Below are 56,469 nucleotides of genomic sequence, written 5' to 3' on the forward strand. Positions count from 1 at the left end.
ACGCCCTCGAACGCGGCGCAACGCCTCTCGCCGAGATCGTGGGCTATGGCACGACTGCGGACGCCCATCACATCACCTCTGGGCCCGAAAATGGAAATGGCGCCAGGCTGGTAATGGAGACAGCGTTGCGTCAGGCATAGCTGCAGTCCGGTGACGTGCAGCATCTCAACGCCCATTCGACATCCACGCCGGTCGGCGACATTACAGAGCTGGAAGCGATCAAGGCAGTCTTTGGCTGCGACGGACGAATTGCAGTTAGCGCGACCAAGTCAGCAACTGGGCATTTGCTTGGAGCGACTGGCAGCCTTGAGGCGATCCAGATTGCACCGCCGACAATCAACCTGGACAACCGCGACCCGCGGCGCAAGGCGTCGACCTCGTGGGGGAGGCGCGTCGCTTCAGATGGCCAAAGTGGCTTTGGATTTGGGGCGTTAATGCCAGCATTATCTTTCGACGCTGGACGTAAGATCGCTCCACCAGCTGCTAGGTATCATCTTTGATGGGGATCCGAATGCCGCAGTGAAGCTATTCTCTCAAAGGGGCTTAACGTATCCCTTGATGTGATTTTCAATCGTTTCCTGGGTTCTCGACCAAGCGGGCATAGCTTTCTGAAGCTTACTTCTACCGTGCTTGTTTAATTTCAGGACTTTTTCCCGTGCGTCGCCCCTACACGAAGTTGCATCAATCCATCCCGCCTCGATGAGCAACTTCACGTTCCGCGACACCGTCGTTTGATCCAAGGCGAGCTCGTCGGCTAATTCCCTCACCGTAGCTCTGCCGAGGCGAGCTAACTCCCTCAGCGTCGAAAACTGAGTGATACGAAGCTTCTGCGGGCGAAGCGCCTCGTCGTATATTTTCGTGAAAAGGTTGGAAACTCTCCGCACCTGCGTACAATAACAATCCGTATACACTTTTCTCATTAGAAGTCCCCGCGCAGGGATACGCTATCTAAACAGACAGCGGCATCACGTATCCGGCTGGCCCGCAAGATGGCCGCATGCATATCAACCGGGAAGTCAGCTTATGCGACGGCGAAGGTCCGCTAGGAATCTCGGCAGCTGGCAGGCGCACCGCGCAACATGCGTACCGAGGCAATCCTGTCCGCCAGCACATACCGTACAAGTTCGCTGAACGATGTAAAGGAAATGACTGTCCCGAACGCATTCTCCTCAGCATCCTGCGCTGATTTTGAAGGTGTCCAGGAGACAATTGCAAGATCTGGAGCGCTCATTGGCGTCTTGTGTACACTCAAACACAGTAAACAGGCGGCTTGGCATGCCCTCGCCGCTTGGTGATGTCACGAACTCCAGAAGCTCGCTATCACCAATCTGCGTCGTGTAGCAATGAGCGCATGCTAGCGTTCGTACATCGCGCGGACCGCGCTCCTGACGAGACGTCGCACAGTGATCGCTCCAGCATCAAGCTGTCAGGCCTGCTATTGCCGCGTCGAAGATGTTCTGATCGGGATCTTCGAAGGCTCGAGTTGCCTTTCAAGGTCCGCAACCCGCCGCTCAAGGTCGCTGTGTGGATCAAAGTTCAGCGCTTCGTCAAACCGCCGAACGCCTTGCCAGAGCCGCCTAAGGAAGCTCGTGTCCTGCGATCCTTGAGTCTTACTCGAGTCTGTCATCTTATTAAGCCTTCCTTTTGGGTGGATTGCCCCAGGGGCTCACCTTTTGGGGACGGCGCCCGACTTGGGCTAGGCCCAGGGTATCTCGCGATGAAGCTCCTTGTATCTGTTATGCTTGGACTACTGCGGACTTCACTTCACTCCCAAGGCCACGACGCATAAGGTCGAACGCCATGATGTGACTCGCACCCGAAATGCCGACGCCATAGAACGGGATCAGCGCCATCGGCAGCGTCTCGATGCCGGACATCCGGGGGTCGTCGAGAAGAAAGAAGGTCAGCCCCGTACCAACTGCCACGACAAAGTCAGCGAACCCAAAGATGTGAAAGGCCAAGTACCGGTTGCGGGTCTTAGGCAGTAACATAACCCCGAGGGCCATCAGCCCCGCGATGAGGTCACCCCACCCAGCGTTTCGAACAAAGGCTTCGGGGAGGAGATTCTGTGCCCCGTACCAGAAAAACACCAGCGCGGCCGCTATGCGCCAGACATGAAAACCTGTGAGCGACCGCAAACCGATGGCTTCGATGTAGCCACGGAAAGCACTCGATGTTGCATAGACAATCACAGGCACCACAACGCCCAGCGCAATAACGCCGGCAAGGATCACCGGGTAAACGCCCTGATAGACTCCTGTCTCGGCGGCGACGATGACGGCCAATCCCCAGATGACCAAAACACTAAGCAGGACGACCTTCGCCCGACGTTGGATCTCCCGACCCATGCTATTTCTCCATTTTATGTGTAGTTACACCATGTCAGATTGAAAGAGCACGCCACGGGAGAGTGAGATCATGCAGTTTCATCTTATGGACATTCGATGTGATTGCGGCGGGACCGATACCAGTTCCGTTACCATCGCAACACATCACTCTTATTATAAGAGTTATATTTTCGAAATGCAAGCGGCATGTTGGCTCAAGGGCTGACAAAGCGTGAACCTCGATCTCCCGTCGGAAATAAAACCAGAACGTCAGCTATTCTGGCGAGGAATATCCCGTCAGCTCTATTCTGACAGTTCGGGCACGATCCAATTAACCCCACTAACTCCCCTGACTAAAGAGGCGCTCGCGGAAGCGACTTGGCGTCTCTCGGGGCAAAGCGTGATAGGCATCGACACCGTACTTGAATTAGGTGTCCTGCCGGTGGCGCTGGTCGCCAAGCATTTAACCAGCGGTCAGGTTGCGCGACGCGGCTCAGGGCACGCTGACCTCAGCGCCTGAAGGACGCCGGGCCATTGTTACCACGTCCGTGAACATCACCGTCGCAACTCAGCTGCGTGGATCGCTTCGCGACGATCATATCTGAGATATTGGTCTTTTTATCAGCTCCGCTCATGGCACGCCCGCCGCAACGAGCGAAGCGAACGCAGTGCGCAGCTCAGCCTTTCTTCACGTGACAACCGGGGCAGCCGGCCGCGCGCGCCTCAGCAACTGGCGAAGCGAAAGGGCATGCAAGACGAAGGAACTGGGGACGGTGAAGGCTGGAATGATGGCTGAGGGATAGGTGAAATTTGTAAGGTTTGGATGATCGAGGGCAAGACGCTGAAGCGGCCCAGGCGATGTAAGGGCACCTAAGGTGACTGCCAGTATCAGGTCTCCGATACCGAATAGATTCCAAAGCAACGCCGCCCGCGCGCTGCCCGGCTGGCCGCTCGCCAACGACGCCGCGACCGGAAGAGCCGCTAGACCCGTGATGACGTCACCCGTGCCGGCAGGCAACGCGAAGGCGCCGGGCACGGCTCCCGACGCCCAGCCCACTAAGAAAGTAGCACCGACCACTCGATAGAACTGTATGCCGATCAGCCAAGTGAGCGGCATCGCATCGAGCAGTGCCCCAACCCGGCGTGAACGCCATAATAGCACGATGGCGATTGGAGCCGGAACGACAATCATGAGCAGTAGCAATGGAATTGGAACTGCGCCAGGCCGAAGCAGGCCGTTAGCCACGATCACCCACGCACTCGCATGCCAAAGCGTCAGCGGGACTGCGATCGCCAACCAGGTCTGCATCCGCTCCGCCCCGGTCAGGGACGTGCGGGCAAGTCCTGCCCAAGCTCCGCCAAGCAGCAAGAGATGTACCACGATACGAGCGACGATGAGCGACAGACCCGAGCGCTGAATTTCTGGCGCAGCGATGATGGCTACGAGCCAGAGACTCGCGGCGACGGCGCTGCCGGCAAATGCAAGCATTGGGTTGTTGCTGGAAAGACCGGTGTTGTTGAGCGTCACTGTCAGACCTTCTCGTTGGTCAAAATCGATCATTTGTTGCCACGGCAAGCCCCGCACCGATCAGGTCCGGTTGGTCGCGCTAGTTAGAAGCGGAAAATCGCCGCGCGGCGCATTTATTACTCTTATAACAAGAGTCAATGGCAAGCTGCTTATTAATTTGTTCGCCAGGAAACGGATCTGGCGTGCGCCCTCATTGAACCGGCGATGCTTCGGCCCGGCAGCGCGCGCCCCGTCGCGACAGCAGCGCGTCTGTTCTCAACTTCGCCGCGGTCTAGAACGGGATTTGTAGCTCCAGCGCCGGCTCGGGTTCAAAAGACGAGGAGAATGCGGGGATTAGAATCAAACAACGACGGGCAGCTCGATTGGTCGCTCTAAGAAACGTCGGCACAGCCCTGGGTCCAAGTGACAATTGTTGTTTTCAAGAACCATATTGAATTCACTATTGTATGAACATAGCATAGCTCTTATAATAAGAGTATTAACTTTCTCGCGAAGGAAAGGGTCATGCGGTCGAAGAGTTTCGAGGGAATGGTATGCCCGATCGCCGGCGTCATGGCGGCGATCGGCGACCGCTGGGGTTTGCTGATTCTTCGCGATCTCGTCTTCGGTCTCAGCCGATACGAGGATTTCCGACAATCGTCCGGCGTGACCAACGCAACACTCTGTGACCGGCTGAAACACCTAGAAACCAATGGCCTCATCGAACGGCGGCGCTATCAGGTAAATCCCGAACGGTTTGAATACTCTTTGACTCAGATGGGCTGGCAGATCGCGCCTGTAATGCCCATCCTCGCTCAGATCGGGGACCGTCTTGACGTCTCGGGCGCTTCAGCGCCGCCATTGAAATTTGTGAATCGACGGACCGGGGCCGACACAGGCTGGAGTTTCATTGATCTGGACACTGGCGAACAGCTGAACGCCATGGATGTAGCTATCAAGGAAGGTCCCGGCGCAGACGATCTGGTCCGTTGGCGGTTATCCCACGCCAAGCGTCGAGAAAAGGACGGCGATGCAGTCATGCCGTGAAGCCGTACCCCACTCTGCCCTCGCAGAACATGGCCTAGCGGTGGAGCTGCTCCCTGACGCGCTCGAGGATCTCGTTCGACAACGGACTGCCTGACGTGACGCGCGCCAGCGTCATCGCACCGATCATGGTGGATAGCGCGTCGATTGCGTCTCCCCGCGCCGTGGAATTTACTTCGCCTGACGCGAGGACAGTCAAGAGCTCCTCGAGAGCCGCTGTCGCTGCCGCTCTGATGTCATCGCCTGACCGGGCCAATTCGCTCCCTAGCGCGGCGAAGGGGCAAATTGGAGTCGCCGCGTCACGATGGGCGGTAGATAGATAGACATCAACTGCGGCATTGATGCCCCCCTTCGCCATATTCCGCGTGATAGCGGCGATAATCTTGTCGCCGGCGTTGGAGAGCGCCTCGGCGACGAGTTGCTCCTTATTGCGAAAATGTCGGTAGAAGCCGCCATGCGTGAGCCCAGCAGCCTCCATTACATCAGCCAGACTTGTTTCCGCGATTCCTGTTCTCCGGATGTAGTCCGCGGCGGTTGCCACGATCGCTTCCCTGGTCTCTGCCGCTTCCTTTTTCGACTTTCTCAACGATTCAACCCCTGCCCGTCACGGCCGGCAAAGGCCTTGACAATTTAGATGACAATGGACATCTATATATTAGATGTCGCACAACATCTAAATTAGCGCAAAGCGATTTGTCGTCAATAGGAGGCACCTTTGCGATCGCTGCTCCGGATGGAGTGCCAGGGAGGACTAGGCATGAAACAACGTATCCTTGTTACCGGGGCCACCGGCGAGACCGGCCGCTACACGAGCGAAGCCTTGATCAAATCGGGCTTCCCGGTTCGTGCGCTTGTACATAAAGTCGACGAACGTTCGGAAAAGCTCAGAGCAACTGGCGCCGAGGTCATCGTCGGAGACCTGCTGGATTTCAATGCAGTTCGCGAAGCATTGAAGGGCGTAAAGCGAGCCTATTTCGTCTTTCCGATTAGGCCGGGGCTGATCGACGCCACGGCGTATTTCGCTCAAGCGTCCAAAGAGGCCGAGCTCGATGGCATCGTCAACATGTCTCAAATATCGGCCCGCGAAAACTCGAAGAGCCAAGCAGCGCGCGACCACTGGATCGCAGAACGGGTTTTCGATTGGTCCGGCATACCGGTCAGCCATATCCGGCCGACCTTCTTCGCGCAGTGGCTTACCTATCCCCACAACCGCAAGCACATTCTGGAACGCGGCGTCATCAGTCAGCCGCTCGGCAATGGACGGCACGCGCCCATCGCCGCCGAGGACCAAGCGCGTTTCATCTCCGCGATCCTCGCCGATCCAAAGCCGCACATGGGCAAGACTTATCCGCTGTTTGGACCGGTCGAAATGGATCAGGCCGGCATCGCGGCGGCCGTCAGTGAAGTGATTGGACGACCGGTCACCTACGATCCGATTTCAATTGATACCTATCGCCAACGGCTCGAGGCCATGGGAATGATGCCAGCCTTTCTGATTCAGCATCTCTGCGCGGTAGCGCAGGATTATCAGGACGGCATCTTTGCTGGGAGCGACGAAGCTATTGGACAGGTGACCGGCAAACCGCCTATGACGGTTCAGCAGTTCGTGACTTCTCATATAAGCCTCTTCAACCACAAGCCAGGGTAACAGGCGGCCGATGACGCCGTCAGTGCAGTATCTGTTTCGACAGCGAAGTCGCTTGTGAAGGGCATCACCGGCCAGGGTAATCTTTCATTTCGGAGATCGCCCTGGCCTGCGATAGCAATTGGCCGACGGCTTCGACATCGCTTCAACGGCTTGCACTCACCTCTCCGTCCCTTCAAGCTCATTCGTCCAAGATCGCGACGGCCCTGGTCCAGCCCGCGGACGCTCTGTGGATCTTCACCGGAAAGCAGACAACCTGGAATCCGTCGGCGGGTAGAACTTCGAGATTGTGCAGCTTCTCGAGATGCGAATACCCGATCTCCCGGCTGGCGCGATGTCCTTCCCAGATGAGTTCGGGTCCTGCGCCCGCCTCAAGCTTTCGCTTGGTGTGGGAGAACGGCGCATCCCAACTCCATCCGTCCGTGCCGACGAGACGTATGCCCTGCTCCAGCAACCATATCGTCGCATCTTTTCCCATTCCGCAACCGGCATCGACGTAATCGGCTTCTCCATACCGCGATCCGGCACGGGTGTTGACAACAACGATCTCGAGCGGGCGAAGCCGGTGACCGACGCGCTTCAGCTCTGCCTGGACGTCGGCTGGTGTGACGACGTAGCCGTCCTCGAAGTGGCGGAAGTCAAGCTTGACGGCTGGTTGAAAGCACCATTCGAGCGGAAGCTCGTCGATGCGCATGCTCGCCTCGCCACCGGGCTTCAGGGCATGGTTCATTGAGGAGAAGAAATGGTAGGGCGCGTCCAGATGGGTGCCGTTGTGGGTCGTGATCTCGCACCTCTCGATTGCCGCGTACTCCCCTTGCGGCAGTTGGTCTACCCCGATGCCGAAATATTCGGCGATGCCCGAGGCGGTGGCGTGATGATCGAGATAGTCGATCTTTGGCGACGCGCGCGGAGGATCGCTCGCGATGCCGGTTTGGAGCGCGACGGAGATATCGATCAGCTTACGTGCCATTTCTGCTTTGGTCCTACTGAGATAACGCTGGAATGATCTGTCCGCTGCATTCGCCGAATCCGATCGACACGTAACCGGACCGCTCGGCTCTGGCACGGAAGACGACAGTGTCTCCATCTTCCAGCCAGGTGCGCCGTTCACCGTTCGAAAGGACGACCGCGTCCCCGGAGGCGACAATCTCAGCAAGGCATGCCCGGCTTTCGTCAATCGGCCCCGAGACCGTTCCACTGCCGATCAAATCACCAACCTGAAGATTGCATCCGTTGCTCGTGTGATGAGCAACCATCTGTGCTACCGTCCAGTACATGTCCCGAAAGTTGGCATTTGCCACACGATCCGGATCGAGGCCCTTGGAACGCATGTCCTCGGTCTGAATGAAGGCCTCCATTTTCAAATCGATCCCACCGTGGCGCTGGTCCGTTTTGGAGTGCAGATACTTCAAGGGTGCAGGATCTCCGATCGGCCGCTTGGCGGCCCCGACGCGGAAAGGTCGTAACGCGTCGGAGGTGACGACGAACGGCGAGATCGTCGTCGACAGAGACTTGGCCAGAAATGGCCCAAGCGGAAAGCTTTCCCAGCGCTGGATGTCGCGTGCGGACCAGTCGTTGAGAAGACAGAAGCCGAACACATGGTCCCCTGCCGCGTCGATGCCTAACGGCTCGCCCAGTGCATTTTCCTTTCCGATGAAAGCACCCAGTTCAAGCTCGAAGTCGAGGCTCTCACATGGACCGAAATGCACCTCGCCATCCGAACGCCGCCTCTGACCGAGCGGACGTCTGATGGGCTCGCCGCTGATCCTGACCGAACTCGCTCGACTATTGTAGGCAATTGGCATATAGCGGAAGTTGAGCGGCACCGGGTTGTCCGGGCGAGAGAGCCTCCCTCCGCGCTCGGTATGAAACAGCGACGTAAAAAAGTCGGTGAAACCCCCAATCGCCGCAGGCAGATGAAACTGCGCGTCCCGCCGGGAAACCAGAAGCTCGGGGGCGTGGCTTGCTGCACCATCGTTGTCCATGAAGAGCATTTCGGACAGGCGATGACGCAAGGACGTAGCCGATGACCCGGCCATAGCGATGATCGGGTTCAGGCTGGCTCCCGTGCAAGCACGGATGGCTTCTCCGGCGCGGCCGTCGAGAAGCCGCAGATCGACCGCGGCATTCAGATCGAGGATCTCTGTGCCAATCGCCACTCCAGCACGTTTTGATTCGCCGGGACGACCAAACATGCAGAATGGAAGGTTCTGGATAGGAAAATCGGTCGCTCCGTCGTTGGCGCTTGGGACCCAGCTCATTCGGTCGGAATCGTGAGTGAAGTCGAAATGGGTCGTCGTCACCGGAGGTACCTTTCCAAGTTTCGCGACGCTCGGCCCGGCAGAGCAGCCGCGTCCATCGACGCCGCGGACGGCGACAACTCGTTACCGAGCGCCGGACTGACGAGCACGGCGATCATGCTGATAGCGCCAATCCCGACAAGGTAGAGCGCGATCGGCCAAGACGATTGGGTCCAAAGGAACAGGCTGGACGCCAGCAGCGGTGTCAAACCGCCGATCAATCCGGAGGCGATGCCATAGGACAGCGATATCCCGGTAAAGCGCACCTGCGTATCAAAAAGGCGGGACGTGTAGGCCGGCAACACAGCGAACAGCGCGCTGATGCCCACCATCGCCAATGTAATTCCGAGTCCGATGCTAAATGCGGTCCCGCCGTCGATAAACTTGAAGAACGGGAAGCTGAACACAGCGGTCCACAGCGCTCCAAAGAACGCAACCGGCTTCAACCCAATTCGGTCGGCGAGAATGGCGAAGACGGGCAGCATGATCAGCTCGAAGAAGGAACCGATCAGGACTGCATTCAAGACGACCTGGCGGGGCGCTCCGACCGTCTGGGTCGCGTAGGAGACGACGAAGATCGCCTGCACGTAGAAGGCGACCGTCGTGCAGAGCACGACGCCGCCGCCGATCAAAACGCTCTTCATGTCCTTCTTCAGCACGGTCTTGATCGGCGCCGCGACGATCTGGCCACGTGCTGCGGCTTCCACGAAGGACGGGCTTTCCAGAAGCTTGAGGCGGAAGATCAACCCGATCACGATCAGAACGGCACTTCCAATGAACGGGATGCGCCACCCCCAAGACATGAAATCGTCCTTCGGCATCAAGGCCAGCAGCGAGAAGGTTCCGGTAGACAGGAACAACGCAATCGGCGAACCCATCTGCGGGAAACTGCCGAAGATGCCCTCGCGCTTCTCGGGTGCATGTTCCACCGCGATCAATGCGGCTCCCGCCCACTCGCCTCCGAACGCGAGTCCCTGAACGCACCGCAACGCCATGAGCAGGGTTGGAGCGAAAATGCCGATCTGGGCGTAGCTCGGGACGAGACCAATGAGCACCGTCGCTCCGCCCATCAGAATGAGGGTCCAGACGAGCATCGACTTGCGACCGATCTTGTCTCCGAAATGACCGCAGATGATCCCCCCGAGCGGTCGCATAATCGCACCGGCGCTGAAGGTACCGAACGCGAGCAGCGTGCCCACCAGCGGATCGAAGCTCGGGAAAAAGATGGTGTTGAAGACCAGCGCCGTCGCGGTACCGTAGATGTAGAAATCGTACCACTCGATGCAGCTTCCAAGCAGGCTCGAGAACGCCGCCGTCACGGGCGTGCGTTGCGCTTTGACCGTTCCCATTCCCTTTTTACCCCCCGTTTTCGGCTTTTCCCGTGCATTTGTTTCGCAGCGCCTCCGCCGCCTGCCCGATGGCTCTAACGATGTCTTCGTAGCCGGTGCAGCGGCACAGGTTGCCGCTGACGGCGCGTCGTATATCGGCTTCGGTCGGCGAAGGGTTCGCCTGCAGAAGGTCGATCGCAACCATGATCATGCCCGACGTGCAGTAGCCGCATTGGAAGCCGCTGCAGGCCACGAAGGCGTCCCGCAATTCATCGGCGATCGCGTGGCGACTGCCTTCGATCGTCACGATGTCGCTGCCTTCGGCGGACACCGCCAGTACCAAGCAGGATTTGACGAGGCGTCCGTCCAACACGATGCTGCATGCTCCGCAGTCGCCGGTAAGGCAGCCAATGCGGGCGCCCCTGGCTCCGCAATCTCGAACCGCTTCAATCAGCAAGGCGCGCGAATCGATCTCCGCCTCGACCGGCTTGCCGTTCAGGACCGCGCGGAACCTTTCGATCATCGCGCCCCTCTGCACTGCTCGAGCGCGCGCAGAACGATCGAATGCGCGACGCGCCGCCGATAGCCGGGTCCGGCCAGTTCGTCAGCCAACTCCTCGTGCGGAGACACGATGGCACAAAACCTCGCGAAGTCCCCCAGTTCGTCAGCGCTGGCATTCGTCGGCAATGTGGCTTCTGACAGAATCGGGATCGCGGTGGCCGCGCCGAGCGCGACGCGAGCTCGGTCACCTTCGACGATCGCCGCGGCCGTCATGATTGGCCAAGATCCCGTGCTGAACTTGAGCTTGTAGTAACCCCATCGGGCCGAATGGATCGCCTTCGGCAAGATTATCGCCGTGAGCATCTCGTCCGGACGGCGGGTCGTGGCGAAGCTTCCCCGGAAAAAGTCGGTGGCCTCGACGTCGCGATCGCCTTTGGTGGACCGAAGGCGAAGGCGGGCACGAAGGGCAATCAGACAGGCCGGCACGTCGGACGACGGATTGCCGTAGCAGGCGGAACCTCCGATAGTGCCCTGCCCGGTGATCGAGATGCCGCCGGTGATCCCCGAGGCCATCGATGCCAGTAGCGGCAGATGGGTCGAGACGAGCTGGGACCGCAATATATCGGCGTAGGTCGCACGCGCGCCGACCAGAACTTCGTCTTCAAGTTCCGAGATCGAAGCGAGGCCGAGGTGCTTCGGATCGAGAACGACCTTCGGCCGGTGGGCCGCGAAGGTCATGTTGGGGATCAACCAGGTGCCACCGCCGAGGACGGCGCAGTCGCTTCCGGCGTCCTTGAGAATCCCAACCGCTTCGTTGATCGTGCGCGGCGCGCGGTATTCGAACCGATGCTGGATCACGGCCACTCCCGCGCCAAGAGCTCGACGATGACATCGGGTTTGCAAGGCATGCGATTCAGGTGGCGGCCGCGGTTTCCAAGCGCGTCCGCCACAGCGTTAGCGATTACCGCCATTGCGCCGCCGAATCCCGACTCGCCTGCGCCCTTGACCCCGAGCGGATTGAAGGGACTCGGCGTACAACGATGTCCGACGCGGAAGTTGGGAAGGTCGGTGGCGCGGGGAAGCACGTAGGACTTGAAACGGTTGGTCCTGGTCCGCCCGTCGGCGTCGTGGAGAAGCTCCTCCCAGAGGGCCGCGCCGATGCCCATCGCGACGGCACCCTTGAATTGTCCTTCGACCAGCCCCGGATTGATGACAACTCCGCAGTCATGGATCGCACTGTAGTCCAGCACGGCGACGCAACCGGTCGCCTCATCCACTTCGACCACCGCGGCGTGAACACCGTAGGGAAACGACGGATAGGAGCTGATCCTTCCCCATTCATCAGGAGTATGTCGGATGTTATCCGAACGATAAGTGCGGGTCACTTGCAGCGGCAGCTCAACGTCGATGGCGGTCGAGTACGCTTGGGTGTAGATCGTCGTTACAGCTTTTGCGAATGGTAGCGAGCGCTCAATATCGCCGTGCACCGCGATTCGGCCGTCGGCGAATTCGATTTGGCTCCGCTCGGCCTGCAGTAGCACAGCGGCGCAAAGCGCGACACGGTCGCGTAGGTCTCGAGCGGCGAGAACCGATGCGGCTCCGCCGAACATCAGGCTGCGGCTACTGGTGTTACCACCACCGAACGGCGTGGTGTCGGTATCGCCCTGCGTGACCGACACGTGATCCGGATGGATGCCGAACACATCGGCTACCAGTTGCGCGATTCCCGTTTCGTTGCCGCTGCCGGGTGATGTGACGCTGGTCGCGACCCTGACGGTACCGGTCGGGTCAATCGTCACCATCGAGGTCTCGAAACCCGACGGCATAGATCCGGGGAACGAGGCACCTTCTGGCGTCAGTTCGAACGCGTAGCCGATGCCGATCCTCCGTCCGGAGCCTTCGGCTGCTACTTTCTTCGAAAGCCAGCGTTCTCGATCGAATAGCACGCTCAACTGGTCCAATGCGCCTTCGTAGTCGCCGCTGTCCAAGTTGAGACCCGATGGCAGCCGGTGCGGAAAGGCATCTTTGGGTATGAGGTTGCGCCTGCGAACTTCCAGCGGATCAATCCCAAGTTCCACCGAGATAAGCTCTATGGCGCGCTCCATCACGACATTCGCGGTCTCCTTCCCATAGCCCCGGACCCCCTGCCATGGCGGCTTGTTGGTGGTCACGACTTGAGAGTCGATGGCAACATTGGGTAAGTTGTAGACAGTCGGAAAGACGGTGGGCGTCACGAACGCCATCAGCCAGCCGCCGCCGGCCCCGATTGCGCCGACGTCGGCACGAACGAAATTGCGGAACGCGACGATCTTGCCATCTGCTCGCGCGCCGATCTCGAATTCGTGGATCTGCTCGCGCGCGTTGGCGAGGAAACATTCCTCCCGGCTTTCGAGAAACGCCACGGGCCGTTCGAGCAGGCGGCTCAGGACTGAGACGATCACCTCCTCCGGATGGCCGACCATCTTCAGGCCGAACGTGCCGCCCATCGCAGGCGCGACCACGCGGATCTTGGTCTCCGGCAGATCGAGCGCTTGCGAAAGGAGCCAGCGGGTCGGATGCGGCTGCTGCATCGTACCTTGCAAGGTCAGCCGATCGGACCTCGTGTCCCAGTCCGCCACGTAGCAGCGGCACTCCATCGGAGCGGTCGTCGCCGATCCGAAGCTCATAGAGCCTCTGACGACGCGATCAGCATCCCTCATCGCGGCATCAACGTCACCCTGTCGGATCTTGTCCTGGAAGACGACGTTGGTCGACCACGCGCTGCGCGCCTTCGAAGCGGAGGGATCCGCACCCCTCCTGGCGTCGAGAACGGCGTCCAAGGGTTCGTAGTCGACCTTGATCAACCCTCTGGCGGCTTCCCCGTCGCCCTGCCGTTCGGCCACCACGGCGACCACCGGCTGACCAACGTAGATTGTTTCATCGATCGCGAGGCACCAGACGTCGATGGGCCCGGGAAACCGTTCGCGCGGGACCCGCGTCGGCATCGGCTTCGAGAGGGTCCGCACCTCCGCCCCCGTCAGGATGGCGACGATACCCGGCGTCCGTTTGGCTTGCTCCGCGTCGATGCTGCGTATCGCGGCGTGCGCATGCGGACTTCTGAGCAGGGAGACGTACAGGGTTCCAGGACGGATTAGATCAGCCGCGTAGTCGACCGTACCGCCGACGAATCGCTGGGCGTCCTTCTTCGCGAGGCTTGCGCCAACCCAGCGCCCCTGACTAAGAAGATGCCCCTCCGCGCCGTCACCGGTTGTCGTGCGCGTACCTTTGGTCGATGGATGCCCCAACCTTCGATTTCCTCACCTAGAAACCGGATCATTAATTAAACATGAATTTAAAACATCAATTTAGATTTGGTCAATAGCAAATCAACCCGATCCTTCGCTCGGGCAGGACGGAAGATCAGCTCTGACGACGCTTCGACGACCGGTCGGCGCGCGCCTCCGGATGGAAGTCGGCGGCGTCGGGGTCGTTGGCCATACCGGCAACACAGAAATCCAGCATCGCGCCGGCGAGATCGGCCGCGCTCCGGGCTCGAACCTTGCCGCCCGAAAGGTGCGCAGTGCGGTCGAGTATACCCGTATCGGCGACAGTGTAGACCACGGAGCCGATCATGAATACGTAGCGCCAGAAGAAGAACTTGGCGTCCACGTGCGGACACGCCTCGGTGATTGCCCGGATGAAGCGCCTAGCCATCGGGTCGAAATGAGCGGAAATGATCGTCTGAGTGACTTGGGAGGGTGCCAACCGGTGCTGAAGGATCATTCGGGCGAAAAGCCTACCGCTCTTGCCGTCGAGATAGGGCCTGATAAATATTTCCAGAATAGCTCGGAGATCCGGAGACTTGCCGGCCTGCTTCGCTGATTCCAGACATTCGTCGAGGTCGCGGATGCGCCGCTCGTTGAGGCGCGTGGAGAGCTGGTCGAACACGGAATGGACGAGGTCCGACTTCGATCCGAAATAGTAGCTGACCGCGGCGACATTGACCTTCGCGCGCGAGGTGATGTCCCGTAGGGTAGCCTTTTCCATCCCCATTTCCGCGAACACGTGCTCGGCCGCAGCAACGATCCGGTCCTTTATCTCCTGATCCCGTTGAGGACTGACTACCCGCATTTTTGCTTCGCCCGCCTTTTTACAGACCCGTTTTTAAACGAGATTTGAAGAAAGCGAAATCTTCCGCCGATCGCTTAGTCCAAAACGTCGTTCTCAACGGCGAACGTCCTCGCCAAACCAACGTGAAGGCACGCGGGGCTGCGCGCGCAGTGCGCTTCCCCGTTTCCGCAAAATACCTGGCGCGGTCTCTTGGCGCCTGACGCAATCCACCAACCTATCGCCCATATCGCGTCGGCCTTTTTCCTTGGCGAGACCGCTCCTCGGACGTACCCTTGTGAGACACGATCCGGCCGCCAACGGCCAGTGGCGTCAACATCCGGTGCGGGACGTCAAGAGCGCGCGTTACGGGATCCTCGCGGAGATCAAGTTCGGCGCCTGGACCATTGCTGATTATGACGTCGCTTGGGACCACGGTAATTTTGCAGCGGGGACAGGCCCCCTCGGAAGACAGTTCCGTCCCGCAGGCCGCGTGTAAAAAGAGCCGCCGACGTCCGCCGGTCGAAGTCAAATGCGTGTCACCCCAGGCGGCCATCGAAAACAGGATTGGCCATAGCGTTACGCCGCGCTCCGTCAGGAGATAGTCATACTGGCGCGGCCCGCACTTTTTCTTACGAAGAATGCCTGCCGCGACAAGCTTCTCCAAACGCACGGTCAACACCCCTTTCGGAAGGCCGAGGTGATCGATGAAATCGCCAAAACGGCTTATGCCTGTGAAACAATCCCGCACGATGAGAAACGTCCATCGTTCGCCGAGCAGTTCAAGCACCCGCGCAACTGGACAATCTTGAGTCTCGTAGTCGGTACCTAGCGCCACGGGAAAATCCAGTTCTTCACGAATCGGATTCAGATTCACCGTTCTTTCAATAGACTAGATCGGCCCTCGAAGACAGCTCTCCTTTCATTCAGGCTTGCGCAAACGTGAGATATTGGTCTATTCATTGAACCAACTTATTTACCGGTTCACACACACGTCTCGTCTAACGCGAGGAAAACCATGCCAAAGCACCCCCTGGAGTTTCTCGCGGATGCCTTCGGGGTAGAGGCCGTCACAGGCATTCTTGAGGTCGCGCTCCGAACTCAGGAGACAACCGATTCCTCGCAGAGCCACACAAAGCGTCAGACGCTCTTCTATGCAGCACCGCGAATAGACCGACACGGCGACATCACAGGCCATGACAATGCGGCAGGCCGCACCTCAACCTTCCTGGGCACAACAGCGTTTTGCCAATGCTGTTTCCGTCCCCGCTTGGCCTTTGCAGCGCATTCGCGTTCAGCTGTCTAAGCTCGTCCTTCATACGGCCCCCTTAGAAAGGAGCTTATCATGGCCACCTCCATCGAAGCGTACGACAAGGCAATCATCAGCCGGCAACCCGGCTTCGACGAGCGCAAGGTCCGATCGGACTTCAGAAAGGTAATCCCTAACCTCAAGACGATTGTCGTGCACTGTTTTGACCCGCGCGTCACCGGTGGAATTCCGGTGGCGGTCGCAAAGGCTCTCCCTAGCCAGGTTTATCCCGGCGAGGTCTTCGAGTTTGTCGACGACGAGGGAAGGAAGCAAATCGGTTCGAATACCACGATCTTTCCCGTCATTGTTGCAGGAGGCCGCGCTAGCGGAAGTGCACAGCGTTCCATCACTGTCGCCTGCCACCTCTTCGACATCGACAATATCGTCGTCGTGCACCATACCGATTGCGGCGGGACGCACTTCACACCCGAAGGCATCGTCGAATCATTCAAGGAGGAATTCGGTCAGGACATCACCGATCTGTGGGATCCCGACGACATCTGTCTCGAGAATTTCACGCAGTCGCTACATCGTGACGTGCGCAGCATCCGAAACTCGAGGGGCACGCCAAAACACGCAAATGTCTACGGATACCTTTACGATATTCAAACCGGCGAGCTGCATCTGGTCGAAGAAAACCGCGGTGACCCAACAGCCCCCCGCGGCCCAGCTTGGCGACAAAAGAACTCAATTATCTCACATTTGGCTGGATAGGAGCGTATGCCGCTATGTGAGTTCATGGCATTGGACTGAGGTCGAACTTTGCCGTGCTCAGAACGGCTTCGCAGACACGAACTCGACTGCCGCGGCTACCGCAAGTCGCTGGCACCTGATATGAGAACAGCACGTTCGGAATCGACATGTCGCGCCAAAGAGCGAGACTCGACATTTTCGGCATCCCCCACCGTTCAAGCGGTCAACTGGACTGCATCGGTCCCGGTTCTATTGCGCGCATATTTTCTTATTGAATGATCGCCCCGTACGCTTCAAGTCCGCTTACTTACCTCCGCCGGTAATCTGCACTAACATTGTGATCCTTCAGTGCCGGATTCGATCGACCAGCAAGGCCCGACGATGCCCATCCTTGATTTTAGCGAATGCAATTGTTTCGCAACCCGCAAGGCCGCGCGGCGCCTTACCCAGCTCTATGATACCAAACTTTCCCCCTGCGGCATCAAATCCACGCAACTGATGTTGCTGGCAACGATCGATCGCAAAAGCGATCTCACAGTAAACGATCTCGCGGCGGCTATGGTACTGGATCGCACTACGACTGGTAAAAATTTGAAACCGATGGAGCGCGATGGTTATCTGAGGTCTGCCGTCTGCAAGACAGACAGAAGGAGCCGTACAGTAGCCCTTACCGCCAAGGGCAAGGCACTGCTGACGCGTGCCTATCCTTTGTGGAAATCGGCCCACGAAGAATTTGAGCGAGTGCACGGGCCTGCCTTCGCACTCCGCTACCAACAGATGCTTCGCGAAGTGACCGAAGCATAAGCCCGCTATACAGACTTCATAGACGTCGATTTTGCCGAAATAGGAGCACATGCTCTTTTCTTTCAAGCGTGGGCGAATTATGATTTGTTAGACGTATTGGGATACGGACGAAAGGAGATCGACCATGGACGTGCAGGATTTTATTAGAGATCAAGTTCACGAGAACAGGATCGTGCTATTCATGAAGGGAACGCCGTCGTTTCCACAGTGCGGTTTCTCTTCTCAGGTCGTGCAAATCTTAGACCATCTCGACGCGACCTACACAACCTTTAATGTCTATGACTCGGACGAACTGCGGCAAGGCATTAAGAGATACTCAAACTGGCCTACGATTCCGCAGCTCTATGTGCGTGGCGAGTTCATCGGCGGATGCGACATTGTGCGCGAAATGTTTGAGGCGGGCGAACTTCAGCAGTTGATCGGCGCCGTTGCGGAAGAGCAGCCTGCGGCCGGCTAACATGACGCGTTTTCCAGCCCGATTACGTCCGGTCAACTGGGAACGACTAAGCGCGGCGTCTTCGCATATGCGCTTGTTTCAGTGATACGCGGCAAGAACTGCGCCATCAATCGCTCGGACCGAAATGCAGAAGATGGAAGCTCCGACAATTCACTATGATCGAATCGGCTTGCGCGATCGCTTAGTTGCCGTACTTGCGGCCGCTGGTTATGCAAACGGTCAAATTGAGCTGAAGGACCTTGCGGCACTGGACCAGTTTCACTCGCGCGGCTTGGAAGCGACGGTCGATCTCGCTAACGAGCTCGCGCTCGATGCCAATACTTCGGTAATCGATATCGGTTCGGGCTTGGGCGGACCTTCACGCTATCTCGCACATCGATTTGGCTGCAAGGTTCTTGGGATAGATATCAGCCCCTCTTTCGTTGAAGCTGCCACTTACCTCGCATCCCGAACGAACCTGAGCGATCGCGTTTCGTTTCAATTGGGAAATGCACTTTCACTTCCCTTCCCTGATCGCTTTTTCGACGTCGCCTGGACCCAACATGTCGCAATGAATATCCGCGACCGCGAACTGCTCTACGCCGAGGCCTTTCGGGTACTCAAGCCCGGCGGTCAGTTCGCGATTTATGACGTAGTAGCCGGAAGCGCTGGTCCCCTTATATTTCCTGTTCCTTGGTCGGCCTCGGAGGAGGGAAGCTTTCTGCTGTCTTCGGACGCGATGCAGGCAGTGCTTGATCGGGCGGGCTTCACAATCCAAAGCTGGAAAGATCGAAGCGAAGCCAGCGTGGCGTGGTTCAAAAAGCGCGCCGTCGCCGTGCAGCGCAGCCCCCTCGATCACAAATCGGCACTTGGGCTTGATATCGTGATGGGACCGGAGTTTCCGGTTATGTCGGCCAACCTTCTACAGAACTTGGAAGATGGCCGCGCAGGCTTGATCGAGACCGTACTGCGCCGACCGTGATCAATCGCCATGCTGCGCAGGCCACTCAGTTAGCTATTATCCAGATTGCAGCGGCCGTAGGCGCTGCGCCTGTCCGAGGTCAAGTCCCCTCTCGGCCGGATGGAATTCAGGCAATTAATCGCTTACCTGTCAGCACAGCCCGAGCGAGCATCTTCTGAAAATTGCTGTGATATGGCAGGATTGGAGGCTATCCTTCCAGCTTATGGAAGAGGATCTGATGGATCGCTTGGATGCGATGTCGACCTTCCTGGCCGTGGTCGAAGCCGGCAGCCTCTCCGATGCAGCAAGGCGGCTGGGAACTCCGCTTGCGACGGTCAGCCGCAAGGTCTCCGAGCTGGAATCACACTTGCACACGAAGTTGTTTAACCGGTCGAGCCGCAGGCTGGTGCTCACCGGAGCAGGCAGCTCCTATCTTACAGCATGCAAGCGCATTCTCGCAGACATTAGTGAAGCCGAGCGCGCTGCTTCTGGCGAGTACACGGCGCCGACTGGCGAACTAACCGTGACAGCTCCCGTCGGACTTGGACGCACTCACCTCATCCCAATCCTAGCGGAATTCCTCAAGGCCTATCCGGATATCAAGGCCAGTTTGATCCTTACCGATCGAGTATCAAGCCTATTTCAGGAGCAGATCGACGTTGGACTCCGCGTTGGCCCGCTACCGGACTCCGGCCTGATTGCGATACGGATCGGCACAACGCGTCGTGTGGTTTGTGCCAGTCCTGCCTATCTAGCCGCTCGCGGAACACCTCGCTCGCCGGAGGATCTGACCGCACATGACTGCATCAACTATGCAGGCATCTCCTCACCCGACGTTTGGACATTCGTCAGAAACAACGTGACGGTTGCCGTGCCGGTTCACGCGCGGCTTCTGGTCGGCACCGCTGAGGCGGCCCGCGACGCAGCGTGTGCCGGTGTCGGAATTACTATCGCTTTTGCGTACCACTTCCAGGCAGCCCTGGAGCGCGGAGCCTTAACAACCCTTCTAAACGAGTTTGAGCCAGCATCCCGACCGGTTAATCTCGTATACACAGCCGACCGGTTTCTGCCAATCAAAGTGCGCGCTTTCCTCGACTTCGCAGCACCGCGGTTAAAGCGAGTCTTCGCGCAGTTGAGAAAGCGTTACGCGCTTTTCCCCGACGCAGGTCAACTAAGCGCCTGGGCCATCCTGTCCGCCGACCACACAACGCCATCCTGCCAGACGCTGCCTCATCCACTCGGCAAGTTGGGCGCACTCACGAGGCAGGCCCCATCGAGACGTCAGCGAAGTTTGAACTGGTGACGGTCTGCTCGTAGCAACTCGCGGGAGAGGAGAGACTGCAGAGCATCGCGATAATCCTGATCACGACATTGCCTAGTCGCTGTGGTGGGCATTGGCACCGCTGGCGACATGGTCTGCCCGTACGTTGTGCCGATGCTCAACTAACTGGGCGTCCTGCGGGAAAATGCTGTCGTAAATTGCACGAGCTTCTTGGATCAAACGGATCCGTTCGCGTTCAGCCTTTGGAACAAAGCGGACAATCTCACCCATATTCACCTCCAAAATTGATATGCCGCTTGGGACAAGCGTCGCTTAACGCAAATGGGATGAAAGACCTGCCTCACCAGGAGGCGAAATTGAAAGGAACCTTTCCAAACTGTGGAAGGCTCGAACTAGTTCGGGTGTGCCATCGATGCTCGATGCCCGGCGTAAAAGGTCAAGACTTGGTGCGCGGACAGCAGCTCTAGCTCCGGCGCGCCGGAGCGCAATCGCGCTTCAGTCAGCGCTCGCTCTTATCGGGATTGCAGCGATTTTAGCGCGGCCACGATGGCGTCGGGCTCGAGCCGGTTGCGATACTCGACGTCGATCGAGGCAAGTGCAACGCGGCCGTCTGGCGCGACAACGTAGGTCGCAGGCACCGGTACCTCCCAGGTCCCGTCGCCATTGACGACTTCCATGGACAAGCCGTTCGATCGGAGTGCCGCCTTCAGCTCCTCGGGCTGCGCCCAGACGAGGCCGAAATCGCGAGCCACCTTGTTTCCACGATCGCTCAAAACAGGGAACGTCAAAGCGTTCTTTTCAGCTGTGGATAGTGAAGCATCCGGTAACTGTGGCGAGATCGCGACAAGCTCCGCTCCGAGGGAGTGGATTTGCGGGAGGATGGTCTGATAGGCTCGAAGCTGAAGATTACAGTAGACGCACCAGCCGCCGCGATAGAATGTCAAAACGACCGGTCCGGCGGATAGCAGGTTCTTCAGGCCGACGCCCTTCCCCGTTTGATCCGGCAGCTCGAAGCCGGGCGCCCGCATTCCGAGACCCACGGCGTTTTCCATCGCAAAGGTTTCGCGCAACTCCTCGATCTTGGGCCGTGAAATTTCGCGGCTGATATTGTGCAAGAAATTGAGCTGCGGGCGGGGGTCGTATTCGAGGCTGTCCGGAAGCTCGGCAAAAACGCTGGGAACCTCCGGCAGGCGTGTCAGATCGAGGATCAGAAGCTCCCGGTCATTGGTGAATTCGCCCACGGCGAACCTACCCGGCTCATCGGCGGTTTCGGCCAGGGCCGTGTCCTTATCTTCGGCGGCATAGGTCATGACGACGCCGGGCGGGCTCATGCGGTTCGTCTTGATCGCATGGTCCTCGGGCGGTGGCCCAAGCGTCCCGGCGGTCGCATAGATTTTCTTCGGCGGTTGGTAGCGCGCTCGAAAAAGCTTCGTGCCCGCCGGCATGCGAACAAAGGCCCCTGCTGTCTCGGCAAACGCGAAGGTGGTTTTCAGGATTTCTGCGGGGGAATAAAGCTCGTCGTCGTAGGGCCACCCTCTTTTCTTCTTTTCGCGCATGAAGAAATACCGCTGCTCGTGCTTGACCACGCGGCAGAACCTCTCCCAGCTGAACTGCAGGATTTGATCACGCGACAAAGCAAACGGTTCGGCTTCGCTCCAGAGGTCGTTGTCGAGCCCGAAGTCGATGGCCTTCTGAAGACGGCCTCCCTTATCTTTTGGGAAATCGAGCCCCAGTTCGTCGAAAATTTCGTATGTGTACCAAGTCTCGCCCTGGTATCCGCCCTCGGCGGATTCATAGGGCAAGCCGGCGTTCGCGGGATCGTCATAGTAGCGGTGAATGGTCCCGTTGATGTGTTCGATCACGTCATCGAGGGGCGCTGCAATCGGCTCGGTGCCGGTTGCCCCGCAAAAATCGCACTCATCTCTCTCGGCATGAGCGAGGCAAAAATCCTTCATGCCCTGATCGCCGAAGCATTCGGCGCAAACAAACTCGTCACTTCGCAATTTTTCCTCCGTCACCCGGACATAATTGCCGGCAAACGCCCGCCATGACCTCTTGTTGGCTAGTGGCCACTTATTTAATTCCGGTTTGGCCGCATCCAAGCGCCGTATGGCCTAGCCTGAGGAAAATTAGACCTTAAGGGATTAATTCCCGAGGTGATGAACTGACCCCTTCAAGAACAACCGCGACCGAAACGCCGAAGACGGTGGCAGCGCGAAAACTGAACACCGGGCGAGATGACAGACGAGCCTCGCGTTGCTCACGATACACATCTGCACGTTGAGCGCGGTCAACCAGCAAAAGAGCGCTTCGCGTACGTTGGAGACGAATTGCATGTCGTTGTGGGTCTCACTGCCGTTCGAAGGAAGTATCCGACGTGCACTAGTGGATCGCGCTCTCAGTGTGAGGCACTGAATTTTGGCCGGCGAGGGAAGCGAGAATAGGCTGCGGCTGGGCCCGCTGATTAGCGTGGCAGAGTTCGCCAATGATCGCCGACGTTTATTCGACGGATATTCAACGACTTTTCCAAAACGAATCTAAGTCATTGAAATGTCTGGCGCTCCCTAGGGGAATCGAACCCCTGTTTCAGCCTTGAGAGGGTAAATTCGATCCGCTTGAACGCCGCATGATAGCTCGCCAGTAGATGGGCTTCTTTTCTGCTCAGCGTTCCAGGCTGTTCCTCTAGTCAACCGCCAACTGCGGTTGCTCAGCTGAAGCCATAATGAGCACTCAACAACTTCATTGCAACAACAGCGACAAGAACGCAGATGATTTGCAGCAGCGTCCTGGTCGAGAACACTCTATTGAAGAGCGTCATAGAGCCGCCTCTAGCGCTGGTGACCGAGCCGGATTCCAAGCTTGAGCGCCTTTTGGCGGAGTGAGCCTTCGGAGCGCTTTGTGAGCTTCGCGATTTTTGCAACGGGCGTCTTCGCTTTCGAATGAGCGCGCAGCTCTTTCACGTCAGCCTTTGTGTATTCGCGACGCACAGTTTTCTTCTTCGTAGCCATCTTCTTTGCCTTCTTCGCCACTTTTAGCTCCTCAATTCGAGAGTGGGCGTACTAGCACAGCCGCATTGAGGCGCAACTCTCCATCAGTTGACTCTATATGCTGGTACGATCCGTGAACTCTCGTGACATCCGCATTGCAGGCGATTTGCCCGAGCTATCAATTGTTTCGGCAATTCTTGGTGGGCCAACATTACAACTTGAAATAATCTGATCGAGGGACTGGAGATCGCCGATGCACAAATCGGTCTATCGGCGCTTCGAAACAGGATCGGCTCTCCTCTACGACCGCATGGCGGCCTGCCTCCGCGCGTAGGACTCCGGCCCACTGCCCTCTTTACCAATTTCTCCGAGCTCCGTGTCGGCCCCCTCCCGCCTCACTCTCTGCTACGTCGGCAGGTCACTTCCTGCCCCCGGCCTTCCCACGGCGCGCTCTAGCATCGGAGGCAGGTAGGTCCGAGGTGTCCTTTTCAGGCGCAGCACTACGCTCCTCTTCGATCCGGTTGCCGTCGCAGTTTCAATCCTGCTGGCGATCATCATGATGGGCAGCACCAGCAAAGAACCGATTTCAGCAGCCCACGCCATCATCCGATGACACGTCCTGCCATAATTCCAGCGGGTTCTTGGCCGCGCCGTATGTCTGCTGGAATCGCAGCAGGGTACTGCGGAGAATTGACTGTCGAGGCCTTTCTCAAACGAGTCGGTAAGGAGTATCCTCAACCACGTGTTAAAGAAGGGAGGCGTCAGCTGTGGTTGAGAGACGATCTGGACCGAGCTATTGCGCCGGACATCGTGCCGGGCGACCTCGCCGAGGATTTGTGACGTTGGAGCGCCCACTTCCACGCTTCGTGGAGATACGGCGGCTTGCCCGCGGATCGACCGCATTCTACTTCCGCATCCCCACACATTACAGGAAGCTCGGCTGCGAGATGGCGAATGAGCCACTTGGGACAAGCTACGAAACCGCATGCGGCGGCGATGGCAAAGGCGGACGCGCTGCCACCCTCAATGCCTTGTTCGATGAATGGAACAACCACCGCAGAGGGCAGCCGGGCGACCAGGGGAAGATCGCGCGCTATGGCACGATCGATTGGCTATTCCGACAATACAAGACGGAGAAGGCGTATACTGAGAAGGTCTCAGCTCGGTCGCGCCCAGACTACGAACGGATCATGCAAATGATCTGCGACACGGTCGGTAAAAGCGGACGGCGGATCGGCGAACGACAGATCATGGAAGTTACGCCACGAGCCGCCGATAAAATCTACGACAAAATCATCAACGGCCCGAACGGCATCAGACTGCGGCAGGGAGAAAAGGTCGTCGGCCTCTGCCGAAAGGTGTGGCGAATCATGCGTCGGCTGCACCCAGAGTTGTTCGATAAGAAGCACCCGAACCCCTGGGACGATTTCACCCTCAAGAGCCGTACCAAGACCAAGAAGCACGCGATCACTCGAGAAGAGGTCTATAAATTTGCATGGGGCTGCATCAAAGAAGGGCGGCCTGAACCCGCGGCCGTCGCGGTGATTTGCTTTGAATGGCTGCAACGGCCTGAGAACGTGGTAGCCGGGTTTTTGACTTGGCCCGACTATCGCAGCAAGAACTGGCCACACGCGGTGCGCATCGAGCATCACAAGAACAAGGCGTTGGTCTGGCATCCACTCGAAGAGACTCTCGATGGAGAGACCGTCAAGTTTTACGCCGAGGCGGAGGATATTTTGGGCCATCTGCCCAAGCTTGGCGTCCCGATGATCATGCGCCGGATCCAAAAGGGTGAACGCAAAGGCGATGCCAAGGTGTGGTCCTACCCTGGCATGGAAAAAGTGGTGCAGCAGATGCGCAAGAAGATCGACGGCGTGTCAAAGCTGTTCACGCTTGATGCCTGTCGACACGGCGGCATGACCGAACTCGAGGAAGCCGAACTGACGGACGGCCAGGGTCGCGCACTCTCGGGCCACAAGACCGCACAGGCCTATCGCGGTTATGCCAAGGAAACGATGATGCGAGCGTTGGCTGCGACCCGTAAGCGGCATGCACATCTCTTGGCGCAGAAGGAACTCGATCAGCATGCTGATGGAGCAGCATCACCTCGAGACGAAACGCAGACCTCCGCAATTTCTAAGACCAGCGTCCGATCTCAAGGATAGACTTCGCGCTTCGTTGAAAGCTGCAAAAGGCGGCGGCGTGTGCAACCGTCGATCCGGACGCGATGTCAACGGCTGCGGTCGGAACTTTACAACCCGCAGACAGGGTTCATCCGCTCAATATTTTGACAAATTGAGCGACGTTCAACGCGCGACGACCTTCATCTGCCTTCGACCAAAAACGAAACCAGCACAGAATTTCCAAATGGGAGGCAAAGGGAATTTCCAAATGCGCGGGAAATTCCGGCCTTGAGCAAGGCCGTTTTGATAACAAAATCAGCGTCTTGTATGTGGCTGGGGCGGGAGGGATCGAACCTCCGAATGGCGGAATCAAAATCCGCTGCGGTCAACGCCGTTCTAGACTTGCAGGCGCCTCCGATTGGATTCCCGCCCTCGGACCTCAGGGGGCAATCTGATAGCCAGCTTAGTTTAGTGACGTCTTCTGAAGATAATCAGTTTTTGGTCTGATTGTGGCTCTGCAGAATGTGTATTTCGGCGCGCGCCAAGTGGCGACGAAGTGCGGCAATTGCTTGAAGATTCACCTCGAAGGCAACGGGGCCCATCTCCTTAGTCTCCAGTCGAATGGCAGCATGTCCGTCGGAACGCAACATCGTCTCCGAACCAGTCACATTCAGGATCACAAGGTTTCGGTCCATTTTCCCTCCCATCGAACCCGTCTCCTCACGAGGACGCTTCCTTGTTGCTTAGATGAGGCAGTGCTCGCGTCGGCTTGGCTTCGGCGTAAGCAGACCCTATTTCCCCTCGCTTCTTTCATTTTAGCATGAAATCGCCGTTCCGTTCCGCCAACAGACTACGCGGCTCCGCCGCACACCGCTGGATCGCGTCGGCTCTTGAGGAAATCGACTATTCGTCGTTACTAGGAAATTCGTCTTAATTGATCGGCATCTACACCGCGTTGGGCAGCTAGTAAATGCGGTGAAAGCGCAAGGTTAGTGGATCATGAAGCGGATGGGGACGAACGGCGGTCTGTCGCGGTTTCAGCCCGACGGGGAATTGACGATTGGGGCACCAGCGGGCTTTGATGTCCGGCATCGGCGCGAAATCGCGAGAGGGCTGAGTGGCCTTTGATCCAGCTAGATTGCTGGCGGCGCCAATCCGCTCAAATAGCGCTCGCGAAAGTGGCGATAGTGATCAATTCCTTCACTTGCATACTGAACGGCGCGGTCGTGATATTGGCGTTTGTCGTGTTCGTGGCCTGATCAAAGTCGAGCCAGGGTGACGCATTGCCGATCTGACTGAATGCTATCCATTACACTGCGACTTGCCCGCAAACAGCGCGATGGCATGCGCCGGCGTACTGCAGACGAAGTGCCGAAATGGCGCGACATCATCGCAAAGGCGGAGACCAAGCCGGTCTGAGCAGATCAACATTGCGCAACACGCACAGCGTGTGATCTTGCGAGCACTAGCCAGCATCCCTACGCTCCCCCTCCATAACATAACAACCAGGGAGGCGATCGTCATGACTACAAGGCGGGATTTCCTGAAAGCGGGAGCAAATGCGGCGGCAGGCATCGTGTTCTGCGGCTGCGGGCTCGTCCACAACGCAAATGCGCAGCAACCGCGCCAGCAGTTGCCGGTCACGGTCAACGGCAAACGTGTCAAGACGATCGACATTCACGCGCATTGCCATTTCCGCGAGGCGGGCGCGCTGCTCGGCGCGGACGCCGGAAAATATCAATTGCCGCCGGTCAACGGCGCCAGCGAGGCCTTCATCGAGATCGACAAGCGACTGGCTGCAATGGACGCGCAGGCCATCGACATGGAGGTGCTTTCGATCAATCCGTTCTGGTACGACCGCGACCGCGATCTGGCCGGAAAGATCGTGAAAATCCAGAATGAAAAGCTCGCCGAACTCTGTGCCTCGAAGCCCGACCGGTTCGCGGCGTTCGCCTCGCTGACGCTGCAGGCACCGGACCTTGCGGTGCAGGAGCTGGAAACGGCGGTGAAAAAGCAGGGGCTGAAGGGCGCTGCGATCGGCGGTGTCGTCGACGGCGCCGAATTCTCAAATCCGAAGTTTCATCCGGTATGGGCCAAGGCCGAGGAACTCGGCGTTCCCTTGTTCATCCATCCGCAGGGCGTGCCCGAGCTCAACAAGCGGCTCTCCGGCAATGGGTGGCTTGGCAACACGATCGGCAATCCGCTCGAGACCACGATCGCACTCTCCCATTTGATCTTCGAGGGCACGCTCGATCGCTTCCCGGGGCTGAAAATCATCGCCGCACATGGCGGCGGTTATCTTGGCTCGTACGCCGACCGCTCGGACCATGCCTGTCTGGTTGGACCCAAGGGATGCAATCCGGAGATCAAGCTCCAGAAGGCGCCGGCGGAGTATCTGAAGCAGATATATTTCGACTCTCTGATCTTCACGCCGGAGGCGATCCGGCACCTCGCCGCCCAGGTCGGCGCCGGCCAGATCGTGCTGGGAAGCGACTATCCCTATCCATGGCAACTGGCGCCGGTCGACCACATCTTCGCCTCGTCGTCGCTGAGCCACGATGACAAGGCCAATATTCTCGGGCGGACCGCAGCAAAGCTGCTTGGAGTAGCCGCGTGAGGACGGCTTGCTGTTGAACAAGCGCCTGTCGTCGCGCCTTGCGCGACGACGGCATCAACGATCAGTAGGCCTTCACCGTCCGGATCTCGCTGCCCGGCCGCACCGTTGGTGCCACCTGCGCGATATTGGGTATCGGATCAGTGTAGACGGCGTCGGTTCCGACGAACTCCGCTTGCGCCGCGTCCGATATCCATCTGACCGCAGCCGGGTGACTGACCAGCATCCCGATCAGCGCAACGATGACGAGCAGCGGCAGCGCGACAAGCTTGATGCTGAAGCTCTGGTAATTGTGCTGTGGGTTCTGCCGCCGCTTGTCGAAAGAGCTCTGCATGGATTCCTCCATATTGTGCTGCCCTGACGCGTCACTTACCGCAGCGCACGCAAGGCCGATGTGAATGGCTTCACAGGCCTTGTTCAGCTCACCGTTTCGTGAAATGCGCGACCGACCGGGCAGCCGGCGCGACTACTCGCCGTCGTTCGCCCCGGCGTCGACCAGCTCCTGGAGGGTCTCGCGCTTCAACACGACGATCGCGCCATGCTCGAGCCTGACCCAACCGCGTATTGCCCACGCCCGGAGCTGCTTGTTGATGCTCTCGCGCGTCATCCCGACCATCTCGCTGATCTCCTGCTGGGTGATCGAGATGGTACGCCCCTGCGGCTTGTGCTTGTCGCTCAGGCGCAGCAGCGCGCTGGCCAGACGGCCGGGCAGGTTCTGCAGGATGACCTGCTCGACCTGATCGCTGGTCCGGCGCAGTCTTTCGCAAAGCAGTTCGATGAACTTCATCGCAAGCGTCGGCTGGCTGCGCACGAACGGAATGAACTCGCGCCGGTCAATGACGAACAGCTCGCAATTGGTGTTGGCGGTGGCATCGGCCGTCCGCGACAAGCCGTCGAGCAGCGCGATCTCGCCGAAGATCTCTCCGGCCTCGATCAGGTTCAAAATCGCGTTGCGACCATCGGGCGACGAGATGCTGATCTTGACCGTGCCCGAGATCACCGCAATCAGGCTGGTGCCTGGATCGCCCTTGGAAAAGATCGTCGTGCCCCGCTTCAGCGTAGTGTGCTTGGCGTAGCGGCAGAGCTGTTCGAATGCCTCGGGCTCGAGATCGGCGAAATAGGGATGCTTGCGCAACACCGACAGCTTGTTGTTCGAAAACAACGGCGCGCCGGAAGTTCGTTCTATGGGCGACGCGCCGGTCATCGTGATCCAGACTGATTGTGTTGCGTTCAATCGGCCCGCCAGCACAGCGGACGCCGACAAAGCCATCGATCAATGAAAGCAGACGGAAGTATAGCCCCCCCGCGGGCCTACAGCAACAAAGGTCCGGGCCGGCGCAGTTGGGATGGAAGGCATCCAAGGTACAATTTGGAATAAATCTGCGTCGATGCAACGCTCAATTGCAGCTGCGGGCTGCCCTTGATCCGACATGCCCGACCCATCCGCGACAATCTCGCCTGGTGGATCCGTCTGTACGAGGGGTCAACGCAGCCAGCTCACAGCAGCTTGCCGTCTGGCCCAAAGAACGGATGCGGCCCGTCAAACTGACCGATCGGGACCTGGTGCGTGACCAATTGTCCAAAATCTGGCCCGGGAAACCACGTGTGCAAGTGAAATGCCGGCGGTTCCACCTTGAACGACGGTTCGCGGAGCTGTCCGAGGTCCAGGTCGACCGCATGGTTCGGCGCGGGGCACAATGTCGCGGGAATCCCGGCGAAGGAGGTCAGCATGGCACGATGGACGTGCCCGCAGCCGATCAAACGCACCCGCGGATGGCGCCTGACGATTGCTGCCAGTTCTGCGGCATTGAAAAGGTCCTGGCGGTCCATGTGCCAGATGCCGCCCTTGAACGGCGGGTGATGCAGGAAAAGCAGCGCGGGCCGGTCTGCTGCCGCCAGTGTCGCGTCCAGCCATTGCAGCGTCGACGGTTCGAGCATGCCATGAGGCTTCCCGGCAACGCTTGAGTCAAGCAGCAGCAGATCGAGGCCATTCACCTCGATCTTCTGGTCGAGCGGGCCTGTCGCGTGAACATAGGGTCCGGCAGGAAACGCGGCGCGCATCCACGCACGCGAATCGTGATTGCCGGGAATTCCGGCAAACGGAACGCGCAACGGCGCGAGCAGTCGTTTGAGATGGTCGTATTCCTCGACCGACGGCGTATCGACAAGGTCGCCCGAGATGACGACGAAATCGGGCGCCGGCTCGAATCCATTGATCGCCACCACGCAGCGTTCAAGCGCCTTCGCGGTATCGACCCGGCCATAGGCCAACGCTCCCGGCGGCTTGATGTGGAGGTCGGAAATCTGGGCGATGAGGACCGGTTTCGACGGCATCGATCAATCTCGTGGTTCGGAAGGGAGCAGACGGACAGCGTCGGGCGCGATCGAAAGCCCGACACGATCGCCGATCCTGGCTTGAATCGTGTTGGGAGCGTCGACATTGAGCGGCTTGCTCGATGCATCACTCACGACGAGCCGCTGCCGGTCGCCGATGAAGCTGACGGAATCGACGAGTCCCGAGAGCAAACCCGCGCCCGCCTCCGTCACGCGAATGGTTTCGGGGCGGATCATGACGGTCGCGTTCGCGCTCGTCGCTGCACCCTCGATCGGCAGTCGCCCGCCGGGCAGGATCAATGCCCCGTTCTCGACCGGAGCCTCTACAATGTTCGCCGCTCCGATGAACTCCGCCACAAACCGGTCCTTCGGCGCGAAGTAGACCTCGCGGGGCGTACCGATCTGGGCGATTGCGCCTTTCCGCATCACGACAATCCGGTCGCCCAATTCCATGGCTTCGGACTGATCGTGGGTGACATAGATCGTCGTGATCCCAAGCGCTCGCAACAGCCGGTTGAGCTCGCTGCGCAGCCGGTCCCGCAACGCGGCGTCGAGCGCGGTCAAGGGCTCGTCGAGCAGCAAGATGCCGGGCCGGATCGCGACGGCGCGCGCCAGGGCGACGCGCTGACGCTGGCCGCCCGAAAGCTGGTCGATGCGGCGATTCTCCAATCCCGTGATGTTCGTCAGAGCAACCAGCTCGGCGACGCGTGCGGCACGCTCGCCCCTGGCAACACCGCGGATCTTCAGCCCGTAGGCGATATTGTCCGCCACCGTCATGTTGGGGAACAGGGCGTAGGACTGGAACACCATCCCGACATTGCGCCGCTCGATCGGGACCGAGGTCATTTCCTTGCCGTCGAACAGGACCTTGCCGCCGACATCTGGCAGCTCGAGGCCCGCGATGATGCGCAGCATCGTGGTCTTGCCGCAGCCGGACGGCCCAAGCAGCACCAGCGTCTCGCCACGCGCAATGTCGAGGGTCGCGGGATCGAGCGCGCGCGTGCCGTCGGCAAAGGTCTTGCCGCACGCCTCAATCCGCACCGCTGCGCCATGCCCGGCCGTGCTCATCGCTTGTGATCCCTGTCGGCCAATAGCTGCATTGCGACCAGCAGCGGAATGATCATCACGAAGAAGATCAACGTATAGGCCGACGCCACTTCAAGCCGCATCGAGGCGTAGCTGTCGGCGAGCCCGATCGGCAGTGTCTTCGTCAACGGCGTATGCAGCATCCAGGTCAGGTTGAATTCGCCGAGCGACAGCGTGACCACCATTAGCGCGCCGGCGAGAATTCCGGGTAGCGCGTTCGGCACGATGACGTCGCGGAAGCGTCGCCATGGCGATGCCCCGAGCGAGGCCGCCCCCTCATCCAGCGTCTTGATGTCCACGGTCGCGAACACCGCCATCACCGACCGCACCATGAACGGCATGGTGAAGATCACGTGTCCAACCAGGATGAATAGCCAGGAACGGCGAAAGTCGCCGAAGCTGCCATAGGCGAGCAGCAGTGCGAGCGCTATCGCAAGCCCGGGGATCGCCAAAGGCAACGTGATGATCTCCTCGACGATGCGCGCAAGCCGGCCTCCCCGCGCATGCAGCGCATAGGCTGCGGGAACGCCGGCAAGCAGTGTGACGGCAAGGGTCGCGAATGCGATCACGAAAGAGAGCAGGATGGTGCCGGCATAGAGCTCCCAGACCTGCGCGACCCATTGCAGGGTCACGCCGGACTGGATGCCCCGGAAGTAGTTCACGGTGACGCCGGCGGAGATCGAAAGCCCCGCAGGCACCACCAGGAATGCCGCCACGAGCAGCGTGAAGATGAACTGGCCGGTGAAGATCAAGCGATCGCGCATGCGTTCACCCGGCCGCCGCGACCGCGCTGCCGCTGAACGAGCGGGCGAGCGCGAGGATGAGCCAGGTGATCAGGCCAAGTCCCACCGACAGCGCGGCCGAGGTCGCGAAATTGGCGGCCAGCGTGAACTCGGTATAGATCAGCATCGGCAGCACATCGATATTCGTCGCCAGCGTAAACGCGGTCCCGAAGGCGCCCATCGCGGTTGCAAATGCGATCGCGCCGGACGCAACGAAGGCCGGCGCCAGCGCCGGCAGCACGACGTCACGCTGGACCGCCCAGGGGCTGGCGCCGAGCGAACGCGCGGCTTCTTCCAGACCGACATCGAGCTTCTGCACGGCCGCCATGATGGTCAGGATCACGCGCGGGATCGAGAAGTAGAGATAGCCGAGGAACAGCCCGTAGATCGAATAGGCGAAGACGAACTTCTCGCCGAAGATCCGGTTCGACAGATCGCCGATCAGCCCCTGCCGCCCCGCCAGCAGGATGATCATGAAGCCGACCACCACGCCGGGAAACGCCAGCGGAAAGGTCAGCATCGCGATCAGCACGGCCCGGCCTGGAAAGCGGTGCCGCTGCAGAAACATTCCGGCGATCGTCGCCACGATCAGCGTGACGACGGTCGTTGCCGCGGCCAGCAGCACGGTATTGATCAGCGTCGCGCGATAACGAGATTCGGTCAGGATGGCGAGATATCCGGCGAGCCCATGCGGCCCTTCGGCGCCTGCGACAACCAGCCGTGCCATGGGCAGCAGGAAGAATGCCGTGGTCACGACCGCGAGCGGCAGCAGGCAGAGCCAAACGAAGGATTTTTGCGACATCGGAAGAATGGTGCCCCGGCGAAGGGCACCATATTGCCTCAGCGAACCTCGGCGAGATAGCGGTCGACGAAGGCTTTTTGCACGTTTTCCATCTCGCCCCAGTCGACGCTCTTGGCGCGGGCATAGTCGCTGTCGGGGAGGAATTTCCCCTTCACGGAAGCCGGCAGCTCGATCGGGCGGGCCGGACGCAGATAGGCATTGGTCCAGATCGCCTGCCCCTTGTCGGACAAGAGATAGTCCATCACCTTCTTGGCCTTCTCCTTGTCGGGCGCGTTCTTCACGAGACCAACGACATAGGGAAACACCACCGATCCCTCGCAGGGAATCACAAACTCGAAGTTGCCCTTCTCCGAATATTTCGCGCGATAGGCATTGAAGTCGTAGTCGAACAGGATCGGCATCTCACCGGAGACGACGCGGGCATACGACGTCTGCTTGGGTACGATCGGATCGTTCTTGCGCAGCTCCTTGAAGAAGCTGATCGCCGGATCGAAGTTGCCTGGCGAGCCGCCGAGCGCCAGATTGACGGCGACCGCGCCGACATAGCCGACCGCCGCCGACGACGGGTCGAGATAGCCGACCATCCCCTTGTAGTCGGGCTTCAGGAGATCCTTCCAGCAGGCCGGCACCGGCTTGCCGCCAAGCGCATCCTTGTTCACGAACAGGCCGAGCGTGCCGGAGTGGATCGTGGTCCAGTAGCCGTCGGGGTCCTTGAGGCCGGCCGGAACCTGATCCCAATGCGCCGGCTTGTAGGGCTCGAGCGCATCCTGGGCCTTGGCCTTCATGCCGAAGGTCACGCCGAAATAGCCGATATCGCCGACCGGATTGCTCTTCTCGGCCAGGATCTGGGCCAATGCCTGACCGGAATTCTTGTTGTCATGCGGGATATCGTAGTTGAGATCCGCCTTGATCGCCTTCAGCATCGAGGCCCAATCCGCCCATTCCGGCGGACAATTGTAGCAGATCACGTCGGCCGCCCTGGCGGATTGCCACGGCGCGATCAGCATCAGCGCCAGCAACGCAAGGACAAGGCGGACGGTCTTCATGGGAGGCTCCGGTCTGGGAGAGGATGCAATGAGGATTTCAACATCAAGCGGAGGACCAAGTATAGGCCGCGTATGAATGTTTTGCGACGCGCTTGCTGCCGTGCAGCAAATGCAACGGCTCCGATGCCGACCATCGGGTGCTCGCGGCAGCCACTGGTTTCGCGCTAGGCTGACGGCCGAAAGAGGAAGCCCATGTACCAGCCGCCCGGCGTCAACACATCGCCTGATCTGCCCGTTCCCGGCCTGATGCAGGCCTGGGTCCTGGGTGACCCCGGCCGGCTCCTGCTTTGCGAAAAGCCGACGCCGGTCCCCGCGCGTGCCGAGGTGCTGGTGCGCATCGATGCGGTTGCGATCTGCGCCACCGATCTCGAAATCATCCATGCCGGGTCGCCGGCAAGCATTGAGGGCGGCCTGCCCTTCAACAAGAACTTCACGCCGGGCCACGAATACATGGGCACGGTCGCCGCACTCGGACCGGACGTTGACGAATTCAGGATCGGTGAGCGGGTCAGCGTCGAGATCCACGCCGGCTGCGGCCAATGCAAACGCTGCCGCCAGGGCATGTACACGTCCTGTCTCAACTATGGAAAGCCGGAGAAGGGCCACCGCGCCAATGGCTTTACGACCGACGGCGGATTCGCGGAGTACGCAGTCAACCACATCAATACTCTGGCGCGCGTACCGGATAGCATGAGCGACGCGGAGGCCACGCTCGTGGTGACCGCAGGCACGTCGATGTACGGCTTGACGGAATTGGGAGGATTGGTGGCCGGCGAGAGCGTCGTGGTGATCGGCCCGGGACCGATCGGACTTCTCGCAGTTGCTGTGGCCAAGGCGCTTGGCGCAAGCCCGGTGATTCTGACCGGCACGCGCAACAAGCGGCTGGCGATCGGCGGGGAATTGGGGGCCGACCGCGTCATCAACATCAACGACGAAGACGCCGTTGAGGTCGTGAAGCAACTAACAGGGGGGATCGGCGCGGACTATGTCGTCGAATGTGCCGGCACCGAAGCGACGCTCAACCAGGCCATTCACATGACCAACCGCGGCGGCAAGATTTGTCTGGCCGCCTTCCCGCACGAGGCTGCGACGCTGGACATCGCACATCTCGTGCGAAACAACATCTACGCTTACGGGATCCGCGGCGAGGGCCGCAGCGCCACGCGCCGCGCCATGGAATTGATGGCGGCAAAGCGGTTCGACGCGACAAGGATCCACACGCATACGTTTCCGCTGGCCGACCTGCCGACGGCGCTCAGATATGCACGGGATCGCGTGGATGACGCGATCAAGGTCGTCGTCACCACAAGCAAGGCCGACGCGATCGCGCGCGCTGCGGAGTAAGGTCCGTTCGCGCCGGCGGGAGACCGGACAGCCCGCTCACACCGAACAATATCGTTCCTTGATCTCGTCGTCGGCCAGCAGGGCCTGCGCCGACGCCTGGTGCACCACCGCCCCCTGATCAAGGACGTAAGCACGATCGGCGATGCCAAGCGCGAGCTCGACATTCTGCTCAACCAGCAGCACCGTCGTTCCCTGCGCCTTCATGTTGCGAAATAGCTCGAACATCTCGTCGACCAGGACCGGCATGATGCCCTCCGAAGGCTCATCCAGCATGATCAGGTCGGGCTTTGCGATCATCGCCCGCGCGATCGCCAGCATCTGTTGCTCGCCGCCGGACATCGTGACCGCCTCCTGGTCCATGCGCTCGGCCAGCCGTGGGAATACTCCTGCGATCTCGTCGATCAGCTCGGCTTCCCGCTTCTTCGCCGGCGACGCCACCAGCCCGAGCCGCAAATTTTCCCGGACCGACAATCCCTGCACAATCCGTCGCTCTTCGGGAACATAGGCCAGTCCCAGCGCGAAGCGCACATGCGCCGGCCGGCTCAGCAGCTCCTTGCCCTTGAAGGTGACCGAGCCGCGCGTTCGTCCCATCAACCCCATGATCGATTTCAGCGTCGTCGTCTTGCCGGCTCCATTGCGACCGATCAGGCAGACGATCTCGCCTTTGGTCACTTCGAGCGTTATGTCCTGCAGCGCGTGACTTGCGCCGTACCAGGCATTGAGCTTGCTGATCTGCAGCATTCGTCAATGCTCCCGCTGGCCGAGATAGACCCGCTTCACCGCCTCGTTCTGCCGGACCTCCTGCGGCGTTCCTTCGGCGAGAAGTTCTCCGTGATGCAGCACGAGGATGCGATCGCTGATCCCGAGCACCAGCTTCATCTTGTGCTCGACGAGGATGACCGTACGCTCCTTTGCGAGCTTGACGATCAGATCCATCATGGTCCGGGTTTCCTCCGGGCTCATGCCGGCCGTCGGCTCGTCCAGCAACAGCAACCGGGGTTGGCTGGCAAGCGCCATGCCGATTTCCAGCGCCCGCTGCTCGCCATGGGCCAACGTCTTGGCGGCACGTTCACGAGATTCCCACAATCCGACCAGGGCAAGCAGCTCGTCCGCCCGCTCGACTAGCTCGGTCAGGCGCGCGCGGGGACGCCAGATATCGTATCTCGACACCAGCGCCTGCAGACCGACGCGGATGTTTTCACGCGTCGTGAGCTGCGGAAACACGCTGGTGATCTGAAAGGACTTGGCGATGCCCATATGCGCAAAGCGGTGCTGCGGCAGGCCGGTGACATCCTTGCCCTCGAATTCAACGCTGCCTTTGGTGGGCGCAAACGCGCCGCACAGCAAATTGAAATAGGTGCTCTTGCCGGCCCCGTTCGGACCAATAATGGAGGTGATCGCTCCCCGGGAAAACTCCGCCGAGATATTGTTCAGCGCGACAAACTTCCCGAACGTCTTGCCGACGTCCCTGGTGCGCAGAATGATTTCCTTGGTTTGGCCTTCGGCGGCGCTCATCGCCTGCCTCGCGCGATCAGTGTGCCCCAGATGCCGGCGGGGAAGAACAGCACGCATGCAATGAAGATGGCGCCAACGATCAGTTGCCAATGAACCGTCCACACGGAGACCACGTTCTCCAGGACCAGGAACACCGCGGCACCGATCATCGGCCCGAAGAACGTCCCCATACCGCCCAGGAGAGCAATCATCACGACCAGGCCCGAGGTCTCGTAGTGCAGGATCTCGATCGGAACGATCGACAGATGCAGCGCCTGCAAGGCTCCCGCGAGGCCGCAGAAGCCGCCTGACAAAACGAAGGTCAGCAATCGGGTCTTGGTGACGTCATAGCCTGACGCGCGGGCGCGCATCTCATTCTCCCGCACGGCCTCAATGACGGCGCCGAATGGCGAGGCGAGAATGCGCGACATCACGAAAAAAGCGGCAATCACAAAAGCCGCGATGACATAGTAACGGATCATCGGATTGATGAAGTCGAGCCGCAAGCCGAACAGATCGATGGTACGGACGTTGATGCCGCGGAGGCCGTTTTCGCCACCGGTCAGGTCAACCGCCTGATAGAACAGGTAGTAGACACATTGCGACAGCGCCATCGTTACCATCGCGAAGTAGATGCCGCGGGTCCTGATCGCGAGCACGCCAATCAACGATGCCATCAACAGGCCGCCGGCGATCCCGGCCGCGATGGCCGCATACCATGGCCAGCCAAAATGCACGATGGCGATGCCACAGAGGTAGGCACCGGTCCCGAACAGCGCGGCATGACCAAACGACAGCAGACCGAGATAACCAAAGACGAGGTTGAAGCCGACGGCGTACAATCCATAGATCAGGATGTTCACCGCGAGAGCCGTGAACGGCATCACCAACGGGAAAATCATGATCACCGCGGCCACAATGCTGGCGCGATGCCGCGTTGCGAATTCGTACCAACTGCCCGTTGTGGCACGAAGCTGTTTGACGGATTCGGTGGCTCCGGTCATCCCTGGTTCTCAGCTCATCAATCCGGCGCGGCCGAAGAAGCCCTGGGGACGGACGATCAGGACGATCGCCATCAGGGCGAAGATCGAAACCTTGGCCATCTCGGGCGCAAACAGCGACGTCATGCTGACCACCATACCAACGAGAAGGCCCGCCAGTACGGCGCCACCGATCGAACCCATGCCTCCTACGACGGTCACCACGAAAGCCTCGGCGAGAATCGTGCCGCCCATCTCGGGAATGACGCCTTGAAGCGGGGCAGCCAACAGCCCGGCAAAGCCAGCAATCGCGGTGCCTATCCCGAACACGATCAACCAGACCCTGGAAACGTCGACCCCGAGGACACGGACGATCTGCGGATCGCGGGCACCGGCGCGGATAATGAGTCCGAAGCTGGTCTTCTCCAGAAACAGCCATAGCGCCAACAAGACGACGGCCGTCGCGCCGATCACGAACAGGCGGTAGAGCGGAAAATATCCGACACCGATGTTGACGGCCCCCTGCAGCAGCTCGGGCGTATCGAAGGGATAGCCAGTCTTGCCGAAGGCAATGCGCACGCACTCGACCATGACGTAGCTCAGCCCGAAGGTCAGCAGCAGTGGATAATCGATGCCGCGGCCGTAAAGCGGCCGGATCAGCACGCGCTCGACGGCAAGGCCGAACAGCCCGATCAGAAGCGGCACCGCCAGCAAGCAGAGCCAGAAATTGCCGCCGATCGAAATCAGGTACAGCCCGACATAGGCGCCGACCATGTAGAACGCGCCATGGGCGAAGTTGACGACGGTCAACATCCCGAAGATCAGCGAGAGGCCGATCGCAAACAGCACGTAGATGGCGCCGAGCGCCAGCCCGGCGAATAGTTGCAGTGCAATCAGGTCAAAGCTCAGGCCCGCCATTTGTCCCCCTCAGCGCGGCGCGCACCGCCCCGCAGTGCGCGCCGGCGCATGGCTCAGCTCTTGTGGCCAAGCGCGTCGCAGCTACGCAGGTTCTTCTCGTTAGGCTCCTCGGTCGATAGAACCTCGAACACATCTGACTCGTTCTTCATGTCCTTGGACTTCGACTTGATCACGAGCACCGATTGCACCGACTGGTGATCGCATTTGCGATAGTATTGCGGCCCCTTGTAGTAGTCGTACTTCAGAGCCTCCAATGCCGCGACGACCTTGTCGGTCTCCACGCTGCCCGCGCGCTTGACCGCCTCGAGCACCGTCCGAACACCGCCATAGCCGAGCGCACCGTAGTCGGTCGGCAACTTGCCGTCATACATCTTGCGGAACGCGTCGTTGAACGCCTTGGTCGAGGCGAACTTGTCCTCGATGCCCCAGAAGAACGAGCAGCCGCCGACGACGCCTTCGAATGCCTGAGGGCCTGCCGCAACGCGACTGGCATGCGACAGCAGCGGCGCGATGATCTGGATCGATTTCTTGATGCCGAAGTCGGTTGCCTGCTTCAGTGCGATCTGCTGGTCGCGGCCGAAATTGCTGATGCAGAGAATATCGGGCTTCAGCGCCTGGAGACGTGGCAGCAGGGTCGAGAAATCAGTCGTCCCTAACGGATGGCGGATGTCACCGAGATTCTCGATGTTGAACTGCTTGCCGACCTCGAGAAAGCCGCGAACCATCTCGTGACCGTAAGCATAGTCCGCCGTGAGAAAGGCAACCTTCTTGCCGAATTTGGTGAAGGCGTAGCGACCGACCGCCCCTGACGTCATGTGCGGGTTCAGCGCTTCATGGAACGTGTATTTGCTGAAATCTGCCGCCTCGTTGATGGCGTCGGACTGGCTGATCGAATTGAAGATGACCCCGCGTTCCTTGGTGACGTTGTTGATCGCGAGCTGAACCGCCGCGGACAGACTGCCGACGACGAAATTCACCTTCTCCTTCTCGACCAATTCCAGGGTCCGCGTCGCCGCCTCACCGGGATTCAGCTTGTCGTCGCGCACCACGAGCTCGGCCTTGCGGCCGTTGAGACCGCCGGCATCATTGAACTGGGCGACAGCAAGCTGACCCGCCCGCACCTGGTCCTGGGCCTCGGCGCCGTATGGACCGGTCAAGGGAACCGGGAAGCCGATCTTGATGGGCGCTTCCTGGGCCTGAAGCAGATTGATGCGAAAAGGCGAGACGGCGAGAACGGCGCCGGCGCTTGCCGTCGTCAGCAGACGACGCCGCGATATCGATCCAGCTTTGATGACCTTCTTCGTCATGACTATTCCTCCCCAAGAACTGTCTGCGTTTTGCTTATGGTATTATCGTTGCCCGGAACGTCTCCACTCAGATCCGTCCCAGGGCGGTCAGGATAACCTGAGGCGTGAGCGGAATCTCGGTAATTGTTGCGCCAAACGGCCGGAGCGCGTCATTGACCGCGTTGGCAACCGCAGCTGCCGCGCCGGCCGTCCCCGCCTCCCCTGCACCCTTGGCTCCCAGCTCCGATTCCTGCGTTGGAGACACCACGTGGCCGACCTCGATATCGGGCATCTCGCCGGACATCGGGACCAGATAGTCCGCCATATTGGCATTGGTCAGCTGACCGCGTTCGTCGTAGATGCACTTCTCGAACAACGCCGCGCCGAGCCCCTGCACGACCCCGCCCCGGATCTGCTCGTCGACCAGTTGCGGGTTGATGATGGTGCCGCAGTCTTCGACAACCCAATGCTTCAGCAGCTTGACGAACCCGGTCTCGGTATCGACCTCGAGCCAAGAGGCCTGAACGCCGTTGGTGAACGCAAAGGGATATTGACGCGGAACGAAATGCCGGGTCGCGATCAATTCGGGCTGGATGCCGGGCGGCAGGGTGTCCGGTCGAAAATAGACGATCCGCGCAAGCTCGTTCAGCTCGATGCGCGGCGCGCCATCGGCGGCGTTGACGATACCGTTGTCGACGATATCGAGTTCGGCCGGCGTCGATTGCAGAATGGCCGCGGCGACGTTCAGGATATTCTCTCGCAGGGCCTTGGCTGCCTGCAATGCAGCTTCGCCGCCGATGCCGGCGCCGCGCGAGGCCCAGGTGCCACCGCCATAGGGCGTATGGTCGGTGTCGCCCAGGATGACGCGAACGCGTTCCATCGAAACGCCAAGCACGCTGCCGACGATCTGGGCCGTCAGCGATTCCGACCCTTGCCCCTGTTCCGTGATGCTGGTCTGGCAGATCACCGACCCTTGCGCGTCGAGCCGGACCGCAACGCCATCCTGCGATGAGATTTTCGCGCCGCCCACGCCGTAAAAGGCGGCGCTGGGATTGGTCACCTCGATGAAGCTCGCGATTCCGATGCCTCGATGGACGTTTCTGGCGCGCAAGGCCGCTTGCTCAGCGCGCAACGCGTCGTAATCCATCATTTGAAGCAGCCTGGTCAACGAGGCGTGATGCGAGAGCTGCTCGAACTTCATGCCCGAGGGTGATGCACACGGATAGGCATCGTCGGCGATCAGATTGCGCCGCCGGATTTCGACGGGGTCCATGCCGATCTTCGCTGCCGCCAGATCGACCAGGCCTTCAGTGACCGAACAGGCGATCGGGTGTCCGACCGCCCGGTACTGGCACATCACGTTCTTGTTCTGGAAAACGACGCGGGCCCGCGCCCGATAATTCGCCGTGACATAGGGCCCACCGACCAGATTGACCACCTGATTTGCCTCGATGGCACTGGTGCGCGGATACATCGAATACGGGCCGATCCCCGTCAGGTCATCGATCTCGAAGGCCGTAATCATACCGTCCGGTCTGACGCCGATCCTTCCCCTGCACCGATGATCGCGGGCGTGGATGTCCGTGTTGAAGCTCTCGACGCGGTCCGCCACGAACTTGACTGGCCGACGCAGCAGCTTGGACAGCGCGTAGGTCGCCATTTCGTCGGCGTAGATATGGACCTTGATGCCGAACGAGCCGCCGACATCCTTGCAGACCACTCGGACCTGCGCTTCCCTTAACCCAAGATGCAGCGCCGCGATGTTCTGCACCATGTGGGGCGCCTGGGTGCCCTGATAGATCGTGAGCCGCGCCTCGGCCGCGTTCCAGTCGGCAACGACGGCGCGCGGCTCAAGCGTCACGCCAGTGTGGCGCCCGAATACGAAGTCGGCCTCGACGAGTTCGGACCCCGACAATGCATGGTCGACGTCGCCGGCGTCGAGCGTCCGCTCAAAGGCAAGATTGTCACCAAGCGAAGCATGAATAACCGGGGATGCCGGATCGAGCGCGGCACGCATGTCCGTGACGGCCTCAAGCTCCTCGTAGTCAACCGAAATATGCTCCATGGCATCTTCGGCTGCCGCACGACTGGTCGCCACGATCGCCGCAACGGCCTCGCCCTGCCAGCACACGCGGTCGAGCGCGATTGCGCGCTGAGGCGCGGACTTCAGTCCCTTCAGATGCGAGAGCACCCCGACCCACGGCGTGATGACCGCTTCAAGTTGACGGCCCGTGACGATGGAAACGACACCCGGCATGCGTCTCGCCGCGTCGGCGTCGATCGCGGCGATTCTGGCGTGGGCATGTGGCGACCGTAGAAAAACCACGTGCGCCATCCGCGGCAATTCCAGATCACTGACATATTGGCCGCGCCCTTGCAGCAACCTGTCGAGATTCGGCCGCGGCACGGTCTTGCCGATGTAGGAATTCGGGCGATCAAGCACCGAAAGCGTGACTGCTGGCGCCCGCGTCACCGTCATGCGCCCCGCTCCGCGCGCGTTCTGGCTGTCGCCTCCACCGCATCCACGATGGCCTGATAGCCTGTGCAGCGGCAATAGTTGCCGGAAAGATGCTCGCGGATCGCTCGACGATCAGGCACGGACACATGCTTCAGCAGGTCCTGCGCCGTAATCAGCATCCCAGGCGTGCAATAACCGCACTGCAATGCATTGCGTTCGCGAAATGCCGCCTGAAGATCGGCTATTTCACCGCTGTCAGACAACCCTTCAATTGTCTCAACTGAAGCGCCCTGCGCCTGGACCGTCAGCATCAGACAGGAGCGAACGATCTCGCCATCGATCCGGACCGTGCACGCGCCGCAAACGCCGTGCTCGCACCCAATGTGGGTTCCGGTCAGCTTGAGATTTTCCCGGAGGAAATCGGCAAGATTGAGCCGCGGCAAGACGATGGCGTCGATGGGTTCGCCGTTGACGAGAAGCGAGACCGGTACCGCAGCGTTCACTTGCCGACTCCCGTTTCCAGTTCTGGCCGCCCGAGCAATGCGGCCACGCAGCGCCGGAGCAGGACCGTGGCGAGGTGCCGACGCATGGCCGCAGTCGCCTGCTGGTCCTCCTGTGGATCGAGTTCATCGGCCAGCGCGCTCGTCGCCTCTGCGAGCAAGGCGGGCGTTACGGCGGCATCGATCAGTTTGCCGGCGGCCGCTGCGAGCAATGGCCGATCGCCAACCGCAAAGAAGCCGAGCCCAAGGGCTGAGAACCTGCCGGCCGCAACTACGGCACGGGCGGCGAGGCCAACGGCAGCGTAATCGCCATGCCGCCGGGCATACTCCTGAAAGAAAAATGTCGAGCCTTGGCCTGCGACCGGCACCTCGACCGCGACAAGCAACTCGTCCGGCAACAACGCCGTTTCGTAAATTCCCCTGAAAAACTCCGTCGCAGCAATCCGGCGTTCGCCGGCCGAGCCCCGAACAACGATCGTGGCGTCGAGCGCCACAACACAGGCCGGCAGCTCCGACGCAGGATCGGCGTGAGCGAGGCTACCGCCGATCGTTCCGCGATTGCGAATTGCGGGATGGGCAACGTGGGCAACGGCATCGCGCAATAGCCGCGCGTGCAGTGCAACCTCCGGCGATCTGAGCAGATCGACGTGCCGGGTCAGCGCGCCAATGACCAGCACGTCTCCCGTCACGGTGATGCCGCGCAACTCGGCGAGGCCGCCGATATCGACCAGAATGTCTGGAGACAGGAGCCGCAAGTTCATCGCCGGCATCAGGCTCTGACCGCCCGACAAAACCTTCGCCTTGTCGCCGTGCATGGCGAGCAACTCCAGCGCGTTCACGACGCTGGTCGCGCGGGCGTAGGCGAAAGCCGCAGCTTTCATGTGGGCGTGGCCTCCCGGGCCCAATTTTGGTTTGCCCGATTAGAGGGCCGCCCTCTTCAAAGGTCAAGCTTGTTTATCGAGTGATTATTTGTGCGGCAGGACTTGTCTTCGCCTCGGGAAGGCCGCAGGTTCCTTGCCAACTAAAGTTCAAATCGCGGGGAGGCGGATCATGAAGCTCGGTTTCTTTACGATGCCGATCCATCCTCTCGACAAGGATTGGCGGCAATCGCTCCGGGAGGATCGCGAGGCATTTCTGCTCGCGGATGAGCTCGGGTTCAGCGAGGCGTATGTCGGCGAGCACGTCACCGACAAGGCCGAGAACATCACCTCCAGCATCGCCTTCATTGCCTGGCTCGCAGCCGCAACCAAGCAGATCAAGCTTGGAACCGGCACCATCAACATGCCAAACACGCATCCGGCAGCGGTTGCAGCGTCTATCGCCATGCTCGACCACATGCTTGATGGCCGTTTCATATTTGGAATCAGCCCGGGTGGATTGCTGTCCGACGCCGAGGTTTTCGGCAATCTCGATGCCGACCGCAATGCCATGTTCCTCGAAGCCATCAATCAGGTTCTTGATATCTGGGCTGGTAAACCGCCCTATGATTTGCAGGGCAAATATTGGAACGTCTCTGTCAAACGGACCCTGATCGAGGACATCGGCCAGGGAATCGTCGCTCGCCCTTTGCAGGCCCCTCACCCGCCAATCGTGGTGACCGCGGTTGCGCCATTCTCAAAGGGCGTCACGGAGGCGGCGGCGCGCGGCTGGGATCCGATCTCGGCAAACTTCCTGATGCCGGCCTGGGTGAAGAGCCACTGGCCGAAATATGTCGAGGGTTGTGCGCGCGTGAATCGGGCAGCCGATCCTGCCAATTGGCGCGTCGCCAAGAGCGTGTTCGTGGCAAAGGATGCAGCAACCGCGAAGGCCTACGCCACGTCATCAGACAGTCCCTACGTGTACTATTATCACCAGCTATTCACGAAGCTGAAGCGCAGTGGCCGGCTCGAGTTGTTCAAGACGCGACGGGATCAAGCCGACGCTGAGGTCACACTGGAATCGATCTGCGACAAATTGATCATCTACGGCACGCCTGAAAGCGTGGCTGACCAGTTGCTGGCGTTCCAGGAAGAGATTGGCACCTTCGGAACCCTGCTTTATGCCGGCAAGGACTGGAAAGATCGGGAGCTTGGCCGTCAATCGATGATCCTGATGGCCGAGAAGGTCCTGCCGCGGATCAATGCCACCGCTGCCGGATCATCGACGTGAAGGAGATTCGACATGGCCTTTACTGATCGCATTCCGTACCAGGCGCAGGTCGACCGACCGAAACTGACACTACCTGACGGCAAGAAGCTTGCCGTGTGGGTTATCCTCAATGTCGAGGAGTGGCGCATCGACAATGCAATGCCACGCACCGTGCTGAGCCCACCGATGGGCCAGCCCCTGCTGCCCGACGTGCCGAATTGGTCGTGGCATGAATACGGCATGCGCGCCGGCTTCTGGCGGCAGTTCAAAGCTCTGACCGATCGAAAGATACCGGTGACACTGGCTGCGAACGCCAACGTCTGCAACAGCTATCCGCGTGTGGCGTCGGCGGCGCGCGAGGCGGGCTTCGAATTCATGGGACATGGGTTTGTTCAGGGCCCGATGCACAAGGTCGAGAACCAGGCGGACGCAATCAAGCGCGCGGTCGACACGATTGCTGGATTTACCGGCAAGCCGCCGCGATCATGGGAAAGCCCGGGCCTGACCGAAACCGAAGACACGCTCGATCTCCTGCGCCTCAACGAGATCGAATACGTGGCCGATTGGGTGATCGACGATCTCCCCCAGGACATCGCCACGCCGCACGGCACCGTGACGACGATTCCCTATTCGGTCGAGACCAACGACATCGTCATTCACGCGCTGCAACACCTTCCGTCGGAACAGTTCCTGACGCGCTGCACTGACCAGTTCGATCGGCTGTACCTTGAGGGCGCAGAGAATGCGCGGATCATGGCCATCTCGGTGCATCCCTACATCACGGGCGTGCCGCATCGCATCAAGTACCTGGAGGCCCTGCTTGATTACGTCATCGGCCATGACGGCGTCGCCCTCATGACGGCAAGCGAGATCGGAGATTGGTATCGGGGTCAGATGGCGACAATGTAGCGCGGCTCAGCCGACGACCTTGAGCGGCGCCCGTCGACGATCGGTCGCGCTCTCCGCCATCCTCTCAAATCCCGCGAGGAAGATATCCAGCGCGTCACTGATCATCTGCGCCTTGTCCTCGAGGACAGGCGCTTCGTAGATGTACTTGCGTACGCCATAATAGAAAATGCCGCCGTGAAACACCCAGGCCAGCTCAAGTTCTGCGGCGCTGGGCCTGCCTTGCGTCGCGAGGCCGGCGTCGTGGCGGCATTCCCTAAGAATGCGCGTCAGGATCTTGTCCTTGACCATGCCAACATACCAGCGATTGATATCGAGGCCCTTCAGGCCGGAGTAGAGATAGATCCGGAGCCATCTTCGGTTGAAAATCGCGTCGGTATAGATTTCGTAAAATTCCTGGAGCCGCACGCGGAGCGGACGTGACCGATCCGAGAGCAGCTTCTCCCAGCCGATTTCAAGCGGTTCGAGATATACCTTGCGGTAGACCTCCTTGATGAGATCGTCCTTGCTCGGAAAGTAGCGGTAAAGCAGCGGCTGCGTCACGCCGAGCTTTTGAGCAAGGGCGCGCGTGCCGCCGCCAAATCCCTCCTCCGCAAATAGCTCGGTTGCCTTGGTAACGAATTCACTGCGACGATCGACAGCTGATAGTCGCCTCTGCTTGGCACGAACACGCTTGACGGGCGTCTTTCGATTCATGATGTCTTGTCACCACCGTCAGCCAAAAACCGGCCAAAACCTCCGCGCGCGAACAACAGCGGACTGTTGCGGTTATAGGCGTAGGCTTCCACCGCGCCCAGGAAAATGACGTGATCCCCGCCATAGTAGCGGTTGGCGGCACGGCACTGGAAATTCGCGACCACATCGGCAAGCACGGGAGCATTCCCGAGACCCGGCGTCCAGCTCACACCCGCGAACTTGTCCCCCGACGATCTGGCAAACTGCATCGCCAGCGCCTGTTGCGACGCGTCTAGAACGTTGACCGTAAAATGGCTGGCATTCTGGAAGATCGGCAGCCCCTGCGAAAACATGCCGAGGCTCCACAACACCAGTGGCGGATTGAGCGACACCGATGCAAAGGAATTGCAGGTAATTCCATAGGGCCGTCCTTCAGCCGCCATCGCGGTAACTATCGTCACACCTGTTGCGAACGTACCGAGCGCATTGCGGAAATCACGGGGATCGATCGCCGAACTATCGCTTGCGAGCTCACTGGCGGGATCCAGCGGATGTTTGGGCGAGTCGGACATCCGGCTGACCTCAAAGCGTCAGGTTTTCAGACGGCAGCCCCAGAGCCACCCGCCCGTAATTGGTGCCCGCCGCGTCGAAATTGAACGCGAGATGCGAATTCACCGCATGTGCGTCGCGGAATTGGCGCTGCAACGCTCCCGAGGTGAACAGGCTGCGTGCGCCGCCCGCCGCAAATAGAAGAGACACCGCCTCGGTGCACAAATTGACCGCGAACGCACCGTCGCGCCGGAGCTTCGTCTTCGCTGCAATGCCCGGGATATCGCCACGCCGGACCTCCGCAAGCGTCTCAACGCAGTTGGTGCGCATGATCAGCCGCGCGGCATCTATCTTCGCCGACGCTTCGGCGATCTTGATCTGTGTGCTTTGCAGGTCCCCGATCTTGGCCCGGTTATATGTCGAAGCGCGGTGTCGCGCGATCTCGACATAGTCATCAAGGCAAGCCTGCGCATTTCCCAAACCAACCCCGGACAACACATAGGGAAACAACGAAAACACCGGAAGCATGTAGAGCGCATTCGGATTGACGACGCTGCCCGGCGTCGCACCTCCCGCAAGATCGCTGACGGCAACGGTCATATGCTCGGGAACGAATGCGTCGGTGACCCGCACGTCGTTCGATCCCGTTCCGCGCAAGCCAGCCGCATTCCAGGTGTCGTCGATGCTGTAGTCCCGCCTGTTCAACAGGAATAGCCGATACTCGACACCGTCGGCCTCATCATCCGAGGCGACCACGCTCGCGAGCATGTTCCATCCGCAGGATTCCACCCCGGACGAAAACGGCCAATGACCACTCAGAACATATCCGCCACTTGCCTTCCTCGCACGACCTGCTGGGAAGACAAAGGAAGACGCGATCAGCACATCCGGATCCTCTTCCCACACCGCGCTCTGCGCTTCGGGCGCGAACATAGCCAGCATCCAATGGTGACTTGCAAGGTTTGCAAAATTCCAGGAGACCGAGGCGTCTCCCTGCCCGAGGGCATCGGCGCAGTCGACCAGGGCAACATAGTCGAGCTCGCTGCCTCCGACGCGCTTGGGCTGCAGGATCCGGAAAAGGCCGCTGTCAAGCAAATCCCGCTCGGTCTCCGGCGGCAATCTGCGCAGCTCTTCGGTCCGCGATGCCCGTTCGCGCAATGCCGGAACAAGCGCCCTGGCTCGTGCGACCATGACCGAATAACGATCCATATCCGGGCCTGGCTGTACCTTCGTGTCGAGCCCGCGGCCAACCTCAACCATGGTCTCTTCCTTCGTTCGATCTCCAAGGCAGTTGCGCGTGCGATCGAGCCGTCAACTCAGTTTATCGATCGATCACCAGAGATCAAGGCGCGCAAGCCTGCATTCCGCGAATTCAACGCTCAGGATCCACGACTGCCGCCGGGCGCCCATTTGAGGAAACGCTTCCAGCGATGCTTCGTTCGCACTGCAGGGGCCCATTCTAGCATCCCCACGCCCAAAATTCGATGCCGGACGACCGCGGCTTGCCGAAGGATGTTACCCAGGGCCAGAAACGCAAAAAACCCCGGTCGCCGAAGCCACCGGGCGCTCAACGTCATCGAATTGTTCGCGACAACCCGAACCCACGTCGCAGGATCTAGAGGAGCTCCTTCCTCCAATACAGCGTGTGCTGCCATGCCCAGGGCGAGACAGGGTCGAAGAGCCGATATCCTTGCCGGATAAAATCATCGGCCAAGAAGATGTACTCGCTCGGAGCCGCGTCGCAATCCGGATCAGGATCAGGCAACACCGCACGAAAATGCGATCGGTGGGAACGTCCGTCTGCTCGCGTTTGGGGTGCGGGCGCGGAATGAACTGGGCGCTCATGCAAGCTCCCACAACGCGATGGCAACCAGATCCGCGAGCGCGAGCGACATCAGATAGGCGGTCATACAAACCTCGTTGATCGGCCGTCAGCGCGCGATGCGGCCATGGCATGAATGTGCGGCAGATCGCGCAGCGGGCGGCGATCTTTGGGGCGCGAACCTTAGCCCTGACGCGTGGGGCCGCGGGCGGCGCCGACTTTCGCCGCGCCGCAGCGCGTTCGCGCGCACCAGCCAATTCGTTCTCTTTTCAAGGGATCCGGACGGCGGCGCGCTTGCGACACTCAGGCGACGGGCTGGGAGGATGTGGCGTCGTGACGGTGCGGTCGCCGGCCGATTGGTGAAACGGCAAAGAAAAAGCCCGCCGCGGATTGCTCCGCGCGGGCTCAACAATTTCTGATTTTCGGATTATGCCCCCTGAGTTGCCCGACGGGTCAAACCCTTTTTTCGGGCTGAATGCGATCGGTAAAATGCGATGCGTCGGCTTCGACGGTGAGAAACCGCCTTGAGCGAAAGTTTGGGCATTGATGCGGAATCACAAATGCGAGCCGGCGCCAATCGCCTATGCTTGCTGCGATGATGTCAGTGTGCCGCTGAGCTGCCCGACGCGTCAAGCGGACAGCTCACAATATTTGGATCGGCATCAATACAGTTTTGGCTTGCGTCGGTCGAACTGACCCGCGCCGCATTTGATTGCAAGGAGGAAGCGTCGATGTATTTCGTTGCTGCCGTGCTCGCGGTCCTGTCCGGCCTGTTCTACGCCGCGGGCCATCATCAGATCGGCTCTCTCGGTGCCACCATGTGCCAGTATGGCGGCATGTTCTGCGACAGCCCGGTGCTGGTTCTCGTTGGTGCAGGATTTGCAGCAGCGTGGGGCATGCTGGTCAGCATTCGCTGATCATCCCGCGATATTTTCGACGATGATTTTGTGCCGCTGATTTGCCCTGACGAGTCAATCCTGCGCCCTGCCTCGGGATGCGATCCCACGAACGCTCGCATCTATTGCGGCGTGCTCGGATTTGCCGGATGAGCGGGCTTTGGGCCAGGTGGATCAGGCTCGATCGGTGCCTTGGGCTCGGTCGGTATGACCTTTGCGCCAGCCGCGCGCGCCGCCTCGCCGGTCGTTGAGTAGTTGGCCGAAGCGGCCGGCTGCACGTTCGGCTTGTTCCACGGACCGTAATCCACGATCAGCATGCCGAGCACGCCGAGGATCGCAACCACGGCCGCGACCAACAGCGGCATACCACCATGCCGATTTCGATGCTTGACCGAACCGCCATCCGCAATGCCGTGCGCCTGCATTGTCATCATCGTCTCCTCCACGGAAACAAGCCGCGACCCGCGCGTAAGTTTCCGGTTCCCCGACGTGAAAGCGAGGCATGTCGGTGGAACCAATCCGCCGCTGCGGAATTTCTGGGATATGTGGCCGCCACCGCCGTTCAAGACGTGCGGATAGCGAAGGCGTCGGTCACCTGACGTCGGTCACCTGGCCTTCTATAAATCGCGGCACGGCACATGAACTCCGAAACACCCGAGTTCCCGCTTCAACCCACACTCGGTGAACGAGCGATCGACACCGCGACGGACGTCTCGCGTACGATCACGGAGGTGTCGGATGGACTTCGAGCGGCCGCCGATCGCCTCAGCGATGCCATCGCGACCTCGCGCCGACCGGGCGGAGCCCTGGCCACCGTGAGTGCGGTCACGCGCGAAGCGCCGCTCGCAAGCCTGTTCGTCGCGTTTCTGCTCGGCGTCGCCGTCGCGCGCCGGCGCTAAAGCGTCGATGGGCCCGCGAACGCCGTCCTAGAACTTGCCCTTCGTCGCGTCCTTGGTCGCCGACATCACGCTACCGCTGATCTGCCGCATGTGTTCGCCGGCATTGGTGAACTGGCTGCGCAGGAATTCCGACTGGATCCGCATCGCCTCCTGCAGATCCGTTGCGTGCACGAGCTTGCGCGCATGCTCGAACGCCGCCTTCATGTTCTGCTCGGTGAACGATAGCGCTTGTTTGGAGATCTCGGTACCGGCGCCCGGCATCGACGTCATCGATTTGCTCGCAGCATCAAAGAACAGGCTGAAGGCCTGTTCGGCCTGGTCGATGGTCTTTTCCGCGAGATCGCGCAACTCGGCGGGAACTTCAAGCTTCGGCTCAATCATGATCGCGCCCCCTGAAATAAGCGTCCGGCGACGTTAGCATAGATTGTGACGGCGTCAGCGCCGGATCGCGAGCTATGAAGACCCCACCCGCTCCGGCCAATTGAGGAAAAATTACCTAGCCGCGACCGACGGCCGATTCCAATCATGTCAGCACTGTGGCATAGTGATTCGGCTTCTTCGTCGGTCGCGTTCGCGTCTCTGGGGAATAAGGGGATCCGATGCTGCGCGCCGTTCGTCCGACACCGACCTGCACCCGGTTCAAGGCCAGCATAGAGATGCCGTGCATGAAGTGCGGCACGCAAATGCGGCTTGCCTTGATCGAGCCGCGCGGCCAAGTCTACGACGTGCTGACCTATCAGTGCACGCCTTGCAATTCCGGTGAAAGCTTCCTGAACGCGCGCTAGGCTGCGCGCCTGTTCAGTCCCTCAGCACGGCGGCTCCCGACTCCGTCAGCCCGGGCTCGTCGCCATGCAGTTCGACAAGACCTAGCTCAGCGAGGATGTGCAGATCCTCGTCGCTGACCGGTGACAATTTGAGCCTGCCGGCCTGAATATCCCGCAAGGTCCAGCGCAAGCCGATCGCGCGCTCGAGTGAAAATTCCGCGAATGGATTACCTGCCATCCGCCTCGACTAGTGCGGCATTTGGATCAGACTTTGTCGTTGCCGCGGCGGCTTCATGGACACCACAGATAGATCGCCGCTGGCGCGATCGAGGCGCACAATGCCTCGACCGCGCCAACGCTTCATGCATTGCTTGCAGCGGCTCAGTAGCGGTAGGGATCGATATCGAGAAGCGGGAATGCGCTGAACACGCTCGGCAGATTGGTCGGCATCGCCGGATGCAGGTAGGATTTGTCCAATTCGGCAAAGCTGGTGACGCCGAGCAGACCGAGGCAGCGGATCACCTCGTCCTCCAGCAGTTCAAGCATCCGGACAATGCCGGCCTCGCCGGCCGCGGCGAGCGCCCAGCACTGCAGGCGGCCGATGCCGACAACATCAGCGCCCGAAATGATAGCCTTCACAATATCGGTGCCGCGGCAGAACGAGCCGTCGACCATGATCTTGGCACGGCCCGCGACCGCCTGAACGATCTCGGGCAGGACATGCATGGACCCACGGCCATGGTCGAGCTGTCGGCCGCCATGATTTGAGACGTAAATCCAGTCGACCCCGTGGTCGAGGGCGATCTTGGCGTCTTCGGCGGTGGCGATCCCCTTGAGGATAAGTGGAATCTTGAACTTGTCCTTGATCAGCTTCACCATCCGCCATTCCAGCCCCTTCTGGAAATCGCCGCCGGTGGCGCGGATGCGGCTCTCGCGGACATAGCGCTTGGCTATATCGCGCTCGCGCCGGCTGTAATGGGCAGTGTCCACCGTGAGGCAGAACGCGGCATAACCGTTGTCGATGCTGCGGCCGACCACATCCTCGACAAAGGCATCGTCGCCGCGCACATAGAGTTGGAAGATGCGAAGCGCATCCGGTGCCGCCTTGGCGGTGTTCTCCAGCCCAGGCTCGGACACCGAACTCAGCATGTGCGCCGCGCCGAACGTTCCCGCTCCGCGCGCGACGGCCGCGCCCGCATCTGGATCGAAGATCTCGAGCGCGCCGACCGGGGCGATCATCACGGGAAGCCGGAGCTTGCGTCCGAATACCTCGGTGGAAGGATCGACGTTGATGACGTTGCGCAGGACGCGCGGCCGGAACGCGATCTCGTCGAGCGCCATTCTGTTGCGGCGCATCGTGGTCTCGGTCTCCGAGGCGCCGACGATGTAGTCCCAGGCGTTCTGATTCAGCTTGGCGCGGGCCTTTCGCGCGAATTCGTGCAGGTTCTGGAATTCCTCGCCGCTGGCGCCGAGTTCGACATTGCGCGTCTGCCGAATGGGGGTCCCGTCATTCATGGTGTTTCTTCTCCCGATTTGGCCGGCACATTAGCCGCAGACAAACCGGAAAAGCTACCACCTTGAGCCACGAATCCGGCCAGCGAAGGCCAGCTATTCGCTCGTGAGATAGATCGGTTCTCGACGCGACGCGGTTCGTATCCAGACGACCTCGCCCGAGGCGAGCTAGCTGCCCGAAAACCGGTTTCGGTACTCGGTTGGCGATACGCCGAGGTGGCGCAGGAAGGCTCGCCGCATTCGCTCGTCATCGCCAAATCCCGCGCGCTTGGCGACCTCGACCACGCCGCCGATCTGGCGGCTTTCGAGCAGCAAGCGCGCCGTCTCCACGCGCAGCGCCTCGACGCCGCTTGCGGGCGTCATGCCGGTGCGGCTGACATAGGTCCGGGCAAAGGTGCGTGGCGTCATCCCCGCCTTTTCCGCGAGGGTCTCGACCTTGAGGTCGCTCGTGATGTTCTCGATGATCCAGGCGTGCAGCGCGCTGAAGCGTCCCTCGACGTCCGATGCCTGTGCGGCAAGGACGGTGGAGAACTGGCTCTGACCGCCCGGCCGTTTCAGAAACACCACAAGTCTGCGCGCAACATCGAGCGCGATGGTGTGGCCGAAATCCTCCTCGATCATGGCGAGCGCCAGATCGATGCCGGCGCTGACCCCGGCCGATGACCAGACCCGTCCGTCCTTGACGAAGATCGCGTTGGGCTCAACCCGGATATTGGGAAAGCTATCCTGCAGACGGGGACAATAACGCCAGTGCGTTGCTGCCCGCTTGCCGTCCAGAATCCCGGTCCAGGCCAACGCAAATGCGCCAAGGCAAACCGACGCGATACGGCGCGCCTTCGGCAGCGCCTCTGCGATCCAGTTCATCAACTTCGCGTCGTTGCGAATCTTCCAGATACCGGGCCCGCCGGGGATCACCAGCGTGTCGACCTCGGCCGGCGCAATACTGTCGATCGGCGTCGTGTCGATCATCATGCCGACATCGGTTGGCACCAACCCGCCGGAGGTCGACAGGTAGGACAGCGAGTAGTCCGGTCCCGGCAGCTCGATCGCTTCCAGTTCTGCAAACACCTGCGCCGGTCCCGAGATGTCGAGCAAGGTCACACCCGGAAAGGCAACGATCGCGATCCGCCGCGTCGCCTTCTTGTCGCGCGGCTCAGGCCGGGGCGCTTTGGCAGTTTTCGAGGGCATATTGTCCTTTAAGCCATTCGAGGCTGCCCTGTATAGCTCGCAATGGAATTCTGGAGTTCTGCCATGTCGCGAAATCTGGGCAGCGGATACGAGGCGATCAAATCGCCTTGGACGGATTACGCGATCTACAGTCTACCCGATGCCTCCCGGGTCGAAGCCTGCGACCGTCAGCCGCTGATGGACGCCATGAACGGCATCATTGCCGTCAACTGGCAGGCCACCGAGCCGCACTGGACAGCAACCTCCTCGCCCTTCGACAAGAAGTATAGCCTGATCCTTGTCTACGATCGGTCTGGCCTCATTGCCTTCTCGGTCTACCGCATCCTGCAGATGTCGGCCGGACTTGGAATCTATCGCAGCGGCACGGAAGTGCTCCCGGCGCACCAGGGCCGCGGCTTCTACGGCTTCTTCACATCGGAAGTCCTGAAATGCTCCGGCGCCGTCGCGAGAGCCGAGGGCAACGTGCTCTACGGCTGGCGAACCCGCAACCCGATCGTCTGGGCAGCGAACGCTAAGATTTGCGAAAAAGTGACTCCATCTTTGCTCGACGATACGCAGGATCTCGCCCTGCAGGCGGCTTGTATCGAGATGTGCACCTCGCTCTATCCGGGCAGGCCGCTCGAACTGCCCGACATGATCATGCGTGGCGCTTACGGCCACATTAAGCACCATCGGCAGGCCTATCATGGCACCGCGTCGCTGGTCGATGCAGCGATGTCGCGGAAGATTCCGAATTCAGCGGATGCCCTTTTCTCGGTGGGTTACGCGAGGGTGTGATGTCGATGCTCGGACAACAAGCTGTTTATGCCCCGACGTCGCGCTTCACCGATCGCGCCTATCTCGCGTGGACGGCGGTGGCCATCGCCTACGCCATTGCCTTCCTGCAGCGCGTATCGCCGCAGTCGGTCAGCCTCAGTTTCATGCACGACTTCAACACTGACGCGGCCGGCGTTGCGATGCTCGCCTCAAGCTACTTCTGGGGCTACACCTTGATGCAGATTCCGGCAGGCCTTCTGGTCGACCGTTACGGTGTCAAGCGCGTCGTCCTCGTCAGCATGATCGCCTCCTCGCTCGGCAGCGCCGCGTTCGCGCTGGCGCCGAACCTGCTCGACGTTTTTGTTGCACGCCTGATCGTCGCCTGCGGTGATGCGCTGGTCTTCACCGCACTCCTGAAGCTCGTGGCACAGAGCTTCGCGGATGAACGGTTCGGCATGATGTCGGGTATTTCGCAGGTATCGGGCTATGTCGGAGGCGTGATCGCGACCACGCCGCTTGCAGCTGCGGTCTCGGGCTTTGGCTGGCGGGCCTGCTTCCTGTTCATCGCCTGCATTGGGTTGGCCAACCTGGCTTTCGCCAAGCTCGCGCTCAAGCCCGATCCGGCCTCGCACAGCAACAAGACGCTGAAGGGCGTGGTGATCGCCGCGCGGCAATCGCTGGCTCATGTCGCGAACTGGGGTTGCGCAATGACGTTTGCGTCGCACTTCGCGGTGGTGACGACGCTGTCGGGCGTCTGGGGCATTCCGATGGTCGCGCACTTCTTCCACATCTCCCCGACGGCGGCCGGCACGCCCCTGCTCGCCTTCATGATCGGTAATGCGCTCGGCTCGATCTTCCTGGGTCACGCCGCCGATCGCGCCGCGGCGGCGCTTGAGCGCGCGCTGATCGGCATTTGCGTGCTGCGCATGCTGCTGATCGCGATGCTGCTGCCGCCGATCGCCCAGACATTTGGTCTCGCCTACGTCACCGTCGTGTTCACTGCCTTGGGGCTCGTCGCCGGCGGCACCGTCCCGCTGGTGCTGAAATGCGTCAAGAAGCTCTACACCGCCGATCTGATCGGTGTGGGCGCATCCGTGAACACCACAGCCGCCGGAATTTTCGCCGGCATCTCGCAGCCCATCATCGGCTTCGCGATGCTCGCCGCCAGCAACGCCTCGGGGACCGACGCCGTACACAACACGGCCGCGATCGGCGACGGCGGCTACAGCGCCTTGATTGTCATTCTGCTTCTTATGTCGCTGCCGGGCATTGCCGGGCCTCTCTTGATGAGAAGCAAGTTGATAGCTCGTTAGTGTCGTTATGAGTGTAGGGGGTGTTATGGAGCGCTTGTTCTTGAGAAAAGGCGAAGTCGCGGCAAACTTTCCGGTCAGCAGCTGG

The 56,469-nt window shown here is 60.2% G+C and carries 59 protein-coding genes and 1 pseudogene (2 of these 60 running past the window's edge); 21 read left to right on the top strand and 39 right to left on the bottom strand.

Going from position 1 to position 56,469, the window contains the following annotated elements:
- Positions 1–466, top strand: a pseudogene (locus J6525_RS19290) (beta-ketoacyl-ACP synthase) (it extends 743 nt beyond the left edge of the window).
- A gap of 67 nt (positions 467–533) precedes the next feature.
- On the opposite strand, the gene J6525_RS47485 reads toward J6525_RS19290, so the two are convergent.
- Both J6525_RS47485 and J6525_RS19300 read right to left on the bottom strand, forming a co-directional pair.
- Positions 534–920: a MarR family winged helix-turn-helix transcriptional regulator gene (locus J6525_RS47485; protein ID WP_225645840.1), complete on the bottom strand. Its 387-nt coding sequence runs from the start codon at positions 918–920 to the stop codon at positions 534–536.
- 816 nt (positions 921–1,736) lie between these two features.
- On the bottom strand, positions 1,737–2,348 hold the full coding sequence (locus J6525_RS19300) for a DUF8737 domain-containing protein (RefSeq protein ID WP_225645841.1): 612 nt from the start codon (positions 2,346–2,348) through the stop codon (positions 1,737–1,739).
- A 211-nt stretch (positions 2,349–2,559) separates the two neighbouring features.
- Between J6525_RS19300 and J6525_RS19305 the strand changes: the two genes are divergently transcribed.
- Complete coding sequence (locus tag J6525_RS19305; protein WP_225645842.1) at positions 2,560–2,847, top strand: hypothetical protein; 288 nt, start codon at positions 2,560–2,562, stop codon at positions 2,845–2,847.
- Positions 2,848–3,015: 168 nt separating this feature from the next.
- Here J6525_RS19305 and J6525_RS19310 read toward each other — a convergent pair whose 3' ends face one another.
- Positions 3,016–3,888 (bottom strand): DUF8737 domain-containing protein, encoded by an 873-nt coding sequence (locus tag J6525_RS19310; RefSeq protein ID WP_225645843.1) that lies wholly within the window; start codon positions 3,886–3,888, stop codon positions 3,016–3,018.
- Positions 3,889–4,359: 471 nt separating this feature from the next.
- Between J6525_RS19310 and J6525_RS19315 the strand changes: the two genes are divergently transcribed.
- Complete coding sequence (locus J6525_RS19315) at positions 4,360–4,881, top strand: winged helix-turn-helix transcriptional regulator (RefSeq protein WP_225645844.1); 522 nt, start codon at positions 4,360–4,362, stop codon at positions 4,879–4,881.
- 34 nt (positions 4,882–4,915) lie between these two features.
- On the opposite strand, the gene J6525_RS19320 is transcribed toward J6525_RS19315, so the two are convergent.
- Positions 4,916–5,419 (bottom strand): TetR/AcrR family transcriptional regulator, encoded by a 504-nt coding sequence (locus tag J6525_RS19320; RefSeq protein WP_225645845.1) that lies wholly within the window; start codon positions 5,417–5,419, stop codon positions 4,916–4,918.
- 216 nt (positions 5,420–5,635) lie between these two features.
- Here J6525_RS19320 and J6525_RS19325 point away from each other — a divergent pair, with 216 nt between their 5' ends.
- Positions 5,636–6,526 (top strand): NmrA family NAD(P)-binding protein, encoded by an 891-nt coding sequence (locus J6525_RS19325; protein ID WP_225645846.1) that lies wholly within the window; start codon positions 5,636–5,638, stop codon positions 6,524–6,526.
- A 178-nt stretch (positions 6,527–6,704) separates the two neighbouring features.
- On the opposite strand, the gene J6525_RS19330 is transcribed toward J6525_RS19325, so the two are convergent.
- The 8 genes from J6525_RS19330 to J6525_RS19365 all read right to left on the bottom strand — a co-directional run bounded on the left by J6525_RS19330 (position 6,705) and on the right by J6525_RS19365 (position 15,615).
- The gene (locus J6525_RS19330; protein WP_225645847.1) at positions 6,705–7,493 is read right to left on the bottom strand and encodes a cyclase family protein; all 789 of its coding nucleotides are present in this window, start codon (positions 7,491–7,493) and stop codon (positions 6,705–6,707) included.
- A gap of 13 nt (positions 7,494–7,506) precedes the next feature.
- The gene (gene fahA, locus J6525_RS19335; RefSeq protein WP_225645848.1) at positions 7,507–8,826 is read right to left on the bottom strand and encodes a fumarylacetoacetase; all 1,320 of its coding nucleotides are present in this window, start codon (positions 8,824–8,826) and stop codon (positions 7,507–7,509) included.
- Complete coding sequence (locus tag J6525_RS19340; protein WP_225645849.1) at positions 8,823–10,142, bottom strand: MFS transporter; 1,320 nt, start codon at positions 10,140–10,142, stop codon at positions 8,823–8,825. Before J6525_RS19340 ends, fahA begins: the two co-directional genes overlap by 4 nt.
- 37 nt (positions 10,143–10,179) lie before the next feature.
- Positions 10,180–10,674 (bottom strand): (2Fe-2S)-binding protein, encoded by a 495-nt coding sequence (locus J6525_RS19345; protein ID WP_225645850.1) that lies wholly within the window; start codon positions 10,672–10,674, stop codon positions 10,180–10,182.
- Positions 10,671–11,510 (bottom strand): FAD binding domain-containing protein, encoded by an 840-nt coding sequence (locus J6525_RS19350; RefSeq protein ID WP_225645851.1) that lies wholly within the window; start codon positions 11,508–11,510, stop codon positions 10,671–10,673. Before J6525_RS19350 ends, J6525_RS19345 begins: the two co-directional genes overlap by 4 nt.
- Positions 11,507–13,936, bottom strand: a complete 2,430-nt coding sequence (locus J6525_RS19355) for a xanthine dehydrogenase family protein molybdopterin-binding subunit (RefSeq protein WP_225645852.1) — start codon at positions 13,934–13,936, stop codon at positions 11,507–11,509. The genes J6525_RS19350 and J6525_RS19355 overlap by 4 nt, the downstream gene beginning before the upstream one ends.
- A gap of 115 nt (positions 13,937–14,051) precedes the next feature.
- The gene (locus tag J6525_RS19360) at positions 14,052–14,762 is read right to left on the bottom strand and encodes a TetR/AcrR family transcriptional regulator (protein ID WP_225645854.1); all 711 of its coding nucleotides are present in this window, start codon (positions 14,760–14,762) and stop codon (positions 14,052–14,054) included.
- Between the two features lie 214 nt (positions 14,763–14,976).
- On the bottom strand, positions 14,977–15,615 hold the full coding sequence (locus J6525_RS19365) for a winged helix-turn-helix transcriptional regulator (protein ID WP_225645855.1): 639 nt from the start codon (positions 15,613–15,615) through the stop codon (positions 14,977–14,979).
- A gap of 468 nt (positions 15,616–16,083) precedes the next feature.
- Between J6525_RS19365 and J6525_RS19370 the strand changes: the two genes are divergently transcribed.
- The 5 genes from J6525_RS19370 to J6525_RS19390 all read left to right on the top strand — a co-directional run bounded on the left by J6525_RS19370 (position 16,084) and on the right by J6525_RS19390 (position 20,244).
- The gene (locus tag J6525_RS19370; RefSeq protein ID WP_225645857.1) at positions 16,084–16,761 is read left to right on the top strand and encodes a carbonic anhydrase; all 678 of its coding nucleotides are present in this window, start codon (positions 16,084–16,086) and stop codon (positions 16,759–16,761) included.
- Positions 16,762–17,088: 327 nt separating this feature from the next.
- Positions 17,089–17,544 carry a MarR family winged helix-turn-helix transcriptional regulator gene (locus J6525_RS19375; RefSeq protein WP_225645858.1) on the top strand — a complete coding sequence of 152 codons (456 nt, stop codon included), beginning with the start codon at positions 17,089–17,091 and terminating at the stop codon, positions 17,542–17,544.
- A 124-nt stretch (positions 17,545–17,668) separates the two neighbouring features.
- Positions 17,669–18,001, top strand: coding sequence for a Grx4 family monothiol glutaredoxin (gene grxD, locus J6525_RS19380; RefSeq protein WP_225645859.1), 333 nt, complete (start codon positions 17,669–17,671; stop codon positions 17,999–18,001).
- Between the two features lie 124 nt (positions 18,002–18,125).
- The gene (locus J6525_RS19385; protein ID WP_225645860.1) at positions 18,126–18,962 is read left to right on the top strand and encodes a class I SAM-dependent methyltransferase; all 837 of its coding nucleotides are present in this window, start codon (positions 18,126–18,128) and stop codon (positions 18,960–18,962) included.
- A 217-nt stretch (positions 18,963–19,179) separates the two neighbouring features.
- Positions 19,180–20,244, top strand: coding sequence for a LysR family transcriptional regulator (locus J6525_RS19390; protein WP_312009807.1), 1,065 nt, complete (start codon positions 19,180–19,182; stop codon positions 20,242–20,244).
- Between the two features lie 72 nt (positions 20,245–20,316).
- Here the strand turns inward: J6525_RS19390 and J6525_RS19395 are convergent, their stop codons facing one another.
- The 3 genes from J6525_RS19395 to J6525_RS19405 form a co-directional block, all read right to left on the bottom strand.
- The gene (locus J6525_RS19395) at positions 20,317–20,493 is read right to left on the bottom strand and encodes a hypothetical protein (protein WP_225645861.1); all 177 of its coding nucleotides are present in this window, start codon (positions 20,491–20,493) and stop codon (positions 20,317–20,319) included.
- Positions 20,494–20,735: 242 nt separating this feature from the next.
- A complete protein-coding gene (locus J6525_RS19400) occupies positions 20,736–22,325 on the bottom strand; it encodes a HEPN-associated N-terminal domain-containing protein (protein ID WP_225645862.1) in 1,590 nt (529 codons plus the stop codon).
- Between the two features lie 726 nt (positions 22,326–23,051).
- Positions 23,052–23,252, bottom strand: a complete 201-nt coding sequence (locus J6525_RS19405) for a hypothetical protein (protein WP_225645863.1) — start codon at positions 23,250–23,252, stop codon at positions 23,052–23,054.
- Positions 23,253–24,052: 800 nt separating this feature from the next.
- On the opposite strand from J6525_RS19405, the gene J6525_RS19410 reads away from it, so the two are divergent.
- Positions 24,053–25,375: a hypothetical protein gene (locus J6525_RS19410; RefSeq protein ID WP_225645865.1), complete on the top strand. Its 1,323-nt coding sequence runs from the start codon at positions 24,053–24,055 to the stop codon at positions 25,373–25,375.
- Between the two features lie 449 nt (positions 25,376–25,824).
- Here J6525_RS19410 and J6525_RS19415 read toward each other — a convergent pair whose 3' ends face one another.
- The gene (locus J6525_RS19415) at positions 25,825–26,028 is read right to left on the bottom strand and encodes a hypothetical protein (protein ID WP_225645866.1); all 204 of its coding nucleotides are present in this window, start codon (positions 26,026–26,028) and stop codon (positions 25,825–25,827) included.
- Positions 26,029–26,855: 827 nt separating this feature from the next.
- Between J6525_RS19415 and J6525_RS19420 the strand changes: the two genes are divergently transcribed.
- On the top strand, positions 26,856–27,950 hold the full coding sequence (locus J6525_RS19420) for an amidohydrolase family protein (RefSeq protein ID WP_141342845.1): 1,095 nt from the start codon (positions 26,856–26,858) through the stop codon (positions 27,948–27,950).
- Positions 27,951–28,011: 61 nt separating this feature from the next.
- Here the strand turns inward: J6525_RS19420 and J6525_RS19425 are convergent, their stop codons facing one another.
- Together J6525_RS19425 and J6525_RS19430 are read right to left on the bottom strand one after the other, a co-directional pair.
- The gene (locus J6525_RS19425) at positions 28,012–28,281 is read right to left on the bottom strand and encodes a hypothetical protein (protein WP_168856014.1); all 270 of its coding nucleotides are present in this window, start codon (positions 28,279–28,281) and stop codon (positions 28,012–28,014) included.
- Positions 28,282–28,413: 132 nt separating this feature from the next.
- A complete protein-coding gene (locus J6525_RS19430; protein WP_225645867.1) occupies positions 28,414–29,085 on the bottom strand; it encodes a Crp/Fnr family transcriptional regulator in 672 nt (223 codons plus the stop codon).
- Here J6525_RS19430 and J6525_RS19435 point away from each other — a divergent pair.
- Entirely contained in the window at positions 29,075–29,227 is a 153-nt protein-coding gene (locus tag J6525_RS19435) for a hypothetical protein (protein WP_225645868.1), read from the top strand. The two genes, J6525_RS19430 and J6525_RS19435, sit on opposite strands and share 11 nt — an antisense overlap.
- 217 nt (positions 29,228–29,444) lie before the next feature.
- On the opposite strand, the gene J6525_RS19440 is transcribed toward J6525_RS19435, so the two are convergent.
- The 5 genes from J6525_RS19440 to J6525_RS19460 are packed head-to-tail and all read right to left on the bottom strand — an operon-like array spanning position 29,445 to position 33,997.
- Positions 29,445–30,281, bottom strand: coding sequence for a phosphodiesterase (locus J6525_RS19440; protein WP_225645869.1), 837 nt, complete (start codon positions 30,279–30,281; stop codon positions 29,445–29,447).
- Between the two features lie 3 nt (positions 30,282–30,284).
- Complete coding sequence (locus J6525_RS19445; RefSeq protein ID WP_225645870.1) at positions 30,285–31,349, bottom strand: ABC transporter ATP-binding protein; 1,065 nt, start codon at positions 31,347–31,349, stop codon at positions 30,285–30,287.
- The gene (locus tag J6525_RS19450) at positions 31,346–32,131 is read right to left on the bottom strand and encodes an ABC transporter permease (RefSeq protein ID WP_028336858.1); all 786 of its coding nucleotides are present in this window, start codon (positions 32,129–32,131) and stop codon (positions 31,346–31,348) included. Before J6525_RS19450 ends, J6525_RS19445 begins: the two co-directional genes overlap by 4 nt.
- Positions 32,132–32,135: 4 nt before the next feature.
- Entirely contained in the window at positions 32,136–32,951 is an 816-nt protein-coding gene (locus tag J6525_RS19455) for an ABC transporter permease (protein ID WP_076834043.1), read from the bottom strand.
- Between the two features lie 38 nt (positions 32,952–32,989).
- A complete protein-coding gene (locus tag J6525_RS19460) occupies positions 32,990–33,997 on the bottom strand; it encodes an ABC transporter substrate-binding protein (protein WP_172647545.1) in 1,008 nt (335 codons plus the stop codon).
- Between the two features lie 192 nt (positions 33,998–34,189).
- Between J6525_RS19460 and J6525_RS19465 the strand changes: the two genes are divergently transcribed.
- Positions 34,190–35,341 carry a zinc-dependent alcohol dehydrogenase gene (locus tag J6525_RS19465; protein ID WP_225645871.1) on the top strand — a complete coding sequence of 384 codons (1,152 nt, stop codon included), beginning with the start codon at positions 34,190–34,192 and terminating at the stop codon, positions 35,339–35,341.
- 36 nt (positions 35,342–35,377) lie between these two features.
- On the opposite strand, the gene J6525_RS19470 is transcribed toward J6525_RS19465, so the two are convergent.
- From J6525_RS19470 to J6525_RS19505, 8 genes are all read right to left on the bottom strand, one after another.
- Complete coding sequence (locus tag J6525_RS19470; RefSeq protein ID WP_168856020.1) at positions 35,378–36,082, bottom strand: ABC transporter ATP-binding protein; 705 nt, start codon at positions 36,080–36,082, stop codon at positions 35,378–35,380.
- A 3-nt stretch (positions 36,083–36,085) separates the two neighbouring features.
- Positions 36,086–36,856, bottom strand: coding sequence for an ABC transporter ATP-binding protein (locus J6525_RS19475; protein ID WP_225645872.1), 771 nt, complete (start codon positions 36,854–36,856; stop codon positions 36,086–36,088).
- Positions 36,853–37,839, bottom strand: a complete 987-nt coding sequence (locus J6525_RS19480) for a branched-chain amino acid ABC transporter permease (protein WP_225645873.1) — start codon at positions 37,837–37,839, stop codon at positions 36,853–36,855. The genes J6525_RS19475 and J6525_RS19480 overlap by 4 nt, the downstream gene beginning before the upstream one ends.
- Before the next feature lie 9 nt (positions 37,840–37,848).
- A complete protein-coding gene (locus J6525_RS19485) occupies positions 37,849–38,733 on the bottom strand; it encodes a branched-chain amino acid ABC transporter permease (RefSeq protein ID WP_225645874.1) in 885 nt (294 codons plus the stop codon).
- 53 nt (positions 38,734–38,786) lie between these two features.
- Positions 38,787–40,040, bottom strand: coding sequence for an ABC transporter substrate-binding protein (locus tag J6525_RS19490; protein ID WP_225645875.1), 1,254 nt, complete (start codon positions 40,038–40,040; stop codon positions 38,787–38,789).
- Positions 40,041–40,107: 67 nt separating this feature from the next.
- Complete coding sequence (locus tag J6525_RS19495) at positions 40,108–42,498, bottom strand: xanthine dehydrogenase family protein molybdopterin-binding subunit (protein ID WP_225645876.1); 2,391 nt, start codon at positions 42,496–42,498, stop codon at positions 40,108–40,110.
- On the bottom strand, positions 42,495–42,980 hold the full coding sequence (locus J6525_RS19500; RefSeq protein ID WP_225645877.1) for a (2Fe-2S)-binding protein: 486 nt from the start codon (positions 42,978–42,980) through the stop codon (positions 42,495–42,497). Before J6525_RS19500 ends, J6525_RS19495 begins: the two co-directional genes overlap by 4 nt.
- On the bottom strand, positions 42,977–43,858 hold the full coding sequence (locus J6525_RS19505) for an FAD binding domain-containing protein (RefSeq protein WP_225645878.1): 882 nt from the start codon (positions 43,856–43,858) through the stop codon (positions 42,977–42,979). Before J6525_RS19505 ends, J6525_RS19500 begins: the two co-directional genes overlap by 4 nt.
- Positions 43,859–44,027: 169 nt before the next feature.
- Here J6525_RS19505 and J6525_RS19510 point away from each other — a divergent pair, with 169 nt between their 5' ends.
- Positions 44,028–45,125: an LLM class flavin-dependent oxidoreductase gene (locus J6525_RS19510; RefSeq protein WP_225645880.1), complete on the top strand. Its 1,098-nt coding sequence runs from the start codon at positions 44,028–44,030 to the stop codon at positions 45,123–45,125.
- 12 nt (positions 45,126–45,137) lie between these two features.
- Positions 45,138–46,013, top strand: coding sequence for a polysaccharide deacetylase family protein (locus J6525_RS19515; RefSeq protein WP_225645881.1), 876 nt, complete (start codon positions 45,138–45,140; stop codon positions 46,011–46,013).
- Positions 46,014–46,019: 6 nt separating this feature from the next.
- On the opposite strand, the gene J6525_RS19520 is transcribed toward J6525_RS19515, so the two are convergent.
- The 3 genes from J6525_RS19520 to J6525_RS19530 are packed head-to-tail and all read right to left on the bottom strand — an operon-like array spanning position 46,020 to position 48,443.
- Positions 46,020–46,706, bottom strand: a complete 687-nt coding sequence (locus J6525_RS19520; RefSeq protein WP_225645882.1) for a TetR/AcrR family transcriptional regulator — start codon at positions 46,704–46,706, stop codon at positions 46,020–46,022.
- Positions 46,703–47,257, bottom strand: a complete 555-nt coding sequence (locus J6525_RS19525) for a flavin reductase family protein (protein WP_225645884.1) — start codon at positions 47,255–47,257, stop codon at positions 46,703–46,705. The genes J6525_RS19520 and J6525_RS19525 overlap by 4 nt, the downstream gene beginning before the upstream one ends.
- 10 nt (positions 47,258–47,267) lie before the next feature.
- Positions 47,268–48,443, bottom strand: a complete 1,176-nt coding sequence (locus tag J6525_RS19530; protein ID WP_376708534.1) for an acyl-CoA dehydrogenase family protein — start codon at positions 48,441–48,443, stop codon at positions 47,268–47,270.
- Between the two features lie 1,344 nt (positions 48,444–49,787).
- Here J6525_RS19530 and J6525_RS19540 point away from each other — a divergent pair.
- Positions 49,788–49,973: a hypothetical protein gene (locus J6525_RS19540; protein ID WP_092082963.1), complete on the top strand. Its 186-nt coding sequence runs from the start codon at positions 49,788–49,790 to the stop codon at positions 49,971–49,973.
- Positions 49,974–50,074: 101 nt separating this feature from the next.
- On the opposite strand, the gene J6525_RS19545 is transcribed toward J6525_RS19540, so the two are convergent.
- Entirely contained in the window at positions 50,075–50,383 is a 309-nt protein-coding gene (locus J6525_RS19545; RefSeq protein WP_376708532.1) for a hypothetical protein, read from the bottom strand.
- 207 nt (positions 50,384–50,590) lie between these two features.
- On the opposite strand from J6525_RS19545, the gene J6525_RS19550 reads away from it, so the two are divergent.
- A complete protein-coding gene (locus J6525_RS19550) occupies positions 50,591–50,851 on the top strand; it encodes a hypothetical protein (RefSeq protein WP_092082964.1) in 261 nt (86 codons plus the stop codon).
- Between the two features lie 27 nt (positions 50,852–50,878).
- Here the strand turns inward: J6525_RS19550 and J6525_RS19555 are convergent, their stop codons facing one another.
- On the bottom strand, positions 50,879–51,232 hold the full coding sequence (locus J6525_RS19555; protein WP_016847366.1) for a phasin: 354 nt from the start codon (positions 51,230–51,232) through the stop codon (positions 50,879–50,881).
- Between the two features lie 218 nt (positions 51,233–51,450).
- Here J6525_RS19555 and J6525_RS19560 point away from each other — a divergent pair, with 218 nt between their 5' ends.
- Positions 51,451–51,636: a hypothetical protein gene (locus J6525_RS19560; RefSeq protein ID WP_225645887.1), complete on the top strand. Its 186-nt coding sequence runs from the start codon at positions 51,451–51,453 to the stop codon at positions 51,634–51,636.
- A 13-nt stretch (positions 51,637–51,649) separates the two neighbouring features.
- On the opposite strand, the gene J6525_RS19565 is transcribed toward J6525_RS19560, so the two are convergent.
- The 3 genes from J6525_RS19565 to J6525_RS19575 form a co-directional block, all read right to left on the bottom strand.
- Complete coding sequence (locus tag J6525_RS19565; protein WP_092082965.1) at positions 51,650–51,853, bottom strand: hypothetical protein; 204 nt, start codon at positions 51,851–51,853, stop codon at positions 51,650–51,652.
- Positions 51,854–51,996: 143 nt separating this feature from the next.
- Entirely contained in the window at positions 51,997–53,130 is a 1,134-nt protein-coding gene (locus J6525_RS19570) for an alpha-hydroxy acid oxidase (RefSeq protein ID WP_225645889.1), read from the bottom strand.
- A gap of 165 nt (positions 53,131–53,295) precedes the next feature.
- Entirely contained in the window at positions 53,296–54,315 is a 1,020-nt protein-coding gene (locus J6525_RS19575) for a GlxA family transcriptional regulator (RefSeq protein ID WP_225645890.1), read from the bottom strand.
- 42 nt (positions 54,316–54,357) lie between these two features.
- On the opposite strand from J6525_RS19575, the gene J6525_RS19580 reads away from it, so the two are divergent.
- The 3 genes in view from J6525_RS19580 to J6525_RS19590 are tightly spaced (at most 40 nt apart) and all read left to right on the top strand, a layout consistent with a single transcriptional unit that may run on beyond the window.
- Positions 54,358–55,092, top strand: a complete 735-nt coding sequence (locus J6525_RS19580; protein ID WP_225645891.1) for a hypothetical protein — start codon at positions 54,358–54,360, stop codon at positions 55,090–55,092.
- The gene (locus J6525_RS19585; RefSeq protein ID WP_225645893.1) at positions 55,092–56,384 is read left to right on the top strand and encodes an MFS transporter; all 1,293 of its coding nucleotides are present in this window, start codon (positions 55,092–55,094) and stop codon (positions 56,382–56,384) included. The genes J6525_RS19580 and J6525_RS19585 overlap by 1 nt, the downstream gene beginning before the upstream one ends.
- 40 nt (positions 56,385–56,424) lie before the next feature.
- Positions 56,425–56,469, top strand: the start of a protein-coding gene (locus J6525_RS19590) for a YqcI/YcgG family protein (protein ID WP_225645894.1). It continues 696 nt past the right edge of the window; the window shows 45 of its 741 coding nt (coding positions 1–45); the start codon lies at positions 56,425–56,427; the stop codon falls past the right edge of the window.

The sequence above is a fragment of the Bradyrhizobium australafricanum genome (assembly GCF_020329495.1).
GTDB lineage: Bacteria > Pseudomonadota > Alphaproteobacteria > Rhizobiales > Xanthobacteraceae > Bradyrhizobium > Bradyrhizobium australafricanum.

Bases quoted from the DNA above. Each gene is read 5' to 3' on its own strand.
- J6525_RS19310 (WP_225645843.1), bottom strand. From the start codon at position 3,888: ATGATCGATTTTGACCAACGAGAAGGTCTGACAGTGACGCTCAACAAC.
- J6525_RS19450 (WP_028336858.1), bottom strand. From the start codon at position 32,131: ATGCGCGATCGCTTGATCTTCACCGGCCAGTTCATCTTCACGCTGCTC.
- J6525_RS19585 (WP_225645893.1), top strand. From the start codon at position 55,092: ATGTCGATGCTCGGACAACAAGCTGTTTATGCCCCGACGTCGCGCTTC.
- J6525_RS19395 (WP_225645861.1), bottom strand. From the start codon at position 20,493: ATGGGTGAGATTGTCCGCTTTGTTCCAAAGGCTGAACGCGAACGGATC.
- J6525_RS19520 (WP_225645882.1), bottom strand. From the start codon at position 46,706: ATGAATCGAAAGACGCCCGTCAAGCGTGTTCGTGCCAAGCAGAGGCGA.
- J6525_RS19470 (WP_168856020.1), bottom strand. From the start codon at position 36,082: ATGCTGCAGATCAGCAAGCTCAATGCCTGGTACGGCGCAAGTCACGCG.
- J6525_RS19515 (WP_225645881.1), top strand. From the start codon at position 45,138: ATGGCCTTTACTGATCGCATTCCGTACCAGGCGCAGGTCGACCGACCG.
- J6525_RS19385 (WP_225645860.1), top strand. From the start codon at position 18,126: ATGCAGAAGATGGAAGCTCCGACAATTCACTATGATCGAATCGGCTTG.
- J6525_RS19560 (WP_225645887.1), top strand. From the start codon at position 51,451: ATGCTGCGCGCCGTTCGTCCGACACCGACCTGCACCCGGTTCAAGGCC.
- J6525_RS19330 (WP_225645847.1), bottom strand. From the start codon at position 7,493: ATGGCACGTAAGCTGATCGATATCTCCGTCGCGCTCCAAACCGGCATC.
- J6525_RS19570 (WP_225645889.1), bottom strand. From the start codon at position 53,130: ATGAATGACGGGACCCCCATTCGGCAGACGCGCAATGTCGAACTCGGC.
- J6525_RS19300 (WP_225645841.1), bottom strand. From the start codon at position 2,348: ATGGGTCGGGAGATCCAACGTCGGGCGAAGGTCGTCCTGCTTAGTGTT.
- J6525_RS19390 (WP_312009807.1), top strand. From the start codon at position 19,180: ATGGATCGCTTGGATGCGATGTCGACCTTCCTGGCCGTGGTCGAAGCC.
- J6525_RS19475 (WP_225645872.1), bottom strand. From the start codon at position 36,856: ATGAGCGCCGCCGAAGGCCAAACCAAGGAAATCATTCTGCGCACCAGG.
- J6525_RS19370 (WP_225645857.1), top strand. From the start codon at position 16,084: ATGGCCACCTCCATCGAAGCGTACGACAAGGCAATCATCAGCCGGCAA.
- J6525_RS19550 (WP_092082964.1), top strand. From the start codon at position 50,591: ATGAACTCCGAAACACCCGAGTTCCCGCTTCAACCCACACTCGGTGAA.
- J6525_RS19580 (WP_225645891.1), top strand. From the start codon at position 54,358: ATGGAATTCTGGAGTTCTGCCATGTCGCGAAATCTGGGCAGCGGATAC.
- J6525_RS19505 (WP_225645878.1), bottom strand. From the start codon at position 43,858: ATGAAAGCTGCGGCTTTCGCCTACGCCCGCGCGACCAGCGTCGTGAAC.
- J6525_RS19465 (WP_225645871.1), top strand. From the start codon at position 34,190: ATGTACCAGCCGCCCGGCGTCAACACATCGCCTGATCTGCCCGTTCCC.
- J6525_RS19575 (WP_225645890.1), bottom strand. From the start codon at position 54,315: ATGCCCTCGAAAACTGCCAAAGCGCCCCGGCCTGAGCCGCGCGACAAG.
- J6525_RS19555 (WP_016847366.1), bottom strand. From the start codon at position 51,232: ATGATTGAGCCGAAGCTTGAAGTTCCCGCCGAGTTGCGCGATCTCGCG.
- J6525_RS19540 (WP_092082963.1), top strand. From the start codon at position 49,788: ATGTATTTCGTTGCTGCCGTGCTCGCGGTCCTGTCCGGCCTGTTCTAC.
- J6525_RS19480 (WP_225645873.1), bottom strand. From the start codon at position 37,839: ATGACCGGAGCCACCGAATCCGTCAAACAGCTTCGTGCCACAACGGGC.
- J6525_RS19490 (WP_225645875.1), bottom strand. From the start codon at position 40,040: ATGACGAAGAAGGTCATCAAAGCTGGATCGATATCGCGGCGTCGTCTG.
- grxD (WP_225645859.1), top strand. From the start codon at position 17,669: ATGGACGTGCAGGATTTTATTAGAGATCAAGTTCACGAGAACAGGATC.
- J6525_RS19345 (WP_225645850.1), bottom strand. From the start codon at position 10,674: ATGATCGAAAGGTTCCGCGCGGTCCTGAACGGCAAGCCGGTCGAGGCG.
- J6525_RS19415 (WP_225645866.1), bottom strand. From the start codon at position 26,028: ATGGACCGAAACCTTGTGATCCTGAATGTGACTGGTTCGGAGACGATG.
- J6525_RS19360 (WP_225645854.1), bottom strand. From the start codon at position 14,762: ATGCGGGTAGTCAGTCCTCAACGGGATCAGGAGATAAAGGACCGGATC.
- J6525_RS47485 (WP_225645840.1), bottom strand. From the start codon at position 920: ATGAGAAAAGTGTATACGGATTGTTATTGTACGCAGGTGCGGAGAGTT.
- J6525_RS19565 (WP_092082965.1), bottom strand. From the start codon at position 51,853: ATGGCAGGTAATCCATTCGCGGAATTTTCACTCGAGCGCGCGATCGGC.
- J6525_RS19420 (WP_141342845.1), top strand. From the start codon at position 26,856: ATGACTACAAGGCGGGATTTCCTGAAAGCGGGAGCAAATGCGGCGGCA.
- J6525_RS19460 (WP_172647545.1), bottom strand. From the start codon at position 33,997: ATGAAGACCGTCCGCCTTGTCCTTGCGTTGCTGGCGCTGATGCTGATC.
- J6525_RS19485 (WP_225645874.1), bottom strand. From the start codon at position 38,733: ATGGCGGGCCTGAGCTTTGACCTGATTGCACTGCAACTATTCGCCGGG.
- J6525_RS19525 (WP_225645884.1), bottom strand. From the start codon at position 47,257: ATGTCCGACTCGCCCAAACATCCGCTGGATCCCGCCAGTGAGCTCGCA.
- J6525_RS19530 (WP_376708534.1), bottom strand. From the start codon at position 48,443: ATGGATCGTTATTCGGTCATGGTCGCACGAGCCAGGGCGCTTGTTCCG.
- J6525_RS19510 (WP_225645880.1), top strand. From the start codon at position 44,028: ATGAAGCTCGGTTTCTTTACGATGCCGATCCATCCTCTCGACAAGGAT.
- J6525_RS19495 (WP_225645876.1), bottom strand. From the start codon at position 42,498: ATGACGGTGACGCGGGCGCCAGCAGTCACGCTTTCGGTGCTTGATCGC.
- J6525_RS19315 (WP_225645844.1), top strand. From the start codon at position 4,360: ATGCGGTCGAAGAGTTTCGAGGGAATGGTATGCCCGATCGCCGGCGTC.
- J6525_RS19545 (WP_376708532.1), bottom strand. From the start codon at position 50,383: ATGACAATGCAGGCGCACGGCATTGCGGATGGCGGTTCGGTCAAGCAT.
- J6525_RS19440 (WP_225645869.1), bottom strand. From the start codon at position 30,281: ATGCCGTCGAAACCGGTCCTCATCGCCCAGATTTCCGACCTCCACATC.
- J6525_RS19425 (WP_168856014.1), bottom strand. From the start codon at position 28,281: ATGCAGAGCTCTTTCGACAAGCGGCGGCAGAACCCACAGCACAATTAC.
- J6525_RS19445 (WP_225645870.1), bottom strand. From the start codon at position 31,349: ATGAGCACGGCCGGGCATGGCGCAGCGGTGCGGATTGAGGCGTGCGGC.
- J6525_RS19455 (WP_076834043.1), bottom strand. From the start codon at position 32,951: ATGTCGCAAAAATCCTTCGTTTGGCTCTGCCTGCTGCCGCTCGCGGTC.
- J6525_RS19325 (WP_225645846.1), top strand. From the start codon at position 5,636: ATGAAACAACGTATCCTTGTTACCGGGGCCACCGGCGAGACCGGCCGC.